This is a genomic window from Neomesorhizobium albiziae, assembly GCF_900114255.1.
GTDB classification, from domain to species: domain Bacteria; phylum Pseudomonadota; class Alphaproteobacteria; order Rhizobiales; family Rhizobiaceae; genus Neomesorhizobium; species Neomesorhizobium albiziae.
Window position 1 is genome coordinate 56,595 of sequence record NZ_FOSL01000007.1, and the last position, 57,671, is coordinate 114,265.

51 protein-coding genes (2 of these 51 cut by a window edge) are annotated in these 57,671 nt (G+C 62.4%); 30 read left to right on the forward strand and 21 right to left on the reverse strand.

The features are described 5' to 3' along the window. From xylB to F3H98_RS13465, 4 genes are all read left to right on the forward strand, one after another. Positions 1-1,110, forward strand: partial view of a xylulokinase gene (gene xylB, locus F3H98_RS13450; RefSeq protein ID WP_149760664.1) — the 3' portion only. It extends 345 nt beyond the left edge of the window; 1,110 of the gene's 1,455 nt are visible here — the last part of the coding sequence; its start codon lies off the left edge, out of view; its stop codon occupies positions 1,108-1,110. Beyond that, positions 1,107-2,417, forward strand: coding sequence for a xylose isomerase (gene xylA, locus F3H98_RS13455; protein WP_149760665.1), 1,311 nt, complete (start codon positions 1,107-1,109; stop codon positions 2,415-2,417). Before xylB ends, xylA begins: the two co-directional genes overlap by 4 nt. Positions 2,418-2,638: 221 nt before the next feature. Continuing rightward, positions 2,639-2,848, forward strand: a complete 210-nt coding sequence (locus F3H98_RS13460; protein ID WP_149760666.1) for a hypothetical protein — start codon at positions 2,639-2,641, stop codon at positions 2,846-2,848. Positions 2,849-2,911: 63 nt separating this feature from the next. After that, positions 2,912-3,682 (forward strand): TIGR01458 family HAD-type hydrolase, encoded by a 771-nt coding sequence (locus F3H98_RS13465; RefSeq protein ID WP_149760667.1) that lies wholly within the window; start codon positions 2,912-2,914, stop codon positions 3,680-3,682. A gap of 30 nt (positions 3,683-3,712) precedes the next feature. Here F3H98_RS13465 and F3H98_RS13470 read toward each other — a convergent pair whose 3' ends face one another. Beyond that, positions 3,713-4,693: a GlxA family transcriptional regulator gene (locus F3H98_RS13470; RefSeq protein WP_149760668.1), complete on the reverse strand. Its 981-nt coding sequence runs from the start codon at positions 4,691-4,693 to the stop codon at positions 3,713-3,715. Between the two features lie 77 nt (positions 4,694-4,770). On the opposite strand from F3H98_RS13470, the gene bcoG reads away from it, so the two are divergent. The 7 genes from bcoG to eglC all read left to right on the forward strand — a co-directional run bounded on the left by bcoG (position 4,771) and on the right by eglC (position 13,536). Then, the gene (gene bcoG, locus F3H98_RS13475) at positions 4,771-5,697 is read left to right on the forward strand and encodes a 3-dehydrocarnitine:acetyl-CoA trimethylamine transferase BcoG (RefSeq protein WP_149760669.1); all 927 of its coding nucleotides are present in this window, start codon (positions 4,771-4,773) and stop codon (positions 5,695-5,697) included. 12 nt (positions 5,698-5,709) lie between these two features. Then, on the forward strand, positions 5,710-6,816 hold the full coding sequence (locus F3H98_RS13480; protein ID WP_149760670.1) for a 3-hydroxyacyl-CoA dehydrogenase NAD-binding domain-containing protein: 1,107 nt from the start codon (positions 5,710-5,712) through the stop codon (positions 6,814-6,816). Positions 6,817-6,819: 3 nt separating this feature from the next. Beyond that, entirely contained in the window at positions 6,820-7,983 is a 1,164-nt protein-coding gene (locus F3H98_RS13485) for an acyl-CoA dehydrogenase family protein (RefSeq protein ID WP_149760671.1), read from the forward strand. A 49-nt stretch (positions 7,984-8,032) separates the two neighbouring features. Continuing rightward, a complete protein-coding gene (locus F3H98_RS13490) occupies positions 8,033-10,225 on the forward strand; it encodes an acetate--CoA ligase family protein (RefSeq protein ID WP_149760672.1) in 2,193 nt (730 codons plus the stop codon). 13 nt (positions 10,226-10,238) lie between these two features. After that, complete coding sequence (locus F3H98_RS13495; RefSeq protein WP_149760673.1) at positions 10,239-11,021, forward strand: carnitinyl-CoA dehydratase; 783 nt, start codon at positions 10,239-10,241, stop codon at positions 11,019-11,021. Further along, entirely contained in the window at positions 11,018-11,956 is a 939-nt protein-coding gene (locus tag F3H98_RS13500; protein WP_149760674.1) for an alpha/beta hydrolase, read from the forward strand. Before F3H98_RS13495 ends, F3H98_RS13500 begins: the two co-directional genes overlap by 4 nt. Positions 11,957-12,087: 131 nt before the next feature. Next, positions 12,088-13,536, forward strand: a complete 1,449-nt coding sequence (gene eglC, locus F3H98_RS13505; RefSeq protein ID WP_149760675.1) for an endo-1,3-1,4-beta-glycanase EglC — start codon at positions 12,088-12,090, stop codon at positions 13,534-13,536. Positions 13,537-13,570: 34 nt separating this feature from the next. Here the strand turns inward: eglC and F3H98_RS13510 are convergent, their stop codons facing one another. The 7 genes from F3H98_RS13510 to F3H98_RS13540 form a co-directional block, all read right to left on the reverse strand. After that, entirely contained in the window at positions 13,571-14,410 is an 840-nt protein-coding gene (locus F3H98_RS13510) for an alkaline phosphatase family protein (RefSeq protein WP_149760676.1), read from the reverse strand. Between the two features lie 127 nt (positions 14,411-14,537). Next, positions 14,538-16,130 carry an ABC transporter substrate-binding protein gene (locus F3H98_RS13515; protein ID WP_149760677.1) on the reverse strand — a complete coding sequence of 531 codons (1,593 nt, stop codon included), beginning with the start codon at positions 16,128-16,130 and terminating at the stop codon, positions 14,538-14,540. Between the two features lie 68 nt (positions 16,131-16,198). Further along, positions 16,199-17,872: an ABC transporter ATP-binding protein gene (locus F3H98_RS13520; protein WP_149760678.1), complete on the reverse strand. Its 1,674-nt coding sequence runs from the start codon at positions 17,870-17,872 to the stop codon at positions 16,199-16,201. Further along, the gene (locus F3H98_RS13525) at positions 17,865-18,695 is read right to left on the reverse strand and encodes an ABC transporter permease (RefSeq protein WP_149760679.1); all 831 of its coding nucleotides are present in this window, start codon (positions 18,693-18,695) and stop codon (positions 17,865-17,867) included. The genes F3H98_RS13520 and F3H98_RS13525 overlap by 8 nt, the downstream gene beginning before the upstream one ends. A 6-nt stretch (positions 18,696-18,701) precedes the next feature. Then, a complete protein-coding gene (locus tag F3H98_RS13530) occupies positions 18,702-19,661 on the reverse strand; it encodes an ABC transporter permease (RefSeq protein ID WP_149760819.1) in 960 nt (319 codons plus the stop codon). Between the two features lie 14 nt (positions 19,662-19,675). Then, positions 19,676-21,265 (reverse strand): ABC transporter substrate-binding protein, encoded by a 1,590-nt coding sequence (locus F3H98_RS13535; protein WP_149760680.1) that lies wholly within the window; start codon positions 21,263-21,265, stop codon positions 19,676-19,678. Between the two features lie 152 nt (positions 21,266-21,417). After that, positions 21,418-23,427 carry a CocE/NonD family hydrolase gene (locus F3H98_RS13540; RefSeq protein WP_149760681.1) on the reverse strand — a complete coding sequence of 670 codons (2,010 nt, stop codon included), beginning with the start codon at positions 23,425-23,427 and terminating at the stop codon, positions 21,418-21,420. A 143-nt stretch (positions 23,428-23,570) separates the two neighbouring features. Here F3H98_RS13540 and F3H98_RS13545 point away from each other — a divergent pair, with 143 nt between their 5' ends. Together F3H98_RS13545 and F3H98_RS13550 are read left to right on the forward strand one after the other, a co-directional pair. Continuing rightward, positions 23,571-23,834, forward strand: a complete 264-nt coding sequence (locus tag F3H98_RS13545; protein WP_425294842.1) for a type II toxin-antitoxin system Phd/YefM family antitoxin — start codon at positions 23,571-23,573, stop codon at positions 23,832-23,834. Further along, positions 23,824-24,105 carry a type II toxin-antitoxin system RelE family toxin gene (locus F3H98_RS13550; RefSeq protein ID WP_149760682.1) on the forward strand — a complete coding sequence of 94 codons (282 nt, stop codon included), beginning with the start codon at positions 23,824-23,826 and terminating at the stop codon, positions 24,103-24,105. The genes F3H98_RS13545 and F3H98_RS13550 overlap by 11 nt, the downstream gene beginning before the upstream one ends. An 8-nt stretch (positions 24,106-24,113) precedes the next feature. On the opposite strand, the gene F3H98_RS13555 is transcribed toward F3H98_RS13550, so the two are convergent. The 4 genes from F3H98_RS13555 to puuE are packed head-to-tail and all read right to left on the reverse strand — an operon-like array spanning position 24,114 to position 27,532. Next, positions 24,114-24,707 (reverse strand): nucleoside deaminase, encoded by a 594-nt coding sequence (locus F3H98_RS13555; RefSeq protein ID WP_149760683.1) that lies wholly within the window; start codon positions 24,705-24,707, stop codon positions 24,114-24,116. 2 nt (positions 24,708-24,709) lie between these two features. Beyond that, the gene (locus F3H98_RS13560) at positions 24,710-25,225 is read right to left on the reverse strand and encodes an ureidoglycolate lyase (RefSeq protein ID WP_425294843.1); all 516 of its coding nucleotides are present in this window, start codon (positions 25,223-25,225) and stop codon (positions 24,710-24,712) included. 8 nt (positions 25,226-25,233) lie between these two features. Beyond that, a complete protein-coding gene (locus F3H98_RS13565; RefSeq protein ID WP_149760685.1) occupies positions 25,234-26,073 on the reverse strand; it encodes a bifunctional allantoicase/(S)-ureidoglycine aminohydrolase in 840 nt (279 codons plus the stop codon). Between the two features lie 25 nt (positions 26,074-26,098). Then, on the reverse strand, positions 26,099-27,532 hold the full coding sequence (puuE, locus tag F3H98_RS13570) for an allantoinase PuuE (RefSeq protein WP_149760686.1): 1,434 nt from the start codon (positions 27,530-27,532) through the stop codon (positions 26,099-26,101). A gap of 174 nt (positions 27,533-27,706) precedes the next feature. On the opposite strand from puuE, the gene uraH reads away from it, so the two are divergent. The 4 genes from uraH to xdhC all read left to right on the forward strand — a co-directional run bounded on the left by uraH (position 27,707) and on the right by xdhC (position 32,899). Then, positions 27,707-28,072, forward strand: coding sequence for a hydroxyisourate hydrolase (gene uraH / locus F3H98_RS13575; RefSeq protein WP_149760687.1), 366 nt, complete (start codon positions 27,707-27,709; stop codon positions 28,070-28,072). Positions 28,073-28,075: 3 nt separating this feature from the next. Beyond that, positions 28,076-29,554: a xanthine dehydrogenase small subunit gene (gene xdhA, locus F3H98_RS13580; RefSeq protein WP_149760688.1), complete on the forward strand. Its 1,479-nt coding sequence runs from the start codon at positions 28,076-28,078 to the stop codon at positions 29,552-29,554. A gap of 7 nt (positions 29,555-29,561) precedes the next feature. Further along, the gene (gene xdhB / locus F3H98_RS13585) at positions 29,562-31,928 is read left to right on the forward strand and encodes a xanthine dehydrogenase molybdopterin binding subunit (RefSeq protein WP_149760689.1); all 2,367 of its coding nucleotides are present in this window, start codon (positions 29,562-29,564) and stop codon (positions 31,926-31,928) included. Positions 31,929-31,990: 62 nt separating this feature from the next. After that, positions 31,991-32,899: a xanthine dehydrogenase accessory protein XdhC gene (gene xdhC / locus F3H98_RS13590; RefSeq protein WP_149760690.1), complete on the forward strand. Its 909-nt coding sequence runs from the start codon at positions 31,991-31,993 to the stop codon at positions 32,897-32,899. A 76-nt stretch (positions 32,900-32,975) separates the two neighbouring features. Here the strand turns inward: xdhC and F3H98_RS13595 are convergent, their stop codons facing one another. Further along, positions 32,976-33,896: a LysR family transcriptional regulator gene (locus tag F3H98_RS13595; RefSeq protein ID WP_149760691.1), complete on the reverse strand. Its 921-nt coding sequence runs from the start codon at positions 33,894-33,896 to the stop codon at positions 32,976-32,978. 159 nt (positions 33,897-34,055) lie between these two features. Here F3H98_RS13595 and F3H98_RS13600 point away from each other — a divergent pair, with 159 nt between their 5' ends. From F3H98_RS13600 to F3H98_RS13615, 4 genes are all read left to right on the forward strand, one after another. Then, positions 34,056-35,273 carry a urate hydroxylase PuuD gene (locus F3H98_RS13600; RefSeq protein WP_149760692.1) on the forward strand — a complete coding sequence of 406 codons (1,218 nt, stop codon included), beginning with the start codon at positions 34,056-34,058 and terminating at the stop codon, positions 35,271-35,273. Positions 35,274-35,287: 14 nt separating this feature from the next. Further along, the gene (gene guaD / locus F3H98_RS13605) at positions 35,288-36,613 is read left to right on the forward strand and encodes a guanine deaminase (RefSeq protein ID WP_149760693.1); all 1,326 of its coding nucleotides are present in this window, start codon (positions 35,288-35,290) and stop codon (positions 36,611-36,613) included. A 78-nt stretch (positions 36,614-36,691) separates the two neighbouring features. Continuing rightward, the gene (locus tag F3H98_RS13610) at positions 36,692-37,204 is read left to right on the forward strand and encodes a heme-degrading domain-containing protein (RefSeq protein ID WP_149760694.1); all 513 of its coding nucleotides are present in this window, start codon (positions 36,692-36,694) and stop codon (positions 37,202-37,204) included. A 157-nt stretch (positions 37,205-37,361) separates the two neighbouring features. After that, positions 37,362-38,624, forward strand: a complete 1,263-nt coding sequence (locus F3H98_RS13615) for a glycerate kinase type-2 family protein (RefSeq protein ID WP_149760695.1) — start codon at positions 37,362-37,364, stop codon at positions 38,622-38,624. A gap of 573 nt (positions 38,625-39,197) precedes the next feature. Here F3H98_RS13615 and F3H98_RS13620 read toward each other — a convergent pair. From F3H98_RS13620 to F3H98_RS13635, 4 genes are all read right to left on the reverse strand, one after another. After that, positions 39,198-40,583, reverse strand: coding sequence for a glutamine synthetase family protein (locus F3H98_RS13620; RefSeq protein ID WP_149760696.1), 1,386 nt, complete (start codon positions 40,581-40,583; stop codon positions 39,198-39,200). 132 nt (positions 40,584-40,715) lie between these two features. Further along, positions 40,716-42,098: an aspartate aminotransferase family protein gene (locus tag F3H98_RS13625; RefSeq protein WP_149760697.1), complete on the reverse strand. Its 1,383-nt coding sequence runs from the start codon at positions 42,096-42,098 to the stop codon at positions 40,716-40,718. Positions 42,099-42,214: 116 nt separating this feature from the next. Next, positions 42,215-43,189, reverse strand: a complete 975-nt coding sequence (locus F3H98_RS13630) for a WD40 repeat domain-containing protein (protein ID WP_149760698.1) — start codon at positions 43,187-43,189, stop codon at positions 42,215-42,217. Between the two features lie 249 nt (positions 43,190-43,438). Then, positions 43,439-44,482 carry a CobW family GTP-binding protein gene (locus F3H98_RS13635; RefSeq protein WP_149760699.1) on the reverse strand — a complete coding sequence of 348 codons (1,044 nt, stop codon included), beginning with the start codon at positions 44,480-44,482 and terminating at the stop codon, positions 43,439-43,441. A 461-nt stretch (positions 44,483-44,943) separates the two neighbouring features. Here F3H98_RS13635 and F3H98_RS13640 point away from each other — a divergent pair, with 461 nt between their 5' ends. The 5 genes from F3H98_RS13640 (at position 44,944) to F3H98_RS13660 (ending at position 49,453) form a co-directional block, all read left to right on the forward strand. Further along, the gene (locus tag F3H98_RS13640; protein WP_149760821.1) at positions 44,944-45,414 is read left to right on the forward strand and encodes a MarR family winged helix-turn-helix transcriptional regulator; all 471 of its coding nucleotides are present in this window, start codon (positions 44,944-44,946) and stop codon (positions 45,412-45,414) included. 87 nt (positions 45,415-45,501) lie between these two features. Further along, on the forward strand, positions 45,502-46,443 hold the full coding sequence (locus tag F3H98_RS13645; protein WP_244621717.1) for a DMT family transporter: 942 nt from the start codon (positions 45,502-45,504) through the stop codon (positions 46,441-46,443). A gap of 71 nt (positions 46,444-46,514) precedes the next feature. Then, entirely contained in the window at positions 46,515-47,537 is a 1,023-nt protein-coding gene (locus F3H98_RS13650; RefSeq protein ID WP_149760700.1) for a LacI family DNA-binding transcriptional regulator, read from the forward strand. A gap of 213 nt (positions 47,538-47,750) precedes the next feature. Further along, positions 47,751-48,731, forward strand: a complete 981-nt coding sequence (locus F3H98_RS13655) for a 2-hydroxyacid dehydrogenase (protein ID WP_149760701.1) — start codon at positions 47,751-47,753, stop codon at positions 48,729-48,731. Positions 48,732-49,039: 308 nt separating this feature from the next. Next, positions 49,040-49,453: a hypothetical protein gene (locus F3H98_RS13660; RefSeq protein WP_149760702.1), complete on the forward strand. Its 414-nt coding sequence runs from the start codon at positions 49,040-49,042 to the stop codon at positions 49,451-49,453. 17 nt (positions 49,454-49,470) lie between these two features. Here F3H98_RS13660 and F3H98_RS13665 read toward each other — a convergent pair whose 3' ends face one another. Then, complete coding sequence (locus F3H98_RS13665; protein WP_149760703.1) at positions 49,471-50,244, reverse strand: gamma-glutamyl-gamma-aminobutyrate hydrolase family protein; 774 nt, start codon at positions 50,242-50,244, stop codon at positions 49,471-49,473. A gap of 306 nt (positions 50,245-50,550) precedes the next feature. Between F3H98_RS13665 and F3H98_RS13670 the strand changes: the two genes are divergently transcribed. Continuing rightward, positions 50,551-51,660 (forward strand): TRAP transporter substrate-binding protein, encoded by a 1,110-nt coding sequence (locus tag F3H98_RS13670; protein ID WP_149760704.1) that lies wholly within the window; start codon positions 50,551-50,553, stop codon positions 51,658-51,660. Positions 51,661-51,919: 259 nt separating this feature from the next. Further along, positions 51,920-53,029, forward strand: a complete 1,110-nt coding sequence (locus F3H98_RS13675; RefSeq protein ID WP_149760705.1) for a TRAP transporter substrate-binding protein — start codon at positions 51,920-51,922, stop codon at positions 53,027-53,029. A gap of 77 nt (positions 53,030-53,106) precedes the next feature. Here the strand turns inward: F3H98_RS13675 and F3H98_RS13680 are convergent, their stop codons facing one another. The 3 genes from F3H98_RS13680 to F3H98_RS13690 form a co-directional block, all read right to left on the reverse strand. Further along, a complete protein-coding gene (locus F3H98_RS13680) occupies positions 53,107-54,930 on the reverse strand; it encodes a TRAP transporter large permease (RefSeq protein ID WP_188130421.1) in 1,824 nt (607 codons plus the stop codon). Continuing rightward, positions 54,927-55,511: a TRAP transporter small permease subunit gene (locus F3H98_RS13685; RefSeq protein ID WP_149760706.1), complete on the reverse strand. Its 585-nt coding sequence runs from the start codon at positions 55,509-55,511 to the stop codon at positions 54,927-54,929. Before F3H98_RS13685 ends, F3H98_RS13680 begins: the two co-directional genes overlap by 4 nt. A gap of 179 nt (positions 55,512-55,690) precedes the next feature. After that, positions 55,691-56,596, reverse strand: coding sequence for a branched-chain amino acid ABC transporter permease (locus F3H98_RS13690; protein ID WP_149760707.1), 906 nt, complete (start codon positions 56,594-56,596; stop codon positions 55,691-55,693). Positions 56,597-56,687: 91 nt separating this feature from the next. Between F3H98_RS13690 and F3H98_RS13695 the strand changes: the two genes are divergently transcribed. Together F3H98_RS13695 and F3H98_RS13700 are read left to right on the forward strand one after the other, a co-directional pair. Continuing rightward, positions 56,688-57,284, forward strand: a complete 597-nt coding sequence (locus F3H98_RS13695) for a CGNR zinc finger domain-containing protein (protein WP_149760708.1) — start codon at positions 56,688-56,690, stop codon at positions 57,282-57,284. Next, positions 57,277-57,671: the 5' portion of a hypothetical protein gene (locus F3H98_RS13700; RefSeq protein WP_149760709.1), read on the forward strand. The gene runs 139 nt beyond the window's last position; only the first 395 of its 534 coding nucleotides appear in the window; it begins with the start codon at positions 57,277-57,279; its stop codon lies off the right edge, out of view. The genes F3H98_RS13695 and F3H98_RS13700 overlap by 8 nt, the downstream gene beginning before the upstream one ends.

Consider the following 57,671-nt stretch of genomic DNA (forward strand, 5'->3'; position numbering starts at 1 on the left):
TTCCGGAAGATCACCGGCAACATCGTCTTCCCAGGCTTCACAGCGCCAAAACTCGCCTGGGTGAAAAACAACGAGCCTGAAATCTTCGCCAAGGTGGCGAAAGTGCTGCTGCCGAAAGATTTTCTTCGCCTTTGGCTGACCGGCGAGCACATTTCCGAAATGTCGGATTCGGCCGGCACCGCCTGGCTCGACGTAGCCCAGCGCAGATGGTCGCCGGATCTGCTTGCCGCAACCAATCTCGACGAGCGGCAGATGCCTTCGCTGGTGGAAGGAACGCAGGCCGGCGGCTTGCTTCGCGCTGAACTCGCCGCGAAATGGGGCATGCATCCTGGTGCGGTCGTTGCCGGCGGGGCTGGCGACAACGCGGCCTCCGCATGCGGCATGGGCACGGTGAAGCCTGGTGCTGCATTCGTCTCGCTGGGCACCTCAGGCGTGTTGTTTGCCGCCAACGGCTCCTACCTTCCCAACCCGCAAAGCGCGGTTCACACCTTTTGCCACGCCCTGCCGGGTGCGTGGCATCAAATGGGGGTCATCCTGTCGGCTGCGGATTCGCTGAACTGGCTGTCGGAAATCACCGGCAAGGACGCAGGCGAACTGACCGGCGAGCTCGGCGACGATCTCAAGGCGCCGAGCTGCGTTTCGTTCCTGCCCTATCTGTCGGGCGAACGCACGCCGCACAATGACGCCGTCATCCGTGGTTCGTTCACCGGGCTCGGCCACGAATCGGATCGCGCCGTGCTGACGCAGGCCGTGCTTGAAGGCGTGGCCTTCGCCTTTCGCGACAGCCTCGAAGCCCTGCACGCTGCTGGCACCGAGCTGACGCGGGTGACGGCCATCGGCGGCGGCTCGCGTTCGCGCTATTGGCTGAAGGCGATCGCCACCGCGCTCGGCATCCCGGTGGATATTCCGGCCGATGGCGATTTCGGCGCGGCTTTCGGTGCTGCCCGCCTGGGGCTCATCGCTGCCGAAGATGCCGACCCGCACGCTATCTGCACACCGCCGGAAACAGCGGAGAGCATCGAACCCGACCGCGCGCTATCCAGTGCGTTTGCCGATGCCTATCAGCGCTATCGTGCGCTCTACCCAGCCATCAGAGGAGTTTCATCGTGAGCACCGGTTTCTTCGGCGACATCAAGAAAATCGAATATGAAGGGCCGGAAAGCACCAACCCGCTCGCTTACCGGTTCTACAACCCCGACGAAATCGTCGCCGGCAAACGCCTCGAAGACCATCTGCGCTTTGCTGTCGCCTACTGGCATTCGTTCGCGTGGCCGGGCGGCGATCCGTTCGGCGGGCAGACCTTCGAGCGCCCCTGGTTTGGCGAGACGATGGAAAACGCCAGGCTGAAAGCCGACGTCGCCTTCGAGATGTTCTCGCTGCTCGGTGCTCCCTTCTATTGCTTCCACGATGCCGATGTCCGGCCCGAAGCGTCGACTTTCGCCGAAAGTGCTGCGCGCCTCGACGAGATCGCCGACTACTTCGCCGAAAAGCAGAAGAAAACCGGGATCAAGCTTCTGTGGGGCACGGCCAACCTGTTCTCGAACCGGCGCTTCATGTCGGGCGCGGCGACCAACCCCGACCCCGATGTGTTTGCTTACGCCGCTGCGACGGTGAAGAAATGCATAGACGTGACCAAGCGCCTGAAGGGCGAGAACTATGTGCTTTGGGGCGGCCGTGAGGGTTATGAAACCCTCCTCAACACCGATCTGAAGCGCGAGCAGGAACAGGCCGGACGCTTCCTGTCGCTGGTGGTCGACTACAAGCATCGGATCGGCTTCAAGGGCACCATCCTGATCGAGCCGAAGCCGCAGGAGCCGACCAAGCACCAGTACGATTACGATGTAGCGACCGTCTACGGCTTCCTGAAGAAGTTCGGGCTGGAGAACGAGGTCAAGGTCAATATCGAGCAGGGCCATGCCATCCTGGCCGGGCACTCTTTCGAGCATGAACTGGCACTGGCCAACGCGCTCGGCATTTTCGGTTCTATCGACATGAACCGCAACGATTATCAGTCGGGCTGGGACACCGACCAGTTCCCCAACAATGTGCCGGAGATGGCGCTGGCGTATTACCAGGTGCTTCAGGGCGGCGGCTTCAAGACCGGCGGCACCAATTTCGACGCCAAGCTGCGGCGCCAGTCGCTCGACCCGCAGGATCTGCTGATCGCCCATATCGGCGGCATGGATTGCTGCGCGCGGGGGCTGAAGGCAGCAGCCCGCATGATCGAGGACAAGGCGCTCTCCGGGCCATTGGAGGAACGCTACGCCGGCTGGAAATCGGCCGAAGGCAAGGCGATGCTTGCCGGCAAGCGTACGCTGGAAGAAATCGCCGAGCGGGTGGTCAAGAAAAAGATCGAGCCGCAGCCGAAATCCGGCCGCCAGGAACTGTTGGAGAACATTGTCAATCGGTACGTATAGGAGGCGTTCCACCGGGCGCCGGCTCATGTCGAGCCTGCGGCCCTGTTGGAAATGCCGGCGAGATTAAACATGCTGTGATTTCAGATCGATAGCCGGATATCGATCTGCCGTTGCGCTGTTAAGAAAACTTCATCCGGCCGCCTTTCAATTGCCTTTATCCGGCCTTCAATGCGCCGTGTGGGACGACCACTAATTGTCCCGCACGAGAGAGGAGGCAAATCATGGCACATCACGACAACGAATCCCGGATCAGCGCGGTCGCACCTCGCCTCGCAATCGATTCGATCGTCGATCTGCTGCTCTCGTTGCCGGATGAGAAATCGATCGAAGCCGATGCAGTCGACCGGGCCGTTGCGGGTCGCCTGCAGATGGAACTTGCGGACAGGATGCGATCGCTGATCGGCGAGGATAGCCATCGGCAGGCCGCCTGATTACGAGAGCGCCGAATGCGGCGGTGCATTGACCCGCCGTGCCGTCAAGACCATTCTTGTCTAATGATCAGCGGTGTGCTGCTGGACCTTGCCGGCGTCATCTACGATGGCGACGTGGCGATACCGGGCGCGGTCGAAGCGGTGGCGCTGCTGCGCGGTATGGGTTTGCCGTTGCGCTTTGCCAGCAACACAACCCGCTCGGCAAAGCAGACCGTTCTCGACCGCCTCCATCGACTGGGGCTGGTCGTCGCCAAGGACGAGCTTTTCACGCCGGCACAAGCTGCCTGTGCGTGGCTCATCGAGCATGGATGTTCTCCACATTTGCTGGTCCATCCGGATCTTGAACCGGATTTTCACGGGCTGCCGAAGGGCGGTAAACGCGCTGTCATCATCGGCGATGCGGGAGAGGCGCTCGACTATGTGTCGCTGAACGCGGCATTCCGCGAACTGAACGACGGCGCCGATTTCCTTGCGTTGGCGATCAACCGCACTTTCAAGGATGCCGATGGCAGGTTGAGTCTCGATGTCGGACCGTTCGTGGCGGCACTGGAATTCGCGTGCCAACGCAAAGCCACTGTTCTTGGCAAGCCGTCGCCGGATTTCTTCCGGGCCGCGCTTTCCAGCATGAACTGCCCGACCGGAGAAGCGGTTATGGTTGGCGATGACGCCGAGAGCGATGTCGCCGGGGCTCTTGGTGCGGGTCTCGCTGCCGCCTTGCAGGTACGTACCGGCAAATACCGCGCAGGCGATGAGGCGCGCTTCGACCCGCGTCCAACCGCTGTCGTTGACGATCTGAAGGGAGCGGCTGAATGGATCGTTGCGCGGAGGAACTGAGGACGGCACCGACGCGCCCATTGCTCTAGTCTACCTCCGCCGCAGGCGCACCGGAGCCTCGCCGAAAGTTTTCGAAAAAGCCCTTGAGAAAGCCGCGGCCGATGAAAAGCCGGTGCGTGCTGCGATGTCGGCCATCGCGACGCGTGTATCCAGCACCAGCCGGCGGGCCGCGTTGAGCCGCAGCCTGAGGTAATAGGCGCCGGGCGTTTCGCCGATCGACTTACGGAAGATCATCTCCAACGCGCGGGCCGTCACGCCCGTCCGTTTGGCGATCGCGGCGATCGTCAGTGGCTCGTCTACATGCGCTTCCATCAGCCGTATCGCCTGCGCCAGACGGGGGTCGTAGCCGTCGAGCCGCCCCAGCGAAACCAACGGCTGCGCGTCGGTCGCGGCGTTGGCCTGGTCGTAAATGAAGACGCTGGCGACATCGAGAGCCACGGCCATACCGAGCCGCGTGCGAATCAGATGCAGCATCAGGTCGAAGGTGGGTGAGGCGCCACCTGTGGTGAACACCGGCCCGTCGATGACGTACCGGTCGGGCCGGACATCGGCGCCAGGAAAGGCGGCGGCGAAATCTTCCATGTCTTCCCAATGGGTTGTCGCCTTGCGTCCCTCCAGCAATCCCGCCCGCCCAAGCAGCCAGGTGCCGGCCTCGACGCCACCGCAGGCGCGCGCAGCCTTGGCTACCTGCCGTATTCCCGCGGTCAGGCCAGGTGATACGTGATCGCGTGTGCCGAAGCCGCCGATAAGCACCAGTACATCGGTCTTTTCCGACGGCTCGAACCGTCCGCCTACCGCGATCGGCAGGCCGCTCGTGGTGATGGCGGGTTGTCCGTCGACGGAGACGGTCTTCCAGTCGAACATTGTTTCGCCGGCTACGCGGTTGGCGGCGCGCAACGGATCGACGGCCGATGCAACACACATCAGCGATGAACCGGACAAGACAAGCAGCGTCACCTTGACCGGGGAACGCTCCGCCAGAAAGATTGTCGGCATTTCGCTTTTCATCAATTGCACTTCGTAATTTGAGAAACAGTTTTTGCCAAGTCAGGCATGCTTCCGCCGACATGAACCGGGGAGGAACTTTCATGCCGCTTGCAATGAACCGTGAGGTCTTCATCACCTGTGCGGTGACCGGTTCCGGCGGAACCCAGGACCGTAGCCCGCATGTGCCGCGCTCGCCCAAGCAGATTGCCGATGCGGCGATAGATGCTGCAAAAGCGGGTGCTGCGATCGTGCACTGCCATGTACGCGACCCCGAAACCGGGGTGCCGCGCCGCGATGTACACCTTTACCGCGAAGTGACGGAGCGTATCCGTGATGCCGGCGTCGACATGGTGCTCAACCTGACCGCCGGCATGGGCGGCGACATGGTGTTCGGCTCTCCGGAAAGTCCGCTGCCGCTCAAGGAGAAGGGTACGGACATGGGCAGTGCGGCCAGCCGCATGGAGCATGTGCGCCAGTGCCTGCCGGAGATCTGCACACTTGACTGCGGCACCATGAATTTTGCCGAGGCCGATTACGTGATGACCAACACGCCAGGCATGCTGCGGGCAATGGGCGGCATGATGACGGAACTGGGCGTCAAGCCGGAGATCGAGGCGTTCGATAGTGGTCATCTGTGGTTTGCCAAGCAGTTGGTGAGCGAAGGCGTATTGAAGCCCGATGCGCTGGTGCAGCTTTGCATGGGCGTGCCGTGGGGCGCGCCGGACGACCTCAACACTTTCATGGCGATGGTCAACAACGTGCCGTCAGACTGGACATGGTCGGCTTTCTCGCTTGGCCGCAACGAGATGGCCTATGTCGCGGCGGCAGTGCTTGCCGGCGGCAATGTGCGTGTCGGACTGGAGGACAATCTCTGGCTGGACAAGGGCGTGCTGGCGACCAATGCGCAACTGGTCGAACGTGCTGTATCGATCGTCGAGAACATGGGTGCGCGGGTGCTCGGCCCGGATGAGGTGCGCAAGAAACTCAATTTGACGAAACGGGCGCCCTTGAGCGCAAAAGCGGCCTGACGGAGCCTTGCGATGACAATCAACAAAGCGGCCGCAATCGGCGGCGGGGTGATCGGCGCTGGCTGGGTCGCGCGGCTTGTGCTCAACGGCATCGACGTTGCAATTTTCGATCCTGACCCCGAGGCTTCGCGCAAGGTCGGCGAAGTGATGAAGGGCGCGCGCCGCGCCTACAAGCAGATGCTGCCGGGCGGCCTGCCGAAGGAAGGCAGAATCACCTACGCCAAAACCATCGCCGCCGCGGTAGCGGACGCCGATTTCATCCAGGAAAGCGTGCCGGAGCGGCTCGACCTGAAGCACAAGGTGCTGGCCGAGATCGACCTACATGCACCGGCCAACGCCATTGTTGGCTCCTCCACCTCCGGCATCAAGCCGACCGACATGCAGGTGGCGATGAAAAGGCATCCCGAACGGCTGGTCGTCGGGCACCCTTTCAACCCGGTCTATCTCCTGCCGCTGGTCGAGATCGTCGGCGGCGAACAGACGTTTCCGGAAGCCATCGAAGTCGCCAAGGAAATTTACGCCTCCATCGGCATGAAGCCGGTGGTGATTCGCAAGGAGATCGAGGCCTTCGTCGGCGATCGGCTTCTGGAAGCGGCTTGGCGCGAGGCGTTGTGGCTGGTGAAGGATGGCATCACAACCGTCGAGGAACTCGACGACATCATGCGCTATTCCTTCGGGCTACGCTGGGCGCAGATGGGCATGTTCCAAGTCTACCGTATCGCTGGCGGAGAGGCCGGCATGCGCCATTTCATGGCGCAGTTCGGGCCGGCCCTGAAATGGCCCTGGACCAAATTGATGGATGTGCCAGAGTTCAACGACGAACTGGTTGACCTGATCGCCACGCAGTCGGACGAGCAGGCCGGTGACCTTTCGATCCGGGAATTGGAACGGATCCGTGACGATAATCTCGTCGCCATAATGGATGTGCTGTCGAAGACCAACAAGGGCAAGGGCTGGGGCGCCGGTGCGCTCTACAAGGACTACACCAGGCAACTCGCCAAGCTGGCAGTGAAGAAGAAGAAGAAGCCGACTTCCAAGGCCGCCGAGAAGGCCAAACCGGCAAAGAAGGCAAAGCCTGCAAAGTCGAAGAAAAAAGCCGCCGGGAAGAAGAAGGGCTGAGCCATGGATTTCGGCCTTTCCGAAGAACAGCAACTGATCGTCGACACGACGCGCGCCTTTGTCGAGAACGAGCTGTACCCGCATGAAGCCGAAGTCGAGCGCAGCGGCCATCTGCGCCCCGATTTGATCGCCGAACTCAAAGCCAAGGCGATCGCCGCCGGCCTCTATGCGGCGAACATGCCGGCGGAGGTCGGCGGCGCGGGGCTCGATACCGTGACCTGGTTGCTCTACGAGAAGGAACTCGGCCGGGCCAACTATGCGCTGCACTGGACCTGTGTGGCGCGGCCATCCAACATCCTGCTCGCCGGCACGCCGGAGCAGCGTGAGAAATATCTGTTTCCGTGCATTCGGGGCGAGAAATCCGACTGCCTGGCGATGACCGAGCCGGGTGCGGGTTCCGATCTGCGCGGCATGAAGGCAAGCGCCGTTCAGGACGGCGACGACTGGGTGCTGAATGGCACCAAACATTTCATCAGCCACGCGGACATCGCCGACTTCGCCATCGTTTTCATGGCGTCGGGCGAGGAGGATTCGTCGCGCGGCAAACGCAAGAGGATCACCGCCTTCTTCGTCGACAAGGGCAGCAGGGGTTTCAACGTTCGCGACGGCTACCGCAATGTCTCGCATCGCGGTTACACCAACTCGATCCTTGAGTTCGACGACTGCCGGCTGCCCAAGGAACAAGTGCTTGGTGAGGTGCACAAAGGCTTCGAGGTGGCCAATTCGTGGCTGGGTGCGACACGCCTGCAGGTCGGCGCCACCTGCCTCGGGCGCGCCGAGCGGGCGCTCGGCCATGCCATCGAATATGCGGCGCAGCGCCAGCAGTTCGGCCAGCAGATCGGCAAATTCCAGGGCGTGTCGTTCAAGCTTGCCGACATGGCGACGGAACTGAAGGCGGCCGATCTGATGGTGTTCGAGGCCGGCTGGAAATACGACCAGGGCACCGTGACTGATCAGGACATGGCGATGGCGAAGCTGAAGGCCACGGAAGTTCTGGCATTCGTTGCCGACGAGGCAATCCAGATCCATGGCGGCATGGGGCTGATGGACGACCTGCCGCTGGAACGCATCTGGCGCGACGCGCGGGTGGAACGTATCTGGGAGGGCACCAGCGAGATCCAGCGGCATATTATTTCGCGGGCGCTGCTGCGGGCGGTGGGCGGATGAGGGCTGCTGCTGTTTTTTCGTTGTCGGGGGAGAAGGGGAAGTGTACCCCATGAGCCGCCTCGAACGCCTCCTCCGTCCGAAATCCATCGCCGTCTTCGGCGGCGTGCAGGCTGCCGCCGTCGTCAAGCAATGCCAAAAGATGGGCTTTGCAGGCGACATCTGGCCAGTGCACCCGACCAAGGATGAGGTCGCGGGCGTCCAGGCTTACCGGTCGGTTGATGATTTGCCGGCCTCACCGGATGCTTCCTTTGTCGGCGTTAACCGACATCTGACCCTTGAAATTATTGCATCGTTACGGAAACGAAACGCCGGTGGGGCCATTTGTTTCGCAGCCGGATTCCTTGAAACGGGAGCTTACGATGCCGAAGGTGAAGGACTCCAGGCCAGACTGATCGAGGCGGCGGGAGAAATGCCGATCATCGGACCGAACTGTTATGGCCTGATCAATTATGCCGATGGTGCCCTGTTGTGGCCCGACCAGCATGGCGGCCAGCGGCTCGCACCAGGTTCACGGGGTGCTGCGATCGTCACGCAGTCTTCCAACATCGCCTGCAATCTGACCATGCAGAAGCGGGGCCTGCCGGTGTCGTTCCTGATGACCGCCGGCAACCAGGCGCAGACCGGCTTGTCGGAAATGGCGCTCGGCCTGATCGAGGACGAGCGGGTCTCGTGTCTCGGCCTGCATATCGAGGGCTTCGACAGCGCCGCTGGTTTTGAGCGGCTGGCGGCGCGGGCCCGCGAACTGAAAAAGCCGATCGTCGCCATGAAGGTCGGCCGCTCGGAGCAGGCACGCCAGGCCACGATCTCGCACACCGCATCCCTTGCCGGCTCCGACGCGGCATCCGACTCGTTCCTGAAGCGACTCGGCATCGCACGGGTGAACTCGATACCGTCGTTCCTCGAAACGTTGAAACTCCTGCATGCCGGTGGGCCGCTTGCCGGCCATTCGCTGTCGTCGATGAGCTGCTCCGGCGGCGAAGCCTCCGTGATGGCCGACAGTGCGGAGGGGCGAAAGGTTCGTTTCCCCGGTTTGACCGACGAACACCGCGCGCGGGTGAAGTCGACGCTCGGGCCGTTGGTGGCAGTCACCAATCCGCTCGATTATCACACCTTCATCTGGAACAACGAACCGGCAATGACCGAGACTTTCACCGCGATGGTTTCGGGCGGCTTCGATCTCAACATGCTGGTGCTGGATTTTCCCCGCCTCGACCGCTGCTCCGACGCCGATTGGTGGCCGACGGTGGGGGCCTTCGAGGCTGCGCTGAAGACCAACGGCGCACGCGGGGCAGTGGTGGCGTCGATGCTGGAAAACCTGCCGGAAGAGCATGCGGCCGAATTATTTCGGCGCGGAATCGTTCCGTTGCATGGTATCGCCGAAGCGATGGATGCGGCGGAAGCGGCGGCGTTTGTCGGCGAGGCATGGCAGCGAGTTCTTACCTCTCCTTTGTGGGGCGGTCGCGCCGAAGGCGCTGGTTGGGGTATGAACGTCGACACCACCACTCCGGACCTGTGGCCCGACCCTTTCCTCAGCGGAGAGGATAAGCACGCTCTCTCCGAAGCCGAAGCAAAGGAGATGCTCGCCGAAGCCGGGCTGCCCGTGCCCAAGGGAGCGCGAGCTACGACCGTCGACGAGGCGGTGCGTGCCGCCGTTGCGCTCGGCTTTCCCGTTGCGCTAAAGGCGCTCGGCCTGGCGCACAAATCGGAGCATGGTGCCGTGAGGCTCAACCTGCGCGACGCACAGAGCGTGCGCGCGGCAGCGGGCGACCTCGCTGGCCTCGGCAGCGGCTTTCTTGTCGAGCGCATGGTGCAGGGCGGGGTCGCCGAACTGATCGTGGGCATCACCGCCGACCCGCTGTTCGGTCCAGTGATGACCGTCGGTAGCGGTGGTGTGCTGGTGGAACTTCTGAAGGACTGCGCCACCTTGCTTCTGCCGGCGGCGCGCGAGGATATTGAAGCCGCTTTGCGCGGCCTCAAGATGTTTCCGCTGCTTGACGGTTATCGCGGTCGCGCCAAGGCCGATCTCGATGCGGCGGTGGACGCTATTCTCGGCATCGCCGATTTCGCCCTGCGCAACGCTGGCCGGATCGAAGAACTCGATATCAACCCGCTGATCGTCTGCGGTGAGGGCATAGGCGCGTGGATAGCCGACGCACTGCTGGTCGGGACTTCCCTTCTCCCCGTAAACGGAGAGATCGCAGTTGATCGCAATGCTGCGCCGTTCCGGTCAGCGGCGAAGTAAAAGGAGGTATCCGGTGTCCGACGTCGTAAAAACCCGCCGCGAAGGCGCGGTTCTCGAAATCACGCTCGACCGGCCGAAGGCCAACGCGATCGACCTGAAGACATCGCGCCTGCTTGGCGAGACCTTTCGCGCTTTCCGCGACGATCCCGAATTGCGCGTCGCCATCGTGAAGACGGCGGGCGACAAGTTCTTTTCGGCCGGCTGGGACTTGAAGGCCGCCGCGAGCGGCGACGCGGTTGACGGTGACTACGGCGTTGGCGGTTTCGGCGGCCTGCAGGAATTGCGCGATATGAACAAGCCTGTGATCGCCTGCGTCAACGGCATGGCGGTGGGTGGCGGTTTCGAACTCGCATTGTCCTGCGACCTGATTTACGCGTCCGAGCATTCGAGCTTCGCACTGCCCGAAATCAGGGCAGGAACCCTGGCCGACGCGGCGACCGTAAAGCTGCCGAAACGCATTCCTTATCATGTCGCTATGGATCTGCTGCTGACCGGCCGCTGGATGGACGTGGCTGAGGCGCATCGCTGGGGCCTGGTCAACGAGGTGCTCTCCGCCGACAAGCTTGAGGAGCGTGTTTGGGAAATTGCCCGGCTTCTGGCCAACGGACCTCCACTGGTCTTTGCCGCGATCAAGGAAGTGGCGCGCGAGGCCGAGGCGATGACCTTCCAGGATGCGATGAACTGGATCACCAAGCGCAAATTCCGTACCGTCGACGAGCTGTATGCGTCGGAAGACGGCCAGGAGGGTTTTCGCGCGTTTGCCGAAAAACGCGAGCCGGTGTGGAAGGGGAAATGACCGACTACGCAAAACTCATCGACGCCGAGACCTGGGCGTTCATCGAGCGGACAAACTCCTACTACCCACCTGACACGATCGACTACACGATTGACCAGCAGCGCGGCATCTACGACCGCATGTGCCGGCAGTTCTTTGCCGGCTATCCCGAAGGCGTGACCGCGCAAACCGCCGCAATAAAAACGCCCTCGCATGACATCCCGATCCGAATCTACCGGGCGCTGCCGGAAGCCTCGGCCATCGTTCTTTATTTCCACGGCGGCGGCTTCATCCTCGGCGGCCTCGACAGCCATGACGATGTCTGCGCGGAACTTTGCCAGCGCAGTGGATACGAGGTGGTGTCGGTCGACTACCGCCTGGCGCCGGAGCACAAGCACCCTGCGGCTTTCGATGACGCGATGAGCGCCTTCGCCTGGGCTGCTGGCACCTACCGGCTGCCGATTCTTTTGTGCGGCGATTCAGCCGGAGGCAATCTCGCCGCCGCGGTGAGCCACGCGACACGCGGGCATGGGCGCGCTCCGGTTGGCCAGGTGCTGATCTATCCCGGCCTAGGCGGCGACCAGTCGACAGGTTCCTACGTCACCCATGCCGAAGCGCCGATGCTGACAGTGCGCGATCTCAATTTCTACAAGCAGATACGCGCCGGCGAGCGCGACGTTTCCGGGGATGTCACCTCCGCGCCGCTGGCCGACACGGACTTTTCCGACCTGCCGCCAACCGTCATCATCACCGCGCAGTGCGATCCGCTGTCGTCCGACGGTGAGGCGTACAGTTCGCGTATCTCAACTGCCGGCGGCAAAGCGTGGTGGTTCGAAGAGCCGGGCATGGTGCATGGCTATCTGAGGGCGAGGCACACGGTCGGTCGGGCTCGGGCCAGTTTTTCGCGCATCGTTGATGCGGCAAGTGCGCTCTGCAAGGGCGACTGGCCATATTGAACCGTTGCCGGTCGTGGTCGATCCGTAACGTCCTGTAGCACAATGTTAGGTGCCAGCCGGGTCGTCAGGGACGGCCCCCGATGTTAAGCCTGTTGCCGGGAGACCTTTAGACACAGCGACAGGAGACCACCATGCCCACTGTGCCCAACGCCAAAGGCGTTCTTCTCCCCTACAGCGGTTCCTCGGTCAGTCATTTTTCAGCGACGAATTCCGGCCCGCAACTTTTTGGCAGCGCCAGGAATGATTCGATGTGGGGCGATAGCCGGGTGAATGTCACCATGCATGGCGGGCTGGGCGACGACATCTACTACCTCTACTCCAGTATCAACCGGGCCTCGGAACAGGCCGGCGGCGGCATCGATACCGTCGAGACGTGGATGAGCTACACGCTGCCTGAAAATATTGAAAACCTTACGGTCACCGGCAGCGGGCGCTTTGCCATCGGAAATGCTGCCGACAACATCATTAGCGGCGGCTCCGGAAAGCAGACAATCGACGGAGGCCTTGGCGACGACATGCTGAAGGGCGGTACCGGAGCCGATACTTTCATTTTCGCGGCTGGGACCGGAAGCGACCTGATCCTGGACTTCGAGAACCATGACGCGGTTCGCCTGAACGGCTACGGATTCAGCTCGTTTGACGAAGTCCAGGCCAACATGGTTCAGACCGGAACCAACGTGCGGCTGAACCTCGGCCAGGGCGAAGAGCTGGTGTTTGCAAACGCTACCGTCAACCAGTTTGCTGCGAGCCAGTTCAAGCTCAGCCTCGACCGGTCCGCGCTCAGTTTGTCCTTTGCGGATGAGTTCGGCACGCTCAGCCTGCGCAACGGCACCAGCGGCACCTGGGATACGAATTTCTGGTGGGGCGGGGAAAACGGCAGCACGCTCAGCTCAAACGGCGAAAAGCAGTGGTATATTGACCATGAGTACGGGCCGACGAGTTCCGTCGATCCGTTCGACGTCGAAGGCGGTGTGCTGACGATCACCGCGGCGCGGGCGCCGGATGCGATCCGGCCCTATATCAACAACTACGAATACACGTCGGGGTTGCTGACTACCCAGGAGTCCTTTGCCCAGACCTACGGCTATTTCGAGATCCGCGCCGACATGCCGGACAATCACGGCGTTTGGCCGGCGTTCTGGCTGCTGCCGGCGGACGGCTCCTGGCCGCCGGAACTCGATGTGGTGGAAATGCGCGGGCAGGACCCGAACACCGTCCATGTCGCGGCGCATACGAACGAGACCGGCAGCCGCACGGTGGTCGGATCCGCGGTGAACGTGGCGGACACCGAAGGCTTCCATAACTACGGCCTTTTATGGACGGAGGACGAACTCATCTGGTACTTCGACGACGTCGAGGTGTTTCGCACCGACACGCCGGCAGACATGCACGATCCCATGTATATGCTGGTCAATCTGGCCGTTGGGGGTGCTGCCGGAACGCCCTCCGACGGGCTGGCAACGCCTGCGGAAATGCAGATCGACTATATCCGCGCCTATGAACTGAACGATGTGGGCTCAATTGCCGACGCAGGCCGCACCGCCAACACATGGGGCGACACGGGGGATTGGTTGATTTAACAGGACCTGCGGGGGCGGAACTGAAGGTCCCTGCCTACGCCAGAAACGGCTTCGCCCTCATGGTTGAAGGCACGGGGACACCCAACCGTGAGAGGATAGTCGGCGCAAGCTGGAGCTGGTCGAGCAGCACGTCTTCGCCGGGACCCTTGCCCTTGCCGAAATAATACAGCGCGAAATCCTGCATCTCGTCGGCGTGGCCGCCATGGTGGCCACGGTCTGTCTGGCCATGGTCGGCGGTGACGATCACCTCGTAGCCAGCCTTCAGCCATTGCGGCAGGAAAGCCGCCAGCATGCCGTCCATGGCGTAGCAGGCGTGATCCATCTCAATGCAGTCGTGACCATAACGATGGCCCATCGAGTCGAGCGTGCAGGTGTGCAGGATGCCGTAGTCGATTTCGTGGCGCTTGGCCAGCATGGTGAGCGTGGCGAAGAGGTCGACATCGCTCGGCGTCATCTGGTTCTTGCTGTTGTAGCCGGTCATGGTGTGGAAGCGGCCGTGCGTGATCGGCCCGCCCGGCTCGTCATATTCCATGTCTTCGACCAGGTCGAAGGGATAGCGGTTGAAGAACTCAGACCAGTAGGAATGGGTCACCGCGCCGGTCTTGCCGCCAGCTTTCGAAATCTCCGAGAAAAGATCGGGTTGTTCGACGCGAAAGCGGTTTTCATTTGAGAGGATGCCGTGCACCTGTGGCGGCGTGCCCGTGTGAATGGAAGCATAACAGCAAGCTGAGGTGGAAGGCAGCACGGAGCGCATCTTCCACACACTTGCGTCGCCCGACTGCACCCAGCCTTCCAGATTGCCCATGAGCCGGCGCCAGTTGCGCCAGGGCACACCGTCCAGCACGATGAGCAGGAGTTTGGTGTTCAAGGCCATGGTCGGATCCGCAACTGGATGATGGTTTCGGGTAAGCGCCTGCTACTGACGACAGGTGCTGCGCCTTTCGGTGATGGGTGCGACCCGGCGGCGGACAATTGCCGCCGGGTCGTTTCGATGTCGCCAATCAGGCGTTCAGCCAGCATTCGGCGAGCGCATAGCCGTCCATCTGTTCGCCGATGGGTGTCTTTGTGTAGCCACCAACCTTGTCAGAGGCGACCGCGTCGATGAACTCGTTGAAGAAGGGGACGATCAGGCCGCCTTCGTCGCGCATAATTACCGCCATATCGCGATAAATGGATTTGCGCTTGGCTTCATCGAGTTCGGAACGCGCAGTCAGGAGCATCTTGTCGAACTCCGGACGCTTGAAGCGGGTGTCGTTCCAGTCGGCGGTGGAAACGTAGCCGGTGGAATACATCTGGTCCTGCGTGGCGCGGCCGCCCCAGTAGGACAGCGAGAAAGGCTGCTTGTTCCAGACTTCCGACCAGTAGCCGTCGCCAGGCTCGCGCTTAATCTCGATCGTGATGCCGGCTTTGGCGCAGCTCTGCTGGTAGAGCTGCGCGGCATCGACGGCGCCCGGGAAGGCGACGTCCGAGGTGCGCAGCAGGATCGAGCCACTGTGGCCGGACTTCTTGTAGAGCTCGGCCGCCTTTTCCGGATCGAACGCGCGCTGTTCGACATCGTCCGGGAACAGCGGATACGCCCCATTGATCGGGAAATCATTGCCAACCGAACCGTAGCCAAACAGGATCGTCTGCAGCATCTGCTCGCGGTCCATGGCAAGCTTGAGCGCCATCCGCAGGTCGTTGTTGTCGAAGGGCGCTGTGTCGCAGAACATGTTGAATGGGTAAAAACCCTTGCCGGCCGCGTTCTCGATGCTCACGCCGGCAATGCGCTTGACGAGATCGACGACCTTTGGCTCGACGCGGTTGATCATGTGCACCTGGCCGCCCTGCAGCGCGGCGAGGCGTGCGGTCGCGTCATTGATGACGACAATCTCGACCTGGTCGGCATGGCCGGCCTTGTCGCCGCGCCAGTAGTTGGCGAAGCGCTCGCCGCCATGACGAACCCCCGGCTCGTTGACGGCGACCTTGTATGGTCCAGCACTGATGCCGGCGTTGGGATCGTCCTTGCCGCCGTTCGGTTGGATCGGAAGATGATAATCCGCCATCAGGTAGGGGAAGTCGGCGTCGGGACCGGCTAGGGTGAAGATGACCTCCTTGCCGCTCGCCTTGATGCCTTTGATGTTGCCCAGAATACCCAGCGCTCCCGACTGCGACTTCGCGTCGGCGTGGCGCTCGATGGTCGCAGCCACATCCTCGGCAGTCACTGTCTTGCCATTGTGGAACTCGATGCCGTCCCGCACCTTGAGCGTCCAGGTCTTGGCGTCGTCGGAGGCATTGAGTTCCTCGGCGATGAGATATTCCAGTTCATTCGTTGGCGTAAGGCGGACAAGATATTCGCCCCAAAGCTTGCCGAAACTGAATGTGACCTGGCTGAGATTGAGGGCAGGGTCGAGGCTGTTGGTGGATTCGCCGCCCTGCAGACCGGCTCTAAGGATGCCGCCCCTGACAGGCGATTGCGCGCGGGCAGCACTCGCAAGCAACGTGTTGGCGACAGCCGCCGATACGCCGAGCGCTGCAGCGCGGCCGAGAAAATCGCGGCGCGACAGGCGACCGGCAACAACACGACCGCTGAGATAGTCGAGTTCGTTGGACATACGTTTATTCCCCCTCTGGTGGTTTGCAGGTGCCGGTCAGACCGACGCTGGTTTGGTTCGTGGTGAGTTTAATTTCCGGCGCTTTCCATGCGGCGCGTCTTGATCGCCTTTTCCAGCCAGCCGATCTCCATTTCCGGGACGGAAGATAGAAGCAGTTCCGTGTAAGCGTCGAAGGGTGGCGTCAGTACCTGGCTCTTGGGGCCGTAACGCACGACTTCGCCGCGATACATCACCGCGATGGAATCGGCGATCGATTTGACGGTCGCCAGATCGTGGGTGATGAACAGATATGCGACTGCCTCCTCCGCCTGCAATTCGAGCAGGAGCTTCAGGATGCCGTTGGCGACCAGCGGGTCGAGCGCCGAAGTGACCTCATCGCAGATGATCAGCTTGGGCTTGGCGGCGAGCGCGCGAGCGATGCAGACGCGCTGCTTCTGGCCACCTGAAAGCTCGGCCGGATAGCGGTCGATGAATCCCTTGCCCATCTCGATCTTGTCGAGCAGTTCGGCGACGCGGTTGTCTCGCTCCTTGCCGCGCAGGCCAAAGTAGAATTCAAGTGGACGGCCGATGATCGTGCCGACGGTCTGGCGCGGGTTCATCGCCACGTCGGCCATCTGGTAGATCATCTGCAATTGCCGCAGTTCATCCTTGTTGCGCTCGGAAAGGCGGCGCGGCAGCGGCTTGCCGGCAAACTCGATGCTGCCCTGCTCGGGCGGGAGTAGGCCGGTGATGGCGCGCGCGAGTGTCGACTTGCCGGAGCCGGATTCGCCGACCACGGCCAACGTCTGGCCGGGAAAGATGTCGACCGAGACATTCTTCAGCACTTTGATCAGGCCGCCGCCGTAGGCGGCAGTGACGTTCTTCACCGCCAGGACCGTGCTTATGCCGGGCTTCTTTTCCCGGTGGTCGATGTGATGAACCGAGACCAGGGCGTTGGTGTATTGCTGGCGCGGCTCCTTGATGATCTGTCGTGTGTCGCCCCATTCCACCAGCTTGCCGTGGCGCAAGACCATGATCTCGTCGGCGACCTGCGCCACCACCGCAAGATCGTGGGTGATGTAAAGTGCGGCAACGCCGGTGTCGCTGATGGCGTCCTTGATGGCAGCCAGCACGTCGATCTGCGTGGTCACGTCGAGCGCGGTGGTGGGTTCGTCAAAGACGATCAGGTCTGGCTCGGAGCAGAGCGCCATGGCGGTCATGACGCGCTGCAACTGACCGCCGGAGACCTGGTGCGGAAACCTTTTGCCGATATTTTCCGGATCGGGAAGCCCCAGTTTCTTGAACAGGGCCACAGCACGTTTTTCGGCTTCCGCCCGCTTGGCGGTGCCATGTTCAAGGCAGGCCTCGACGACCTGGTCCATTAGCCGGTGCGCCGGGTTGAAGGCTGCCGCCGCAGACTGCGCGACATAACAGACCTCACTGCCGCGCAATTTGCGCAGGCCGTTGATGCCGTCCTTCATGATGTCGCGGCCGTTGAGGATGACCTCGCCGCCGGTAATCCTGACGCCGCCGCGGCCATAGCCCATCGATGAGAGGCCGATCGTCGACTTGCCGGCGCCGGACTCGCCGATCAGGCCGAGCACCTTGCCACGCTGGAGGGTCAGGGAAACGTCATCGACGATGGTAATTTTGCGGGGCGTTTCACCGGGCGGATAGATCTTCGCCTCGATCCTGAGGTTTCGGATGTCGAGCAGCGTGCCGCCTTCGCCGGTCGAGCGGCGGCGCGATGGTGCCTTAGCCATTGCCGCGGCCTCCCTTGAGATCGGTGGTGCGGTTGAGGATCCAGTCGGCGACCAGATTGACTGAAATCGCCAGGGCGGCGATGGCCGCGGCCGGGATCAAGGCCGCCGGAATGCCGAAGACGATGCCGTCCTTGTTTTCCTTGACCATCCCGCCCCAGTCGGCCTGCGGCGGCTGCACGCCAAGGCCGAGGAATGAAAGGGCGGAGAGGAAAAGCACGGCGTAGATGAAACGCAGGCCGAGTTCGGAGATCAGCGGCGACAGCGCGTTGGGCAAGATCTCGCGAAAGATGATCCAGCGAGTACCTTCACCGCGCAGCTTCGCCGCCTCGACGAAATCCATCACGTTGATGTCGACCGCGACGGCGCGGGAGAGGCGGTAGACGCGCGTCGAGTCGAGGATGCCCATGACCATGATCAGGGTGAACACGGTTGTAGGCAGGACCGACAGGACCACAAGGCCGAAGATCAGCGTCGGGATCGCCATAAGAAGGTCGACGAAACGCGACATGAGCATGTCGAACCAGCCGCCGACGACGGCCGCCGTGAAGCCGAGAACCGACCCCAGGATGAAGGAAATCGCGGTGGCTACGGCGGCGATGAAGATGGTGGTGCGGGCGCCGTAGATCATGCGGGAGAGCAGGTCACGGCCGAGATTGTCGGTGCCGAGCAGATAATCGGCCGACATTGGCTGCCAGACGTCGCCGACGATCTGTTCCATCGGATAGGGGGAGATCAGCGGCGCGAAAACCGCGACGAAAAGGAACAGGGCTGTAAGAATAAGGCCAATTGCTGCGCCGAGCGGAATGCGTTTCAGATCAAGCATGCGCCCTCATTTCGGATGCCTGAGGCGGGGATTGGCAATGATGCCGGCGATGTCGGCGATGATGTTGAGGCCGATATAGACTGCCGCGAAGATCAGCCCGACGGCCTGCACCACCGGCACGTCGCGCTTGGAGACATGGTCGACCAGATACTGGCCCATGCCCGGATAAACGAAGATCACCTCGACCACGACGACGCCGACGACCAGGAAGGCGAGGTTGAGCATGACGACGTTGATGATCGGCGCGATGGCATTGGGGAAGGCGTGGCGGCGGATGATCTCGATCGGCCTCAGGCCTTTCAGTTCGGCGGTCTCGATATAGGCGGACTGCATGACGTTGAGAATCGCGGCGCGGGTCATGCGCATCATATGGGCGAAGACGACGAAGGTAAGCGCCAGCGCCGGCAGCGCGATCGCCTTCATGCGGTCGATGAACGGCATCCCGTCATAGACGGTGGAGACGCTGGGAAGCCATTGCAGCTTCACGGCGATGAAATAGATCAGCAGGTAGCCGATGAAGAACTCCGGCAGCGAGGTCGAGGCGAGCGCGACGCCGGAGATCGCCTTGTCGACGACGCCGTTGCGGTAGCGCACGGCGACGAGCCCCATGGTGATCGCCAGCGGAATGGACAGGATCGCCGCCCAGAAGGCCAGGAAAAGAGTGTTCCACAGCCGGCCGCCGAGCGACGAGGCAATGTCCTGCCGGCTCGACAGCGCGGTGCCGAGATCGCCGGTGAGCACGCCGCCCAGCCATCTGAAATAGCGGACATAGGCCGGATCGTTGAGGCCGAGTTCCTCGCGCAGGTTGGCGAGCGCCTGCGGTGTTGCCGACTGGCCGAGGATTGACTGGGCGACGTCGCCCGGGAGGATCTGGGTGCCCACGAAGATGAGCACCGAGACCGCGAGAAGGAGCATGATGCCCAGCGCGATGCGCTGGGCGATGAGTTTGACGATTGGCGACGACATGAGCGCGAAGCCGATCAGGCTTCGAGCCAGCATTTGGCGAGCACGTAGCCGTTCATCAGTTCTTGATGTGGATCGTCGATCCAGCCGCCGACCTTGGCGCCCGTCGCGTCGATGAACTGGTTGAACATCGGCAGGATGAGGCCGCCTTCGTCGCGCACGATCATCGCCATGTCGCGATACATCGCCTTGCGCTTGTCGTTGTCCAGTTCGGCGCGCGCGGCCAGAAGCATCTTGTCGAAATCCGGGCGCAGGAAGCGGGTGTCGTTCCAGTCCGCCGTCGAAAGATAGGCGGTGGAATACATCTGATCCTGGGTCGAGCGGCCGCCCCAATAGGAAGTCGAGAAGGGCTGCTTGTTCCAGACTTCCGACCAGTAGCCGTCGCCCGGTTCACGCTTGACCTCGATCTGGATACCGGCCTTGGCGCAGCTCTGCTGATAGAGCTGGGCGGCATCGACGGCGCCCGGGAAGGCGACGTCCGAGGTGCGCAGGAGAACGGCGCCCTCATGCCCGGATTTCTTGTAGAGGAACTTGGCCTGGTCGGGATCGAACTTGCGCTGTTCGATATCGTCGGCGAACAGCGGATAGGAGGCATTGATCGGGAAATCGTTGCCGAGCGAGCCGTAGCCCCTTAGCACCTTGTCAAGCATCTCCTCGCGGTCCATCGCCAGCTTCAGCGCCATGCGAAGATCGTTGTTGTCGAATGGCGCGGTGTTGCAATGCATGATGAAGACGTAGTGGCCGGGGCCGGAGTGATTGCGGATGGTGACGCCGGGCACGCGCTTGATGAGGTCGACGATCTTCGGCTCGACGCGGTTGATCACGTGGACCTGGCCGCCCTGCAAAGCTGAGGTGCGGGCAGTCGCATCGTTAATGACGATGATCTCGACCTGATCCGCATGGCCCATCTTGTCGGCCTGCCAATAATTGGCGAAGCGCTCGCCGCCATGGCGCACGCCCGGCTCGTTCACGGAGATCTTGTACGGGCCAGCCGAAATGCCTGCATCCGCACCGTCCTTGCCGCCATTGGGCTGCACGATCAGGTGGTAGTCGGAGAGCAGGTATGGAAGATCGGCGTTCGGCTCCTTGAGCGTGAGCACCACTTCCTTGCCGTTGACCTTGATGGTTTCAATGCCCTTCATGTAGCCGAGGGCGCCGGATTTGGACTTCTCGTCCGAATGGCGTTCGAGTGTTGCAGCGACGTCTTCGGCGGTCGCCGTCTTGCCGTTGTGGAATTCGATGCCGTCGCGGATTTTCAGCGTCCACACCTTGGCATCGTCGGAGGAGCCGATCTCCTCGGCGATGCGATATTCCAGCGCGCCTTCGGGCGACAACTCGACGATCATTTCGCCCCACATCTTGCCGAAGGCGAACGGCACCTGGGTCATGAACAGTGCCGGGTCCAGAGAGTTGGTGGATTCGCCACCGACCAGTCCGGCCTTGAGGACGCCGCCCTTGACCGGTCCGGCGGCACGGGCGGCGCTTCCAAGCAGCGAATTGGCAAAGGTCGCCGTGACGCCGAGAGCGGCGGCGCGGCCCAGAAAATCACGCCGGCTGAGCTTGCCGGCGGCAACACGATGGCTCAGGAATTCCAGTTCATTCGACATGCGATGTTCCTCACTCCTTTGGTGCCGCCCTTCGGCATCTTTTACGTTATTTGTATCAGGAATATTGAACGTAAGGGAAACCATGCGGCAAGGCCGAATGCGACATTACGTGGCGTAATTTGCATGCCGCATTTGGACCAATCGGCGAGCCGTCAAATATGGTCGCGCGCGATGATTTCCTCGAAATTGCGCTGGAAGACGACCGTATCGCCTTCGAAGGCGACGATCCTGCCCGTCAAATGGAAATTTTGCGCGTCGGATCGCATTTTCGCGAAAGTTTCGGTCCTCACCGACCATTCATTTCGCGACAAGGTTTGCGTCCAGTGTGTTTCGCCCTCGGCGGAGAGCGGGTCGGCGGGGTCGATCCTCCAGACTTCCCGCGCAATGCCGCCATTGACGAGGCCGTGGTCGCTGTCACGCACTTCGCCGAAGTCGTCGACGATGCTCAGCATCACAGATCCGGTTGCCGGATCGCGATCGACGCTGCGGCTGTTGGAGCTTTCGCGAAGTGTCTCCACCTTCCAGGGCGCGGCGCCTTCCGGTTCGGGAAACGACACGTCGTCGACGATGCCAGGCGCGCGGATCGGCAGTTCGACCATGCCTGCGGACAGTGTCAGCGTGACCGGTTCGGGCGACGGCCAGACCAGCGGCCAATAGGTTGAAGAGACGGCCACACGCAGGCTGTGGCCGGCAGCGACGCGGTATGCGATGTCGTCGAGTTTCAGCACGATGTCCATCGTCTTTCCGGGCACCACCTCCTGTGGGAGTTCGTGGCTGTCGCGGTGGCAGAGATTGAGCACCCCGTAGCTGATGCGTGTCGAGGCACCGTCCGGCTGCACGTCGCAGAGCCTGACGGCGACCATGGCGCGCCGACGGTCGGCCGCGAGTTTCAGCCGGATGACCGGCGACCCCACGATATCGAGCGGGCCTTCCAGCGGTTGGGAATCGAAACGCGCCGACCTTTCGTCATCGATGCGCTGGTCGCCGGGCAGTTCCGGGCCCAGCCAGATCGCGCAATATTCACCGCTCGCCATGCCGCAGTCCTGCGGCGAGGCGATATGTGTTGCCGACAGGGCCACCGGTCCTTTCGCCAGCACACCGTCATTGCCAAGATGCAGGCGCGACACAGAAATATCGGGCGAGCCCCACCCTTCGGTGGCGATCCAGCGGCCCGGGCGCTCCTCGTACCAATCTCGCGGCGGCACCGAATCCATGACGTAGACACGCATCGCGGGTTCGGCGTCGACGCCGGTATCGACGCCTTTCAGCCAGCGGTCCCACCAACGCAGCGCCTCCTGCAGAAAGCCGATGGCCGGGTTGGGCACGGCGAAATGCGGGTATTTGTGGATCCACGGGCCAATGATGCCTTTCGCCGGCGCCTGGATATTATCGACGATACGGGCGACCGCATTCTTGTAGGCATCGCCCCAGCCGCCCACGGCGAGGGTGGCGGCCTTGATCGCTGAAAAATCTTCGCAGACCGAACCGCGTTTCCAATAGACGTCACGGCGCTGGTGCTTCAGCCAGACGGCGGGCAGGAAGGGTTCGTGTTCAAGCCGGTCGAACCACATATCGCGCCATCTGTTGTCGCCCGCCAAAGCCGGGTCCGGCGGCCGGGACGAATAAGAGAGCATCGTGGCGCCCCAGCCCATGTTTTCGTTGAGCAGCAACCCGCCCTTGTAGTGGATGTCGTCGGCATAACGGTCGTCCGTGGAACACAGCGTAATTATCGCCTTGAGTGCTGGCGGCTGTTTCGCGGCGACTTGCAGCGCATTGAAACCACCCCAGGAAATGCCCATCATGCCCACTGTGCCGGAACACCAGGGTTGCGCCGTGGCCCAGGCGATGACGTCGCAGGCATCCTGCAGTTCCTGCTCGCTGTACTCGTCCTCCATGATGCCTTCGGAATCGCCATTGCCGCGCATGTCGACGCGGATCGACGCATAGCCGTGGCCGGCGAAATATGGGTGAGTGAGGCAATCGCGCGCCGTGGTGCCGTCGCGCTTGCGGTAGGGCAAGTGCTCAAGGATCGCCGGCACCGGATTTCTATCGGCATCCTCGGGCATCCATATGCGTGCCGAGAGACGGCACCCGTCGGGCATGACGATGCCGATATCCGGGAATTCAACGACTTTTCGGGGGAAATCGGTGACGGTTTTCAAGCGGCATGCTCCACCGTCAAAGTGGCGCATATGGCGTCGACGGATGCAAGCCGGACCGGCGACGGCCAATGTCGCCGATGCGACTTCATGAGCGCATACTGCGTCCGTTGAAAAGACCTCTTTAGAGTGCTATTTAAGGTGCCGTGAAAGGATCTCCCATGACTCATACGATTCTCGCGGAAATCACCGCCAGCGTATCCGAATTGAAGAAAAACCCCATGGGCACGGTCGCTGCCGGCGACGGTTTCCCTGTCGCGATCCTAAACCGTAACGAGCCTGCGTTTTATTGTGTGCCCGCCAAAGCCTTCGAAGCGATGATGGACAGGCTTGAGGACATCGAACTCAACGCGATCGCCGACGCCCGAAAAGATGAGGAACGCATAAAAGTCGACCTCGATGAAATATGAGGTCGAGTTCCTTACCTCTGCCTTGAAGGAATGGAAAAAGCTCGACACCAACACGCGCGATCAGTTTCGCAAGAAGCTGAAGGAGCGGTGCGGGAGTCCGCGAGTACCTTCAGCGAAGCTCCGGGACTCCAAGGATCGTTACAAGATCAAGCTGCGCAGCGCCGGATACCGCCTGGTTTACGAGGTGATCGACGACAAACTGGTCGTGTTGGTGATTGCCGTCGGTAAGCGCGATCGCTTCGACATTTACGAGAAAGCGAAATCGCGCTGACGTGCGTTTCAATTCAGCGGGATGTCGTTCTCGGCCTTGCTGTCCTGATATTCACCCGACAGTTCGTCGTAGCGGGCCGCTATCGCTGAAGCGCGGGCTTCCAGCCTTTCGCGTTCGGCCTGCGGCAGCTCGCGCACCAGCTTTCGCAGCGAATAGCTTTTCCAGTAGGCGTTTTCGGCATTGTAGCCTCCCGGATCGAGGGTGAAGACCTCTTTCAGGATCTTCAGGTCGTGCGGGATGGCGAATGAGTCGCGCGAATCCTCGTGGCTGAAGAGATAGTAGAAATTGTCGAAGCCGGTCCAGGTGATCGCGGACAGGCAGAGCGAGCAGGGCTCGTGCGTGGACACGAAGATGCAGTCCCTGGTGTCCGGGCGGTCTGCCTTTGGCATCTCGTAAAACCGCTTCAGGCAATGGACCTCACCGTGCCAGAGTGGGTTCTCCATCTCGTTGTTGGTTTCGGCCAGCACGAGCGAACGGTCATCCTTCCTCAGGATGGCGGCGCCGAACAGCTTGTTGCCTCGGGCCACGCCATCGGCGGTCTTCGGTACGATGTCGTCTTCGATAACGTCGAACAGGCGGTCGATAAGCGAAATATCAGGCATGGTCAGACGGTTTCCGGCAGGTGGATTTCGTAAGGATGCGAAAAATAGAATTCTTCGAGATTGGAGCCGTCGCCGCCGCGGTCGACGACGAGGAAGTCCTGCGGCCCGCCGATTGGAGTCAGGACACCATGCCATAGGTTGCGGGGGTAGTTCACGCCTTGGCCGGGGCGGGTCAGAAAAGCATGCGGGGCGCCCGGACCGTCCTTATCATCAGGGCAGACGACGATGAGGAAAGGCCGCGGCGACAGCGGGATGAAAGCCTGGCTGCCCAGCGGATGGCGCTCGACCATCGAGAGCTGCAGCGGGAAGCTGTAGGGCGTGCCTTTGAAGATGTTGATGATGACGCTTCCGTTCGGCCCGCCGGCCTCCGCCGTGGCCAGCGCATGGTAGCGTTCGCACCGGCCGTTGTTGATCGGATAATGGTGCGCACCTTCGGTTTCGATGACCTCGCCGAACCGGGCGAAGGCCTCGCGGGTGAGTGGCTGTGCTTTGATGATACGGTCCACGCGCAAATCCATCCTACCCGCTAGCCCCTTGTGAATGGCGTACCGAGCTTCATGTGCCGGTTGACGTCCTTGTAGAGAAGGTAGCGGAAATTGCCGGGGCCGCCGGCATAACAGGCCTGCGGACAGAAGGCGCGCAGCCACATGTAGTCGCCAGCCTGAACCTCCACCCAGTCCTGGTTGAGGCGGTACACCGCCTTGCCCTCCAGCACGTAGAGCCCGTGTTCCATCACATGCGTCTCGGGGAAGGGGATGACGCCGCCGGGGCCGATGGTGACGATAGTGACGTGCATGTCGTGGCGCAGGTCCGCCGGGTCGACGAAGCGGGTCGTGGCCCATTTGCCATCGGTGTCCGGCATCTCGGTCGGGGCGATGTCGTTCTCGTTGGCGAAGATCGGCGCCGGCGCCTCGATGCCTTCGACGAACTCATAGGCCTTGCGCACCCAGTGGAAGCGGGCTGTGCTGCCGCTTTCGTTGCGCAGGCTCCATTTGGCCGCCGGCGGCAGGAAGGCATAGCCACCCGGCTTCATCACATGGCTCTTGCCGTCGAGGCGCACGGTGATCTCGCCCTCGACCACGAACAGCACGCCCTCCGCTCCGGCATCCGGCTCCGGCCGGTCGCTGCCGCCGCCCGGCTGCACTTCCATGACGTATTGCGAGAAGGTCTCGGCAAAGCCGGACAGCGGCCGGGCGATGATCCACAGCCGCGTCTTGTCCCAGAAGGGCAGGTACGACGCGACGATATCGCTGAATTCGCGCCTGGGGATCACCGCATAGGCTTCCGTGAATACGGCGCGGTCTGTGATCAGGTCGGTCTGCGGCGGCAATCCGCCCTTCGGCGCGTAATAGGTGCGGTCGGTCATCTTCATCATATCCATCGGTTCAGACCTATGCGGGCAAGATTTCTTTCAGGCGCAGAAGCGCGATGCGCTCCACTTGCCGGCAGGCGGTGTCGAACTCGGTGCGGCGATCGTTGCCGATGCGGCTTTCGAAGGCGGCGAGTATCTCGTCCTTGCTCTTGCCTTTCACCGCGATGATGAAGGGGAAGCCGAAGGTGGTGACATAGGCCGCGTTGAGTTTCGAGAACAGTTCGCGTTCGTTGTCGGTCAAGGCATCGAGGCCGGCGGAAGCCTGTTCCTTTGTCGATTCTTCGGTCAGCCGCCTGGCTTGGGCCAGCTTGCCAGCGAGGTCGGGGTGGGCGGTGAGCACGCCCAGCCGTTCCTTTTCGCTGGCTGAGCGGAAAACGCGGCAAAGCGCATTGTGCAGGCCGCCGGCGGTATCATGCGCAGGGCCGAGTTCCAACCTGAAGGCACGTTCGGCGATCCATGGCGAATGTTCGAAGATGCTGCCGAACCGCTCCACGAACTCCGGTTCAGCCAGGCGTGAGGGACGCAATGCCCGCGCTTGGTAGGGATGCTGCGCACGCCAGTGTTCGGCAATGTCGATGCGACGGGCGAGCCAGACCTGGTCGTGCGACTTCACGTAGTCGATGAAGCGCTGCAGGGCTGCGGCGCGGCCAGGCCGGCCTATCAGCCGGCAGTGCAGGCCTATGCTCATCATGCCCTGCCGCCCGGCCTGGCCCTCGGCATAGAGCGTATCGAACGCATCCTTCAGATAGGCGAAGAACTGGTCGCCTGAGTTGAAGCCCTGCGGTGTGGCGAAACGCATGTCGTTGGCATCAAGCGTGTAGGGGATGATCAGCTGCGGCGGGATGGCGTTGCCATGGCCGTCGTGATCGAGCCAATAGGGCAGGTCGTCGTCATAGGTATCCGAAATGTAGGCGAAACCACCTTCCTCGGCGACAAGACGAACGGTGTTGACCGACGTGCGGCCCGTGTACCACCCGGTCGGACGCTCGCCGGTCACTTGCGCGTGGAGCGCGATCGCCTCCTCGACGTGGCGGCGCTCGTCTTCGGCGGCGTAGTCGCGGTAATCGATCCATTTCAGGCCATGGGAGGCGATTTCCCAGCCGGCCTGCTGCATGGCGGTTACCTGATCCGGCGAGCGAGCGAGCGCTGTGGCGACTCCGTAGACGGTGACCGGGACTTCTGCTGCGGTGAACATGCGATGGAGCCGCCAGAAGCCGGCGCGGGCGCCGTATTCGTAGATAGATTCCATGTTCCAGTGGCGAAGTCCTTGCCAGGGCGCGGCGCCGACGATCTCGGACAGGAACGCTTCGGAGGCCGCATCGCCGTGAAGGACACAGTTTTCACCGCCCTCCTCGTAGTTGACGACGAACTGCACGCACACTTTTGCGCCATCTGGCCATTTCGGGTCCGGCGGATTGGCGCCGTAGCCACGCATGTCGCGTTGGTATCGCATATCCCTCAACCTGCATGCTCCCGATTGCTTGCATAAGATTATCGGAAGGGGTCGGCCAACATTCCCCCCAAAATTTTTGAAAGTCTTTTTGTGGCCCTCTGCTTCACCGGGACTTATGCATGGCATTTAATTGGCGCACAATTGATCGTTCGTGTTCGGATGCAGGGAGGCAGAATGTCGAAGACTGATAGCGGGCGGCTGACGACCCACGTTCTGGATACCGCTTCCGGAAAGCCGGCTGCCGGGCTGTCGATCTCGCTTTTCCGTATAGAGGACGACGCCCGCACACACCTCAAGACCGTATGGACCAACGCCGACGGACGTTGCGATCAGCCACTGTTGCAAGGCGACGAATTTGTCACCGGCGACTACGAACTGCTGTTCCAGGCGGGCGACTATTTGCGGGCGCAAGGAGCGAAGCTGCCGCGGCCTGCGTTCCTTGACATCGTGCCGATCCGCTTCGGCATGGCCGAGCGGGTACATTACCACGTGCCGCTGCTCATCTCGCCCTACGGCTATTCGACTTATCGGGGAAGCTGAGCCATGGCGATCAAGACCCGCACCGAAATCCGCTTCCTGCTTAACAGCGAGACTGTGACGCTGAAGGACGTGGCTCCCGATGAAACGCTGCTCGACTATCTCAGGCTCCGCCGCTCGCTGCGGGGTTCCAAGGAAGGCTGCGCGGAAGGCGATTGCGGCGCCTGCACGGTGCTGGTCGGCCGGTTGAGCGACGGCAAGCTCGTGTATGAAAGCGTCAATGCCTGCATCCGATTCATGGGTTCGCTCGACGGCCTGCATGTGGTGACGATCGAGCACCTGGGCGGCGAGGGCGGGAACCTGCATCCGGTGCAGCAGGCGATGGTCGATTTCCATGGTTCGCAATGCGGCTTCTGCACACCCGGCTTCGTGATGTCGCTCTATGGCTTGTGGATGAGGAGTCCGGAGCCGGGGGACGCAGCCATTGAAAAGGCGCTGCAGGGCAATCTTTGCCGCTGTACCGGCTACGAGGCGATCGTTCGCGCCGCAAAGGCTATCTCCAGCTATGGCAAGGCGGCAAAGGACCCGCTGGCCGCGGAACGCTCCAGGGTTGCCGCCAGATTGCAGGAGTGGCGCGACGGCTCGCGCGTCGAGATCGGCATCGGCGATGCACGGTTTGCCATTCCGGGAAACGTCGACGATTTCGCTACGATCCTGGAGGCTGCGCCGAAAGCCACCGTGGTCGCCGGCTCGACCGATGTCGGGCTGTGGGTGACGAAACATATGAGGGAGATCTCGCCCGCCATCTTCATCGGCAATCTCGACGGGCTGCAGACAATTTCGGAAAAGGATGGCGTCATCAGCATCGGTGCCGGCGTCACTTATACCGACGCGTTCGAGCTGCTGTCGAAGCGCATCCCGGCATTCGGCCCGCTGATCGACCGCATCGGCGGCGAGCAGGTACGCAACATGGGCACGATCGGCGGCAACATCGCCAATGGTTCGCCGATCGGCGACATGCCGCCGCCGCTGATTGCGCTTGGCGCGACGCTGACGCTGCGCAAAGGCCGGAAACGCAGGACGATTCCACTGGAAAAATTCTTCGTCGCCTACGGCAAGCAGGACCGGCTGCCGGGCGAATTCGTCGAGGCAGTGCACGTGCCTGTGCCGGCCAAATCAGCCAAATTCGCGATCTACAAGATCACCAAGCGGCGCGACGAGGACATCACCGCTGCACTCGGCGCGTTTTATCTGACGCTCGCGAGGAATGGCATGGTGGAAAATATCCGTATCGCCTATGGCGGCATGGCGGCAACGCCGAAGCGTGCGACAGCGGTGGAAAGGGCCCTGACTGGCAAACCATGGTCGGCTGCGACGGTCGAGGCCGCGCTCAGGGCCTACGCCGCCGATTTCACGCCGCTGACCGATATGCGGGCTTCCGCCGAATACCGGGCCTTGGCGGCGCGCAACCTGCTCAGGCGGTTCTTCGTCGAAACGCAAGGGGGCAAGGCGCCGCTCCAGGTTTCGCGGACAGAGGCGGCGTGAGGCAGAGATGAACAATCATTCTTCGATCGACCTCAAAGCGGCGCGGATCAAGGGCGGCGTCGCCACCGACCAGCGGCACGATTCCGCGCACAAGCATGTTACCGGGCAGGCGGTCTATATCGACGACATGCCGGAGCCGGCGGGCACGCTGCATGGCTGCCTCGGTCTATCGACAGTGGCGCACGGCACCATCCGTGAGATCGACGTTTCGGCCGTGCGCAGCGCTCCCGGTGTGGTCGACGTGCTGCTCGCCAGCGACGTGCCGGGCGAGAACGACATCTCTCCAACCGGGCGCCATGACGAGCCGGTGCTTGCCGATGGCAAGGTGCAGTTTTATGGCCAGCCGATTTTCTGTGTGATCGCCGAGACGCGAGAAGCGGCGCGCCGGGCGACACGGCATGCCAAGATCAGCTACACCGAATTGCCGGCGATCATCGATATTGGCGAGCTTGATCCGGTCAGTTCGAAGCTGGTGACGCCGCCGCTGACGTTGAAGCGGGGCGACGCCAAGGCGGCAATCGCCGACGCACCGCGGCGTCTCAAGGGCCAGATGCGGGTCGGCGGGCAGGAGCACTTTTATCTCGAGGGCCATATCGCGATGGCAATTCCTGGCGAGGACCAGGATGTCACCATCTATTGCTCGACGCAGCACCCGAGTGAGGTACAGCACATGGTCGGCCATGCGCTCGGCGTTCCTTCGCATGCGGTGATGGTGGAGATCCGTCGCATGGGCGGCGGCTTCGGCGGCAAGGAAACCCAGGGCAATCAGTTTGCCGCGCTGGCGGCGATCGCCGCCAAGAAACACCACCGCGCGGTGAAGATCCGGCCGGACCGCGACGACGACATGATCGCCACCGGCAAGCGGCACGATTTCCTGATCGACTACGAGGTCGGTTTCGACGACGAAGGCAGGATTCTGGGCGTCGACTTCATGTTCGCGGCGCGCTGCGGTTTTTCGGCCGATCTGTCCGGCCCGGTCACCGATCGCGCGCTGTTCCATTGCGACAACACCTATTTTTACCCCAATGTTCTGGCGCGTTCGGCGCCGCTCTACACCAACACGGTGTCGAACACCGCCTTCCGTGGCTTCGGCGGCCCGCAAGGCATGGTCGGCGCCGAGCGGGTCATAGAGGAAGTCGCCTTCGCCGTTGGCAAAGACCCGCTGGAAATCCGCAAGCTGAATTTTTACGGCCCAAATGGCGACAAGAATGGCGACCGCAACGTAACGCCCTACCACCAGACGGTGGAGGACAACATCATCCACCGCGTCATCGCCGAGCTGGAGGAGAGCTGCGACTATGCAAGGAGGCGGCGCACCATCGACGCCTTCAACGCCAACAGCGACATCATCAAGCGTGGCCTTGCACTGACGCCGGTCAAGTTCGGCATTTCCTTCACCGCCACGCATTACAACCAGGCCGGCGCGCTGGTGCATGTCTACACCGACGGTTCGGTGCACCTTAATCACGGCGGCACCGAGATGGGTCAGGGGCTGAACACCAAGGTCGCGCAGGTGGTGGCCGAGGAATTCCAGATCGATCTCGATCAGGTGAAGATCACCGCGACGACCACCGGCAAGGTGCCGAACACATCGGCGACGGCCGCATCGTCAGGCACCGATCTCAACGGCATGGCGGCGCAGAACGGCGCCCGGCAGATCAAGGACAGGCTGATCGATTTCGCAGCCAAAAAGTACCAGGTGCCGCACGACCAGATCGTGTTCCTGCCCAACCGGGTGCGCGTCGGTAACCAGGAGATCGCCTTCGCCGACCTGATCAAGCAGGCCTATATGGCCCGTATCCAGCTTTCGGCAGCAGGCTTCTACAAGACCCCCAAAATCCACTGGAACAGGGACAAGGGCGAAGGCCGACCGTTCTATTATTTTGCTTACGGCGCGTCTTGCTCGGAAGTATCGATCGACACGCTGACCGGCGAATATGTGGTCGAGCGCACCGACATATTGCACGAAACCGGACGCTCGCTGAACCGCGCCATCGACCTCGGCCAGATCGAAGGCGGTTTCATCCAGGGTATGGGCTGGCTGACAACGGAGGAATTGTGGTGGGACGACAAGGGACGCCTGCGCACCCATGCGCCGTCGACCTACAAGATCCCGCTGGCTTCCGACCGCCCGAAAATCTTCAATGTGGTGCTGGCCGACTGGCCGGAAGCGCATGAGCCGACGATACATCGCTCCAAGGCCGTCGGCGAGCCGCCTTTCCCGCTTGGCATGTCGGTGCTGCATGCGCTGTCCGATGCGGTGGCGAGTGTGGCCAACCACAAGATCTGCCCGCGCCTCGACGCGCCGGCAACGCCAGAGCGGGTGCTGATGGCCGTGGAGAGGCTGAAGGCGGAAGCGCGCCGCCGCGCCTGAAACGGCCGCAAAACGGGAAAATCGAGACGGAAACTGCTATATTCCCAGGCGGGAATGCGACCATGACCTCAAAACTGCAAAACCTCCGGACCTTTTTAGCCGCGCACGGCCCCGTTGCGCTGGTCGAGGTCGCGGGAACAAAGGGCTCCACGCCGCGCGAAAAAGGCGCGTGGATGCTTGTGTCGCCCTCGGCGATCCATGGCACCATCGGAGGCGGCCAGCTCGAATACATGGCAATCGACAAAGCCAGGCAGATGCTGGGCACATCGCCTCGCTCGAGCGGGAAGGGCGCCCGCGCCACCATCGATGTCCACGAGGTCTGCGCCACGCTCGACGTGCCGCTCGGACCAGAAATCGGCCAGTGTTGCGGCGGCCGTGTCGAGGTGCTGATCCAACTGGCCGACGAGAAAATCCTCGCCAAACTGGTTGCCGTTGCGGAATCGGAAGAAGGGAAGTCGCCGCATATCTACATCTTCGGCGGCGGCCATGTCGGCAAGGCCCTGGCCGAGGCGTTGTCGCTGCTGCCAGTCCGCGCCGTCGTGATCGAGACGCGGGAAGATGAACTGGAAGGTATTGCTGAGGCTGTCGAAACGCGGCTGACCCCGTTGCCCGAGGAAGTGGTGCGGGAGGCGCCAGCCGGCTCTGCTTTTGCAGTGCTCACCCATGATCACGCGCTCGATTTCCTTATCGTGGCGGAAGCGTTGAAGCGGGGCGATACGGCCTATGTCGGCATGATCGGTTCGCAGACCAAGAAGGCGACGTTCAAGAGCTGGTTCCTGAAGACCGCGGGCGGCACCGAGCAGGAATTTTCACGTCTCGTTTCGCCGATCGGCGGTGACGCGGTAAAGGACAAGCGGCCGCAAGTGATCGCCGCCCTTGCTGCAGCCGAGATGATGACGGCGCTGGTTCTCCACGCCGCGGCAAAGCCCGCGGCGCGGAGCCATCGGGAAGAGAGCCGCGCCGCGAACTGATCCGTGCCCCCTGCAACCATTTAGGTGCGAAGGTTGCCGGCGAAAGGCGCTGCGTCAAATTTGCACTGCCTGAAACCTACCGTCCGGCCAGCAGATCCTTGATCAGCCGCTGGCAGCGCTCCGCCATGAAATCGAGCAGCAGCCGGACCTTCGGATCCTGGAACTTCTTGTGCGGGTATACCGCGGCAAACTGCACCGGTGTTGGCGGGGTGGCGGGAAGGATGACCTTCAGGCGCTGGTCGCGAATGAACGGCTCGACCTCGAAACGCGGCTTGTTGATGATGCCGCGGCCGGCGAGCGCCCAGCCGGTGAGGACATCGCCGTCGTCGCTGTCGAACGGTCCGTGAACTTCGAACTTCATCGGGCCGGCAGGCGTGTTGAGGGTCCAGTAAAATTCCTTCGACCCGGGGAAGCGCAGCATCAGGCAATCGTGCTTCTTTGAAATCAGGTCGTTCGGATCGGCCGGTTCTCCGCGCGCTTCCAGATATTTCGGCGAAGCGACCAGCACCCGCTCGCATTCCATGATGCCACGCATGCGCAGGCTGGAATCCTCCAGCAGGCCGAGCCTGAAGGCGACATCGATGCCCTCCTTCATGATATCGACATTGTGGTCGGAAAGCCGCAGCCTGACTTCTATGTCGGGGTACTTGTCGTGGAAATCCGGGATGCCGGAGGCGATCAGCCGGCGACCGAGGCCAAGCGGCGCGGTGACGCGGATCGAACCGCGCGGCTGGCCGGACAGCGCGCTGACCGCGGCTTCGGCCTCGACGATTGCCTCCAGCACCTGCTTGGCGCCGGCGTAGAAAACCGTCCCTTGCTCGGTCGGCATCAACTGCCTGGTGGTGCGGTTGAACAGGCGCACGCCGAGGTGCTTTTCCAGTTCCTTGATGCGATTTGAAGCGACTGCCGGCGAAATGCGCATGTCGCGGCCGGCGGCTGAAAGGTTGCCGAGTTCGACGACGCGGACGAAGACGGCGATGTTGTCGAGATAAGCCATGCGTACCCGGGGTTGCGTAGGCGGCGTTCAGCCAGGATGATGGGCCAGTATTTTCCATTTTTTTTTGAAAGTCATCGTGCACGTCTCCTCTTTCCGTTCAGGCTGCAAACCGCAACAATCGAAACCCGCATTCAAGCGCCGGTCGGGACGGAGGCAGCCATGAACGATTTTGCGATTTTCTGGGATTGGCTAAGCTTCGGCGTACGCTGGTTGCACGTCATTACCGGAATCGCCTGGATCGGCTCATCCTTCTATTTCGTGGCGCTTGACCTCGGCCTGCGCCAGCGTCCCGGCCTGCCTGCCGGCGCCCATGGCGAGGAATGGCAGGTGCATGGCGGCGGTTTCTACCACATCCAGAAATATCTGGTGGCGCCGGCTGAAATGCCTGAGCACCTGACCTGGTTCAAATGGGAATCCTACGCTACCTGGATGAGCGGCTTCGCGCTGCTCGCCATCGTCTATTACGCCGGCGCCGACCTCTACCTGATCGATCCGAATGTGCTCGACGTTTCGGCGCCCGTGGCGATCCTGATTTCGCTGGCCTCGCTTGGCCTTGGCTGGCTGATCTACGACCTGTTGTGCAAATCGCCGCTCGGCAACAACGATACCCTGCTGATGCTGGTGCTCTACGCCATCGTGGTGTTCATGGCCTGGGGATACACGCAGCTTTTCACCGGCCGCGCCGCGTTCCTGCACCTTGGCGCCTTCACCGCCACCATCATGTCGGCGAACGTGTTCCTGGTCATCATTCCCAACCAGAAGATCGTCGTGGCCGACCTCATCGCCGGCCGCAAGCCGGACCCGAAATACGGCAAGATCGCCAAGACGCGCTCGCTGCACAACAACTACCTGACGCTGCCGGTGCTGTTCCTGATGCTGTCGAACCACTATCCACTGGCGTTCGGCACCCAGTTCAACTGGGTGATCGCGTCGCTGGTGTTCATGATCGGTGTGCTGATCCGGCACTATTTCAACACCATGCATGCCCGCAAAGGCAATCCAACCTGGACATGGCTGGCCGCCGGCATCCTGTTCATCGTCATCATGTGGTTGTCGACCGTGCCGAAAATATTGACCGGCGAACCGAAGGTATCGGCCGCGAACGGGGCGTTTATCGCCTCGACGCATTTTCCGGCCGTGCGCGACACCGTGCTTGGCCGCTGCGCGATGTGCCATGCCGCCGAGCCCGGCTGGGAGGGCATCCGTCAGGCTCCCAAGGGAGTGATCCTGGAGACCGACGCGGCGATTGCCGAACATGCGCGCGAAATCTACCTGCAAGCCGGGCGCAGCCATGCCATGCCGCCCGGCAACGTGACTGGTGTGACGCCGGAAGAACGGCAACTGCTTGCCACCTGGTTTGAAGAAGCGCGGAAATAGGCCGGAGCAGACAAATGACCGATACTTTGCTCAGGGGCCGGACTCTGACCTTTCTGCGCTGGCCCGACGGCGTCGACGACCATGCCTCCTATACCTATGAAGAAGATGGCGGGCTGCTGATCCGCGACGGCCGCATCATCGCGGCAGGCGCCTACGCCGACGTGGCGCGGCAAGCCGGCGAAAGTGTCCAAAAAGTCGACCATCGGCCGCATCTGCTGCTGCCGGGCTTCATCGATGCGCATGTGCATTTTCCGCAGATGCAGGTGATCGCCTCCTACGGCGCCGAGCTGCTCGACTGGCTGAACACCTATACGTTTCCGGAAGAGACGAAATTTGCCAACACACAGCATGGCCGGCGCATCGCCAGGCTATTCCTCGACGAGATGGTGCGGCACGGCACAACCACCGTGGCGGCCTATTGTTCGGTGCACAAGGAGTCGGCCGAGGCATTCTTCGCCGAATCGCACGACCGCAACATGCTCAACATCGCCGGCAAGGTTATGATGGACCGCAACGCCCCCGACGGCGTTCTCGATACGCCGCAGTCGGGCTATGACGACACCAAGGGGTTGATCCGGGAATGGCATGGGCGTGGCCGGCAGCTCTATGCTGTGACGCCACGCTTTGCCATCACCTCCTCGCCGGAGCAGATGGAGATGGCCGGCGCGCTGATGCGCGAATTTCCTGACCTGCACATGCAGACGCATCTGTCGGAGAACGACAAGGAAATCGCCTTCACCCAGGAGCTTTATCCGTGGTCGCGCGACTATACGGATGTCTACGAGCACTACGGGCTGCTGGGCAGGAAAGCGCTGCTCGGACACTGCATCCACCTTTCCGAGCGCGAAGCCGATGCGTTGTCTGAAAGCGGTTCGGTGGCAGTGTTCTGCCCGACCTCGAATCTGTTTCTCGGCTCGGGGCTTTTCGACTACCAGCGCTACCGGACGCGGCAAAAACCGCTGCGCATCGCCGCGGCGACGGATGTCGGCGGCGGCACCAACTATTCGATGCTGCGAACGATGGACGAAGGCTACAAGGTGATCGCGCTCAATGGCGAGAAGCTCAACCCGTTCGCCTCGTTCTGGCAGATGACCCGCGGCAACGCCGAAGCGCTTTCGGTCGGCGACAAGGTCGGTACGCTGGACGCCGGCACGGACGCCGATATCGTGGTGCTGGACAGTAAGGCCACACCCGGCATGCGGCTTCGGATGGAAACCGTGAAGACGCTGGCTGAAGAACTCTTCCTGCTGCAGACGCTGGGCGACGATCGGTCTGTCAGGGAAGTCTATGTCGCTGGTAAACCCGCCAAGAGTGTCATGTCGACAACCGGCGTCGCCTGATCCGTTTCTGCGGCGGTCACGGTGTTGGCAGCGGGCCGGCTTTATGCGAAGCAGCGTTCCTACCTGGAGGGGTAAAAAATGGCTACCGCTGACGACATCGCCGGAATTATTGCGCAGGAAGCAGCTCTGGTGTTCGATCATTTCGACGAAGCGCGGGCTTTTGCCATCGGTTCGGCGCTGCGCGAGCGCGGGGTGAAAGACAAGCTGCCGATCATCATCGACATCCAGCTCTGGGACCGGCCGCTTTTCTATGCCGCACTTCCAGGCTCGACCAGCTCCAATGCCGACTGGGCGCGGCGCAAGCGCAATGTGGTGAAGATGTTTCACAAAAGCACCTACCGCATGGGGCTGGAGCAAGGACGGGAGGACAAGACGTTTCCGCCCGGACATGGGCTCGACCCGTCGGAATTCGTGCTGGCCGGCGGCGGTTTTCCGGTCAGGGTGAAGGGCGTCGGCGCGGTCGGCGTCATTGCGGTTTCCGGGCTGCCACAGCGGCAGGATCACGAGATCATCGTGGCGGTGCTCGCCGAACATCTCGGGCTTGACGCCGGGAAGCTGGCGTTGACCGCCGATCCGACGGCACGGGCATAGCGGTTCGAGCCATCGATGGTGTTCAGCGTTTCTCCTTCCGCAGAACACTGCTCTTCGCCAGGCTCCCGGTGCTTGTCGTTCGGAAAGCCAAATTGTTGGCCGTTCGTTATCTTCAACAACCACTCATCACTCTCCGTAAGGAGGCAGACCAACTGTCATGAACGTTGATCCCAAGCCTTTTCTGACGTCTGTTTTCAACGCCGCCGTTGCGGCGGCCGACCCCGACCGAACGATCCGCAATCACCTGCCGCCAAAGCCGAAGGGGCGCACGATCGTCATCGGCGCTGGCAAGGGCTCGGCGCAGATGGCGGCAGCACTCGAGAAAGCCTGGGACGGACCGATCGAGGGCGTCGTCGTGACACGCTATGGCTATGCCGCCAAATGTGAGCGGATCGAGGTGATCGAGGCCGCGCACCCGGTACCGGATAAGGCCGGGCTCGCTGCCGCGAAACGGTTGCTCGAGACGGTACGGGGGCTGACGGCGGACGACCTGGTGATCGCGCTTATCTCGGGTGGTGGGTCGGCGCTTTTGCCATCGCCTGCCGGCGATCTGACCCTGGCGGATGAAATAGCGGTCAACGAGGCGCTGCTGGCTTCCGGCGCACCCATTGCCGCGATGAACGCGGTGCGCAAGCATGTCTCCACGATCAAGGGCGGACGCCTTGCCGCAGCTGCTTATCCGGCGAAGCTGGTCTCGCTGGTGGTGTCGGATATCCCGGGCGACAACCCGGCGCTGGTGGCTTCCGGCCCGACGGTGCCGGACCAAAGCACCCGCCAGGACGTGCTGGCGATCGTTTCCACCTACGGGATGAAACTGCCGGCGGCGGTGATGGCGCATCTGAATTCGCCGGCAGCCGATGCGCCATTGCCCGGCGACGAGGTTTTCGCCGGCAATGAGGTGCACCTGATCGCCTCGGCGGCGGTGTCGCTGGAAGCGGCGGCAGCACTCGCCGCCAGAGAGGGAATCCAGGCGATCATTCTTTCCGATTCCATCGAAGGCGAGGCGCGCGACGTTGGTTCCGTGCATGCGGGAATCGCGCGCGAGGTCGCGACGCGCAACCGGCCGTTCAACAAGCCGGTGCTGATCCTTTCCGGTGGCGAGACGACGGTGACCTTGCGCGCCAAGGGAAAAGGCGGCCGCAACAGCGAATTTCTGCTGGCCTTCGCCATCGGCATCGATGGCGTTGAAGGTATCGATGCGCTCGCCGCCGACACGGACGGCATCGACGGTTCGGAAAACAACGCCGGCGCCTTTGCAGACGGGACGACGGTGGCGCGCATGCGTGCGGCCGGCGTCGATGCCAAGGCCATGCTTGCCGGCAACAACGCCTGGACGGCGTTCAACGCCGTGAGCGATCTGTTCGTGCCCGGCCCGACCGGAACGAACGTGAACGATTTGAGGGCGATCCTGATTCGTTAGTGTCTGACCCAAAAGTCGCCATGCCGGGCTGCAAATGGCAATTTCTCCGCTTCCGGTGCTCACGTACCCAAATGTACGCTGCGCTCCGGTTCTCGAAATCACCATTTTCGCCTCGGCCTGCCGCTTTTTGATTCAGACACTTAGACCGGAGCATTTTTTCGCCTTGGACGAAAACAGCCCCCACCCCCCGTGAAGGACGAGGAGAGGGGGACTGAGGCGTTTGCGGCCAGCTCCTTCGCTCCGCCTGTAGGGAGGTTCTGCACCGTTCCACACGTCGCGGCGGTCACGGCATGGATCCTCTGGTCTGCGCGACGGAGCTTCGCTCCTGCTTCGCCCGAGGATGACGAAGGGAGGGAGTGCACCGCCAATCGCCAACGTTGGTGATTGCCGTCAACCTTTCAACTTCGTCATCCTCGGGCTTGACCCGAGGATCCATGCCGTGACTTTGGTGAAAGGCGAGATGGGTCAAGAAGAAATCGGGCGGAGTGCTTGCGTTCCGTCGTGCCTTCCTCTGGTCTGCCGGCCATCTCCCCACCCACAAGGGGAGATCATGCACGAGCGAAACCGTGCCGGTCACACCTCATGCAGATAAAGGTGGTAGTCCAGCTCGCTGACCGTGCGTGCGACACGCATGTATTCCGCCTGCTTGATGGCGGTGAAGGTGCGATGCAGGTCTTCGCCCAGCGCTTGCTTGAGGAAAGACGATGCCTTGGCTGCCTCGATCGCCGAGCGCCAGTCGGACGGCGCGTCGGCAAGCTTCGGCGCGCTCTCGTAGCCGTTGCCGGTGGTCTCCGCGCCCGGGTCGAGCTTTTCGTCGAGGCCCTTGGCGATTGCTGCCAGTACGGTCGCGGCGATCAGGTAGGGATTGGCGTCGACACCGGCCGGCCGGTGCTCGATGCGGCGGTTCTTCACGTCGCCTGCAGGGATTCGCAACGCGACCGAACGGTTGTTGACGCCCCAGGTCGGGGCCAGAGGCGCATAGGACTGGGCAACGAAACGCCGCCATGAATTGGCGTGCGGGGCAAAGATCAGCATCGATTCCGGCATGGTTGCGGCAAGGCCGCCTATCGCGTTGAGGATCGCGGGGTTCCAGGCGCCGGCAACCTCCTCGGAAAAGATGTTCTTGCCAGCGGCATCCAGCATCGAGACATGGAAATGCATGCCCGAGCCGGCATATTTTTCGATCGGCTTGGCCATGAAGCAGGCGGTGACGCCGTGGCGGCGAGCCTGCATGCGGACGAGCCGCTTCAGCAGGATCAGATCGTCGGCAGCCTGAAGCACGTCCTTGCGGTAGTGCAGCGTCAGCTCGTACTGGCCCGGCGCATATTCGGAGATCAGCGTCTCGACCGGAATGCCCTGCATCTTCGCACCGGCATAAATGTCCGAAAACAGCGGTTCCATGCCGTGCAAATGGTCGACCGAATAGACCTCGGTCTTGCCGCTCGACCGGCCGTCGAGCACAGCGCTTGCCGGCTGCACCCGGCCCTCGCCATCGCGCTCGTTCTTGAGCAGGAAGAACTCCAGCTCGAAGGCGCCGGCCGGATGCAGGCCCCTGGCTGCGAGGGCTTCGATCTGGCGTGCCAGAGCATGCCGCGGGTCCGACGTCATCGGCTGACCGTCGAGATGATACATCGACAGCAGCACCTGGCCGCGGGCCGGGTCGGTGCCGTAAAGCGGCTTCAGCGTGCCGGGGATCGGCCAGGCGCGCAGATCGCCATCGCCCGAATCCCAGATCAGGCCTGTCTCGTGGACATCCTCGCCTGTGATGTCGAGGCCGAGGATCGAGATCGGCATGTGGCGACCGCCCTCGTAGATGGACAGCAACTCATGGCGGCGGATGATTTTCCCGCGGCCGACGCCGTTGGTGTCGGTGAGCAGGATGTCGAAGGCCTCGATGTCCGGATGGGAGTCCAGAAACGCCTTCGCTTCGTCGACAGTCGAACCTGATGGGGAATTCATGATGCTGCTCTTACAGCGCGTCGCGCCGAATGGGATTCGGCGGCCACGCTGTAGCTTGTTGTTGTGCATGTCGTTTCTCCCGAAACCGAGGACACTTTCGGGCGACATGCATTAATGGCTGCCACGCTTCTCTCATGCCGCAAGCTTTGCCGCAACATCGCCGAAAGCCGCAACCAGACGGCCGATCTGGGCCCTCGTCGTGGCGGGCGAAACCAGCATCATGTTGTGGAACGGCGCAATCAGCACGCCGCGGTTGACCAGCGCCACATGGATGGCGGCCTCGAGCGCCGGCGCGTGGGCGGCTTCCGCCTCGGCGCCGTCGCGCAAGGGGCCGGGCGCGCAGATGAATTCGACGCGGGCGCCGACCCGCATGACGTGCCAGGGCAGGCGGTTGCGCGCTATCGCGGCTTTCAAACCACGCTCCAGCAGCGCGGCGAGCCGGTCCATGCGCGCATAGTTTTCGGCGGTCATCACCTCTTCCAGTGTTGCGCGCATCGCCGAAAATTGCAGCGGGTTGGCGGACAGCGTGGTGCCCATGCCGGAGTAGCCGGGTTCCTTGGTGCGGATGTAGGCGGCGTAGCGCGAGGCGGTCTCCTCGCTCATGCCCCAGACGCTGGCCGCAACGCCGCCGGCGATCGGTTTGCCGAGAACGAACAGGTCGGGTTCAAGCCCGTGGGTTTTGGTATAGCCGCCAGGCCCGGTGGATATGGTGTGCGTCTCGTCGATCAAAAGCGACGTGCCTGTCTCGCGGGTGAGCCGTCTCAATGCCTCATGGAAGCCGGGTTCGGGCAACACCATGCAGGAATTGGTCAACACCGGCTCCGTGATGACGCAAGCGACGTCCCGGTCTTTCAGCGCTGCCCGCAACGCCCCCAGGTCGTTGAATTCGACCACCTTCGCGCCGCGCGTGAGGTCGCGGAACTCGCCGGCCAGGCCGGGGCGGTTAACTGGTTTGCCGTCGACCAGCCGCACCATCGTTTCATCGACGGAGCCGTGGTAGCAGCCGTTGAAGACGAGGATCTTCTCGCGGCCGGTGATCGCGCGGGCCACGCGTAGCGCGAAACGGTTGGCGTCGGTGGCCGTCGTGGCGATCTGCCAGAAGGGCAGGCTGAACCGCTCTTGGAGAAGTGCGCCGACCGCCAGTGCATCCTCGGAAGGCAGCATGTAGGTCAGGCCCCGCCCGGCCTGCCGCCGGATGGCGCGGGCGACGGGCGCTGGCGAATGGCCGAACATCGAGCCGGTGTCGCCGAGGCAGAAATCGTCGAGCCGGTTGCCGTCGACATCGGTGATGGTGGCGCCTCTTGCGCTGTCGACCAGTATGGGGAAAGGCGTCGGCCAGTCGGTCATCCAGTGCATGGGCACGCCGCCGAAGAAGCCGGCAATGCCGTTGCCGGTTCGCGCCTGCGACTTCGGCCGCGCCCGGCGGAAGATTTCCGCCTCGTCAGCGCGCAACGCCGCTATGCGCCGGGCATCGATGCCGCCGATCATGCCGCCCGAGTTCTCGCCGACGCTCATTCAATCCCCCTCTTCGCGCGGCACTTTAACCAGTCGCCGTTGCCGGCCGCAATTGGCCGCCGCACGGGGGAGCGTTGGCTCAGGAGCCTCAAATCCGAGGCCGGGCGGGTTGATGATCAGGCGGTGATGTCGACAACGCCGCAATCGCCGGGCTCGGTTCCAAACGCGATGCGGCGGCCTTCCCGGTCCCAGGCCAACGAGGTGATGGCGCCCTTGCCAGGGCGGCGCAACAGCACCTCCTTCTGGTCGGCGAAACGCGCGGCGAGCACCATGCCGTCGGCATATCCGATCGCGGCAATCTCGTCGGTGGGATGGCAGGCGACCGCCGTCACCATCAGATTGCCGCGGGTGCCGAGTTCGAGCGGCGCCTTGCCCATGGGGCCGTCCTTGCTCTGGAACGGCCAGACGATCGCGGCGGGTGCGCCCGAACTTGCCAGCCATCTGCCCTTGGCGCTCCATGACATGGACTTCACCTTGGCGGGGTAGCCGGTCATGCGCATATGCTTGCCGTCGGCCAGCTTCCAGCCATGCAAAGCGTTCTCCTGCATGGTGGTGACGAGGAAATTGCCGTCAGGCGAAAAGGTGATGCCGGTGTGGGCGCCGTCCCATTGCAGTTCGGTCGGCTTGCCGTCGGCGGCGGGAAAATGCAGCGTTGCGCCATTGTAGCGGGCAACGCCAATGCGCATGCCCTTCGGCGAGAAGGCGACGCCTTCGACCGAGCGGGGATGGACGAATTCCTTCACCTTGCCATCGGGCAAACGCACCCAGGCGTTGCGGCCGGAGGCATAGGCGAGCGCGCCCTGCGGGCCGGCAGCCACCGATGTGACCCACTTCCTGCCGATCCCGGCCAATTCCTCCGCAACGCCTGCGGAGGTCAAGCCCATGACCTTGCCGTCCTCGCCACCCGAAATCAGCCGGTCGTTTTTGGCCGATGTCGTCGCCGAAAGCAGCCCATCGTGCAGTTTCAGGGATTCCTGGCCATGGTCGAGCCAGTGCACCATGCCGTCGGCGAGCGCGAAAAACGGGATGTCGTCGACGAAAGCGGCGGCAACGCAATGTCCGTCGAGATCGAGTGGGGCGACTGTGGGCATGAGGGTACTCGTCGATTCGGGATTTTAGCTGCTCTCACCCTTACCCTCTCCCGTCAGGCACGGGGAGAGGGCTCGACATCGACGCTCTCCCTCGGCCGCTAATCGCGGGAGGAAAAGTACGTGCGGGCGGAATGAGTAGGCGCGAGACTAGAGCGATTCTGGTTCTTTCAGAACCGATAACTCGCTCTAAATATTTGTCTTGCCGCATTTATGCGGTCGCCAAATGATTCCATTTGGCTGCAAAATGCTCTAAGCCGCCTGGCAGGCCTCGAAGGTGCGCTTCAGCTTTTCCGCATCAAGTTCGCGGCCGATGAACACCAGCCGGCTGTCGTGGCTCTCGCCATCCTTCCAGGCGCGCTGGTGATCGCCTTCGATGATCATGTGGACACCCTGGATGACATAGCGGTCCGGATCGTCCTTGAAGGCGATGATGCCCTTCAGGCGCAGGATGTTCGGTCCCTCGGCCTGGGTGATCTTCTCGATCCAGGGGAAGAACTTCTTCGAATCCATCTCGCCGCCGCGCAACGAGACAGATTGCACCGTCACGTCGTGGATCGGCGAAACGCCGTGGTCATGGTGATGATGATCATGGTCATGGTCATGGTCATCATCATGATGGTCGTCATGGTCGTGATCGTGCGCTTCGAGGAAGTGCGGGTCGTTTTCCAGCGCACGGCTGAGATCGAAGGCGCCGCGGTCGAGCACCTCGTCCAGCGCCACCCCGGCCCGCGTCGTACGATGGATTTTCGCCGCGGGATTGATGGCGCGGATCGCCGCCTCGACGTTGCGCAGTTCCTCGTCGTTGACGAGATCGGTCTTGTTGAGCACGACCACGTCGGCGAAAGCGATCTGGTCCTCGGCCTCGCGGCTGTCTTTCAGGCGCAGCGGCAGGTGCTTGGCATCGACCAGCGCCACCACGGCGTCGAGCTTGGTCTTCGAGCGCACATCGTCATCCATGAAGAATGTCTGCGCCACCGGAACAGGATCGGCCAGACCTGTGGTCTCGACGACGATGGCGTCGAAGCGACCGGGCCGGCGCATCAGGCCCTCGACGACCCGAATCAGGTCGCCGCGCACCGTGCAGCAGACGCAGCCGTTGTTCATCTCGTAGATTTCCTCGTCGGATTCCACGATCAGGTCGTTGTCGATACCGATCTCGCCGAATTCGTTGACGATAACAGCATACCGCTTGCCATGATTCTCAGACAGAATGCGGTTCAGCAGCGTTGTCTTGCCGGAACCGAGATAGCCAGTGAGGACGGTCACGGGAATCTGCGTCTGAACTTCGCTCATCGATGCACCTTCAAAGTCGTAAATCCTGATGATGGGCTCCATATAGGGCGGCGTCCTGGCTTTTGCACGCAGGAAAGCCGGCCGTTGTCAGACCCCGCACCCATGTCCATGGAAAGAAATCGCGACACTTCCGGCCGGGTTGGAAAATTGAGTCTTCTCGATCTTGGCCCATCGGAAAGAACCTACGTCGAAAGTCGTAGACGCCGGAACATCTCTTGGGAAGCGGCAAAAGAAAACTTGAGGCATAACGCTTCAGCCAGCCCGCCAGTCGAAAGGAAAAACGCGACAGTTTCGTTTGTCATCTAATTGAAATGTGCATCTGGCATTAGCTGCGCATGCAAGCGGTTCGGTTGCCGGCAAAGAGTAATGCTGGCGAGGCGACGCGCGGCAATCGTCGATTGCCAATGAAGTCATGGCGGACCATGCTCAAGGTGGCCGCCGGTTCGTCGGAGAAGGAAACGATGGCCAAGGCAGACAGGGGTGCTACGATGAGCCGGCTGCAATCCGCAGCGCGGCTTTCCAGAACCGCGCTTGCGGCGCGGCTGCTCAACCACGGCTTCTATGCCGGGCAGGACCAGATCATGCTGGCGCTCGACCATGAGGACGGGCAGACGCCCGGCCAACTGGCGGGGCGTCTCGGGGTTCGGCCGCCGACCATCACCAAGACGATCAACCGCCTGCAGGTGCAGGGTTTTCTGGACAAGAAGGCCTCCGATTCGGACGCTCGCCAGGCACATATATTCCTGACCGAGAAGGGCACGGAAGCGATCAGGGCCATCGAGAAATCGGTGCGCAAGACCGAGAAGCAGGCCTTGAAGGGTCTCGACAAGAAGGACCAGAAGGCGCTGGCGAAGCTGCTGTCGCGGGTCGAGGCGAACCTGTCCAACGGCCAGGCCGTCGAAATCGACGACGAACCCGAGACGGAAGAATAGCCGGCTCTCCGCGCTTTCAGCTTGCGGTTTCGAACTTGAGCCGCCAAGACGGTGGCGACCACAGCCGGCATACGGACTTCCCCCTTCGTGACCGCTCAGAACAATTCACAGGAAAGCGCCACGCCGGCGTCGGCGATCCTGCTGGTCATCGGCGCCGGCCTGCTTTTTTCGTTCCTCGATGCCAGCGCCAAATATCTGGTGCTTGGCGGCATGGCGGCGCCCTTCGTTTCCTGGATGCGCTTTGCCGTGCATGTCGTGCTTTTCGTGGTGCTGTTCCGACCGTGGACGAACATCCGGATGCTGCGCGCCCACAGCCTGCCGCTGCAGGTCCTGCGCGCCGTTTTCCTGTTCGGTTCGACCTTCTTCAACTTTCTGGCCCTGAACACGCTGCAACTGGCGCAGACGATGTCGATCTTCTTCTTCGCGCCGATGGTCATCACCGCGCTTGCCGGGCCGCTGCTCGGCGAATGGGCGGGCTGGCGGCGCTGGCTGGCGATCGCCGCGGGCTTTGTCGGCGTGCTGGTGATCACCCGGCCCGGCGTGGCGAGCTTCGAGATGGGCCACGTCTTCGCGCTCTGCTCAATGCTCAGCTATTCGTTCTACGTGATCATGACGCGTTCGATGGGAGCGACGGAGACGCCGGAAAGCCTGATCTTCTATTCCGCGCTGGCGCCGGTGATCCTGATGCTGCCGGCGGTGCCGGCGACCGCGTCGATGCCCCACGGCGCGTTGCAATGGATCATCCTCCTGTCGCTGGGTTTTTACGGCGGCTTCGGTCACTGGCTGCTAATCAAGGCCTATCGACAAGCGACCACCGCGGCGCTGGCGCCTTATCCCTACCTGCAGATGGTGTGGATGATCTGCTTCGGTTACGTGGTGTTCGACCAGTTTCCTGATCGCTACACGCTCGGCGGCGCCGGAATCATCGTGGCGAGCGGGCTCTATATCGTGCACCGGGAGCACCGGCTGCGGCTGAAGAACCGCACGGCGCCAAACACCGAAGACGAGGAACTGGCGAAAAAGCTTTGATTTCAGCCCAGCCGATGGCATAAGCCGATTTTAAACTGTTTAAATCGACCGGCCAAAGGCTGGAGGGTGTACTGGCACAAAAGATCAAGCTTTCCACCATCGCCGATGCTCTTGGCGTTTCCACAGCGACGGTGTCGCTCGCGCTGCGCGACAGCCCGCTGGTCGCCGACGCGACCCGCGACCGCATCAAGGAGCATGCCCGCACCATCGGCTATATCTACAACCGCCGCGCCGCCAGCCTGAGGACGTCGCGATCGGGCATCGTCGGCGTCGTCGTGCACGACATCATGAACCCGTTCTTTGCCGAGATTCTGCGCTCGATCGAAAGCGAACTCGACCGCAGCCGCCAGACTTTCATCCTTTCCAACCATTACGACCAGCTGGAAAAGCAGCGCACCTTCATCGATACCCTGCTGCAGCTGGGCGCCGACGGGGTGATCATGTCGCCGGCGATCGGTACGCCGGCGGAGGACATCCGGCTGGCCGAGGAAAACGGCCTGCCGGCGGTGCTGATCGCCCGTTCGGTCGAGGGCGCCGATGTCCCGGTCTTCCGGGGCGACGATGCCTACGGCATCGGCCTTGCCACGAATCATCTGATTTCGCTCGGCCACCACCGCATCGCCATGATTGGCGGCACCGACCAGACGTCGACAGGCCGCGACCGCTTTCAGGGCTATGTCGCGGCGATGCAGGCGGCCGGACTGGAGGTCAAGCCGCATTGGCGCCTTCCCGGACCGCGCACCAAGCAGGGCGGCTTCGAATCCGCCGGACAGTTCCTGGCGCTGAAGGACAAGCCGACAGCGGCGGTCTGCTGGAACGACCTGGTGGCGATCGGGCTGATGAACGGCATTGCGCGGGCCGGGCTGGTGCCTGGCGTCGATGTTTCCGTAACCGGCTACGACGACCTCGAAGAGGCGGCCATCGCCACCCCGGCGCTGACCACGGTGTGGAACGGCCAGCGGGAAGTCGGCCGCCGCGCCGCGCGTGTTCTGCTCGACAGGCTGAACGGCGCCGCCATGCGCGCCAGCCAGGAGCTTATCAAGCCGGAACTGCATGTGCGCCAATCGACCGGCAAGCCCGTCGAGCGGAATTGATCGAGACTGCGATTGCCGGGCCGCGATTGCAACTCGGCCGGCAATTGCTAGAATTACCTTGGCGGTTGGACCGGAAATCCGCGAGCAGCGATTTTCCGTCTGACCCGGCGGCCGGAGTTTCCCGCTCGCTGCGGGAAGGCAAGCGGCGACTTTCCCGGTCCCGCTATCCGGCCGTCTCAGGTTCCCTCTGTCGAAAGCCCGGAAAGTCCCATCATGACCAGCGACACCAGTGCCGTGACCATCCTCGTGCCGGGAAGACTGCACGACCATGCGGCGAAACGGGTGGACGGCGCTTTCCGGATGGTGCGCCTCCAGCGGGCGGACGCAGGGCTGGTCACCGGCGCGATGGCTGAAAGCGTGCGGGGCATCGCCGCGATGACGACGATCGACGCGGCTTTCATCGACGCACTGCCGAATCTCGAGATCATCGCCAATTTCGGCGTCGGCTACGACGCGGTCGACGCCAGGCATGCCGGCAAGAGGGGCGTCATGGTCACCAACACGCCGGACGTGCTGACCGAGGAGGTCGCCGACACCGCACTTGGGCTGCTTCTGAACACGGTTCGCGAACTGCCGAAGGCCGAGGCATGGCTGAGGGAGGGGCGGTGGGTGCGCGATGGCGCCTATCCGCTGACCGGGACGACGTTGCGCGGCCGCCGAGCCGGGATTTTCGGCATGGGCCGCATCGGCCTGGCGATCGCACGCCGGCTGGAAGCGTTCGGCCTGCCGGTTGCCTATCACAACCGCAGCCGGGTCGAGGCGGTGGCTTACGACTATCATCCGACGCTGCTTGGTCTGGCGGGCGCGGTCGACACCCTGATTTCGGTGGCGCCAGGCGGGGCGGCAACCGACAAGGCGGTCGGCAAGGAGGTTCTGGAAGCGCTCGGCCCGAACGGCGTGTTCGTCAACATCGGCCGGGGCAGCACCGTGGATGAAGCGGCGCTGGCCACCGCGCTTGCCAACGGCACGATCCGCGCTGCCGGTCTCGACGTGTTCGCCAACGAACCGCACGTGCCGGAGGCGCTGCTCGATGCGCCCAACACCAGCCTGTTGCCGCATGTCGGCTCGGCTTCGAAACATACGCGCGAAGCGATGGCCGATCTCGTCGTCGACAATCTGCTGGCATGGTTCGGCGAGGGACGTCCGCTGACGCCGGTGCCTGAAACGGCGGGTGTCGCGGCGAAGCAGCGTTAGAGCGGAATGCATTCAAGTTGAACCGGGCATTCCGCTCTGTCTGCTTGTTTAGCCGCATTCGTGCGACGCCAGGTGATTCCACCTGGCTGCAAATGTTCCAGCCGGCCGTTGAGATCGCCGCGAAAATTTGTCTTTCGTCGTTAATGCGCCCTTAAGCCCTGCGGCGCCATCGTCCTCTCCGGCGGCATTTTGGGCTGGAGCGGTTCAGGTTCCTTCAGAACCGATAACTCGCTCCAACGATTTGTTTGCCGCATTTATGCGAACGCCAAATGATTCCATTTGGCTGCAAAATGCGATGGGGGGCTGTCATGAAACTTTTCCCGGCACTTCTAGCAGTCGGGCTGGCGCTCGGCGCTGCTTTCGTCGCAAAGGGCAAACCGCCCGAAACCACGGCGGCTTCGATGCTTGCGCCGGAGGCAAAGACCAGCCAGTCGTCCAGCGAAGGCCGGTATCTGCTACGGTCGGGCGACGATGTCGCCTGCGCCGTCGTGCGTGGCAAGGCAGCGGGCGACGGAGCCTATATGCTCAGCGCGGACGCGGATTGCGAGCGGCTGCTACCTGGACTTTCCAAGGTGCGGTTCTGGCAGGAGCGCGACGACGCGGTGGTGGTTTTCAGCCGCGACGGCACCGACGATCTGGTTACCTTCGCGGTGGCCGACGGTGTCGCATACGAATCGTTCCGTCCAGCGTCGGCGCTGATCTCGCTCGTCGCCGCGGACTGAAGCCGGGCTGCGGAAACCTATTCCGCAGCCGTCCTTGCGCCTGTCCTGGCAAGTGCATGGGCGCGCACGGCGTCGCCGAACGCGCGGAATATCCGTGCGGAGTTGTCGTCCGACTTCACCCAGTATTCCGGATGCCACTGCACGCCGACGGCAAAGGCGCGGCTGTCCCTGACCGAAACCGCCTCGACGGTGCCATCCTCGGCAACGGCTTCGACCTGCAGCCGGGTGCCCAGCCGGTCCACAGCCTGACGGTGCACCGAATTGACCTTGATTTCACCGGCGCCGAACACGCCAGCCAGGCAACTGCCGGGCTTGATCGCCACCGGCTGGCGGATCGCAAAGCGCTCATCCTGATCGTCGCTGACCGGCGCGCGGTGATCGAGCGATCCTTCGCGGTCCTGGATTTCGGTCGCGAGCGAGCCGCCCAGCGCGACGTTCAGCTCCTGGATGCCGCGGCAGATGGCCAGCAGCGGCACGCCGTATTCGATCGCCTTGCGGATCAGCGGCAGAGTGGTGGCGTCGCGCGCCGGATCGTAGGGCCCGTTGGCTTCGCTGGCGTCGCCGCCGTAAAGGGAGGGGTGCACGTTGGATTTCGATCCGGTCACCATCACACCGTCAACCGAGGCCAGCAGGCGATCGAGATCGAGGCGCTCGCCGAAGGACGGCACCATGACCGGAAAGACGCCGGCGGCGGAGACGGCCGCCTCGAGATATTGCTGCGGGGTGGCGTGCCAGGTGTTGTTGTCGAACTGGCGGACATCGGTCGAAACGGCAACGAGCGGCTGATGCATGGTCGGCTTTCGGTAACGGGCGCGATTCCGGTGCGCGCCATAAGATGAACTTGCGGCGAATCTAGTCACGATTGCGGTTTTTTTCCACTGCCTCGACGCGGAGCCGTTTGGCACAGCATTGGCGGATTAAACTAAAGTTGCATGCGCTGGTTGCCGGCCGCGGATATTTCCACCGGCCGTTATTTTCCGTGCCGCCGCGCGGCTGGACACGGTTTTGTTAACATGTATTGTGCCGCGATGCCGCGCGCCGGGTTTGGGCAAAGAGCTTGGGCTGGCGGCCAAAACAATCCCTGTGGAGGAGAATTCATGGATCGCCGTTCATTCATCAGAAAGGCCGGTGCGACCGGCGCCGGAGCGGCAGTCGCCGCGACCACGCTCGCGGCCCCGGCAATTGCCCAGTCCAATCCGAAGGTAACGTGGCGCCTGACGTCGTCGTTCCCGAAGTCGCTGGACACCATCTATGGCGGCGCCGAGACCTTCTCGAAGATGCTGTCGGAAGCGACAGACGGCAATTTCACGGTTCAGGTCTTCGCGGCCGGCGAGATCGTGCCTGGCTTGCAGGCTGCCGACGCGACGACAGCCGGCACCGTCGAGGCCTGCCATACGGTCTCCTATTATTACTGGGGCAAGAACCCGACCTGGGCGCTCGGTGCGGCCGTTCCGTTCGCGCTCAACGCGCGCGGCATGAACGCCTGGCATTATCACGGCGGCGGCATCGACCTGTTCAACGAGTTCCTTGGCACCCAGGGTCTTGTCGGCTTCCCCGGCGGCAACACCGGCGTGCAGATGGGCGGCTGGTTCCGCAAGGAAATCAATACCGTCGCCGACATGCAGGGCCTGAAGATGCGCATCGGCGGCTTCGCCGGCAAGGTGGTCGAGAAGCTCGGCGTTGTGCCGCAGCAGATTGCCGGCGGCGATATCTATCCGGCGCTGGAGAAGGGCACCATCGACGCTGCCGAATGGGTCGGCCCGTACGATGACGAAAAGCTCGGCTTCCAGAAGGTGGCGCCGTATTATTATTATCCGGGCTGGTGGGAAGGCGGACCGACCGTCCACCTGATGTTCAACAAGGCGAAGTACGAGGAACTGCCGGCGGCATACAAGTCGCTGCTGCGCACGGCTGCACATGCCGCGGACGCCGACATGCTGCAGAAGTACGACTACAAGAACCCGACGGCGATCAAGAGCCTGGTGGCCAATGGCGCGCAATTGCGTCCATTCAGCCAGGAAATCCTGCTTGCCTGCTTCGACAAGTCGAATGAGGTCTATGCCGAAATGACCGCCGGCAATCCCGAATTCAAGAAGATCTGGGATTCGATCACCGCGTTCCGCAAGGATTATTACCTCAATGCGCAGGTCGCGGAATACAACTACGACACCTTCATGATGATCCAGCAGCGCGGCGGAAAACTCTGATTTTACCGACCGTGTTTTTTGGGGCCCGGTGCGAAAGCGCCGGGCCTTTTCATTTGAGACGCAATCGGGACAAATTGCTAAATTTATTTACTTTCTGGAATCGAAGAAGACGATGCTTTAGCGTCTTCGAAGCGTGTTGGCCGTTGCTTCCGGCGCTGCTGGACAGCCTTCTTCTCCCGTGTATTGATTGCGCCCTGCCGGCAGCCGACACCAAAGATCGGTCCGGCATTCTTTTGATCCATAAATGGGAGATTATAGAATGGATCGTCGTTCCTTCATCAAACGGGCCGGGGCCGCCGGCGCAGGTGCTGCCGCAACAGCAGCGACACTCGCCGCGCCGGCAATAGCACAATCGGCCCCGAAGATTTCCTGGCGTTGCACGTCGTCCTTTCCCAAGGCGCTCGATACCATCTTCGGCGCGGCGCAGACGATGGCGAAGTATGTCAAGGAATCCACGGACGGCAATTTCGACATCCAGGTCTTTGCGGCCGGCGAGATCGTGCCGGGCCTGCAGGCTGCGGATGCCGCGGCCGCCGGAACCGTGGAGATGTGCCACACGGCTTCCTACTATTACTGGGGCAAGGATCCGACCTATGCGCTGGCGACGGCCGTCCCCTTCATGTTCAACGACCGCCAGATGAACGCCTGGCTCTATTATGGCGACGGCAACGCGCTGCTGAACGAATTCTATGCGACCAAGGGCCTCTACGGCCTGGCGTGCGGCAACACGGGAGCCCAGATGGGCGGCTGGTACCGCAAGGAAATCAATACACTTGCCGACCTCAAGGGCCTGAAAATGCGTATCGGCGGTTTTGCCGGCAAGGTGGTCGAGAAGCTGGGGGTGGTGCCGCAGCAGATTGCCGGCGGCGACATTTATCCGGCGCTGGAAAAGGGCACGATCGATGCGGCGGAGTGGGTTGGTCCCTACGATGACGAGAAGCTCGGCTTCCAGAAGGTCGCCCCCTATTACTATTATCCCGGCTGGTGGGAAGGCGGGCCGACATTGCACACGCTCGTCAATCTCGCCAAGTGGAACGAACTGCCGAAAGCCTACCAGGCGGCGGTGGCTTCGGCCTGCGAGGCGGCAAATTGCGACATGATGGCGAGCTACGACTACAAGAACCCTGGCGCCTTGAAGCGCCTCGTCGCCGGTGGCGCGCAGTTGCGGCCTTTCAGCCAGGAGATCCTTTCAGCCTGCTTTGATTCGGCAAACGCGACCTATGCCGAAATTTCCGCTTCGAACGCCGCCTTCAAGAAAATCTATGACAGCCAGGCGGCGTTCCGGAAGGATGCCTATCTGTGGGCGCAAATTTCGGAATACACGTTCGACACCTTCATGATGATCCAGCAGCGCAACGGCAAACTCTGAGCATCGTTGCGTGACACTCGTCTCGAAAGAAAAAACCCGGAAGCACGCTTCCGGGTTTTTTCTTAACTTGTAGAGCTTCAGTTGAAGCTTGGCGGTTTTGAAAGATCCGTGGCCGGCGGTGTGGGCTGTGCCGGCGTGGAACCTGCTGGCGCGTCGAACTTCGGCGGCTGCGAGAGGTCGTTGGCCGGCGGCGCCGGCTGAGCTGGCGGCGTCGCCGCGCCATCCGCGGGAGGAGCCCCGAGCGGCGGCAGGCCAAGCCCAGGCAGGCCCTGCAGCCCTGGCTGGTTGCCGCCGAAGGGCGGCACCACGATCTCGATGGTGGACGGATCCACGGGCTTGCCCTTGTAGTGCATCACCATCTGCGGGAAGGCGATGGTAAGACCGACCATGATGACCTGGATGCAGACGAACGGCACCGCGCCCCAATAGATCTGCCCGGTGGTGATTGGCTCGATCTTCTTCTTGGTGATGCGGTCGATGTAGGGCACGCGGGCGGCGACCGATCGCAGGTAGAACAGCGCGAAACCGAAGGGCGGATGCATGAAGCTGGTCTGCATGTTGATGCCGAGCAGCACGCCGAACCAGATCAGGTCGATTCCGAGTTTGTCGGCGGCTGGAGCCAGCAGCGGCACGATGATGAAGGCCAGTTCGAAGAAATCGAGGAAGAAGGCCAGCAGGAAGACGAGGATGTTGACGACGATCAGGAAGCCGATCTCGCCGCCCGGCAGGGACACCAGCAGGTGCTCGACCCAGAGATGCCCGTTGACGCCGTAGAAAGTGAGCGAAAAGACACGGGCGCCGATCAGGATGAACAGTACGAAGGACGACAGGCGCGTCGTCGATGCCAGCGCCTGCTTGATGACGTCGAGCGACAACCGGCCCTTTGCAGCCGCCATGATCAGCGCGCCGACGGCACCCATTGCGCCGCCTTCGGTTGGCGTTGCGATGCCGAGGAAGATGGTGCCGAGCACCAGGAAGATCAGCGCCAGCGGCGGGATGAGGACGATGATCACCTGCTGGGCGAGCCGCGACATCAGGTTGAAATTGAGGCCGCGGTCGGCAAGGGCGAAAATGTAGATGACGATGACGCCGACAGTGGCGCCGAGGATGTCGGCATTGGCGCCTTGCGTGGGCGACAGATAGACATGCGCGGCATAGGCTATGACCGCCGTCACCAGTAGTGCGACGATCAGCGACAACACGCCGTGGCCGAGAGTGCGCGCTTCCAGCGGCAGCGCCGGCATCGAGTCGCGTTTCCAGAACGACATCGTCAGGATGTAGAGCATGTAGAGGCCGGTCAGCACGAGGCCGGGGATCAGCGCGCCCTTGTACATGTCGCCGACCGAGCGGCCGAGCTGGTCGGCAAGCACGATCAGCACCAGCGACGGCGGGATGATCTGCGCAAGCGTGCCGGACGCCGCGATGACGCCGGAGGCGACACGCCGGTCGTAGCCGTAGCGCAGCATGATCGGCAGCGAGATCAGGCCCATGGCGATGACCGACGCCGCGACCACACCGGTTGTGGCGGCGAGCAGCGCGCCGACGAAGATGACGGCATAGGCGAGGCCGCCGCGGATCGGGCCGAACAGTTGGCCGATCGTATCGAGCAGGTCCTCCGCCATGCCCGAGCGTTCGAGCACGATGCCCATGAACGTGAAGAAGGGGATGGCGAGCAGCGTGTCGTTCGACATCACCCCCCAGAAACGTTCCGGCAAGGCGTACAGCAGCGGCCAGGACAGGTTGATGGTGTTGTTCGAAAAGGGCGCCAGTTCGACGCCGATGAAAAAGAAAAGCAGCCCGTTGGCCGCCAGCGAGAAGGCGACGGGATAGCCGAGCAGCATGAAGATGATGAGCGAAAAGAACATGATCGGCGCCATGTTCTGGGCGATGAACTCGATCACGAGCGGACCTCCTCGGCGAGCGCCTTGGCTTCGAGTTCTGCCTGTTCATGAACGGATATGAAGGGCGTTGGATCGTCCATGTCGCCGCGCATGATGGCGATCTTCTTGATGATCTCGGAAATGCCTTGCAGGCCGAGCAGCGAGAAGCCGATCAAAAGCAGCGACTTGGCGGGCCATATGATCAGCCCGCCGGCGCTCGACGACACTTCGCCCGAACGGAAGGAGAGGCCCACATACGGGATGAAGTAGTAAATCATCAGGAGGACGAAGGGCATCAGGAAGAAGATGTGCCCGAAAAGGTCGATCCAGTGCTGGGTGCGGCGCGAAAACATGCCGTAGACGATGTCGATGCGGATGTGCTCGTTCTGTTTCAGCGTGTAGGCGGCGGCGAGCAGGAAAGCGGCGCCGAACAGATACCATTGCAGCTCCAGCCAGGCGTTCGACGACATATTGAAGGTCTTGCGGATGACGGCATTGCCGGCGCTGACCAGCACGGCAAGCAGGATCAACCAGGATACCCACTTGCCGATGAATTCGTTGAGGCGGTCAATCCCCCTGGATAGAGCGAGCAGCCCTGCCATGTATTCCTCCCGGAATTGTTCTTGTTGGGCGCGCGGAGTTCCCATTCCGGCACGCGACGTACGCAACCATATGTCGACACCGGGAAGGATCGTCAACAGCAAGTCGGCGATCGGCTGTGGCTGATAACAGCTAATGCTCGTGGCCCAACCAGGGCAGGACACTCTCGACGTGATTTGCCTCAGGGAACCGGGCGTTCCTGCTTGTCCGGCGATTGCAGGACGAGGATGGCGACCAGTGCGAGGAAGACGGCGGCATCGCGCCATTCGACCGGGAAGTATCCTGTCCACAGCGTCTCGGCCATGCCGAAGGCCACCGCCCCCAATGCGGCGCGCGGCGGCGAATTGTAGCCGCCGACGGCCGTGACGAAGAGGATTTTCAGGCCGAAGATCAGGCCGGTGCCGAAGCTGATGTTGCCGTAGTAGAGCCCGGCCAGAATGCCGGCGAGCGCCGCGATCAGTCCGCCGAAGATTACCGCAAGATGAAAAATGCGCTGTACGTCGACGCCGCACATCCTTGCCGCCGCCGGATCGTCGGAAACAGCCCGCAAATGCCGGCCGAACGTGGAGCGGGAGAGCAGAACCGTCAGCCCCAGGATCGCCAGGGCCGCGACCACGCAGTTGACCAGTTGGATGACCGTCAAGGTGGCGCGGAAGCCATCGGCGGAGGCGAAGACCACGGGCTCGGCCAGCATCGGCGGCAGCCAGAAGTCGCGGGTTTCGGCCGCGATCCGCGCCAGTTCCATCAGTACCAGCGAGACCCCCAATGTCGCCGCCACGATCGTGTTGGGCGAACTCTCGGCGAGCGGCGCAAACACCGCGCGCGAGAAGATGTTGCTGACCAGCGCCGCGTAGCCGAAGCCGGCGGCGATGCCGAGCGCCACCGTTGCCGGCAAGGTCAGCCAAAGCACGTACCAGCCGAAGACCGCGACCAGGATCATGGCCTGTCCAGAAAAGGCGAACAGCGCGCCATAGGCGAGGTTGGTGCGGCGGATGACGCTGTTGGTCAGCGCATAGCCGAAAGCCAGCAGCGCGTAGATGGCGCTCGCATGCACCCCGTTCAGCACCTGCTGGAAAAAATAGAGCATCGACCTTCCGCATGCCGAGACCGCAGCGCGACCTGACCGTGCCGCCGCGAATCTAACTTGTCAAATGTATTTTACCGGTTAGATTTGTGGCATGGCGGTTTCTTGGACACGGCACCGGTTTTCCGGCGGCACGCTGGCGCTCGATACGACGAACACGGTTGTGCATCGCGGCGACGCGACGCGATCGTTCGACCGATTTGAGGACCCGCAGGAGATTGCTCGCTTTGCAGCGGCAGCGCAGGGCTTCCGGGCGGCCGAAATCGGCGATCGCAGGCTTTGCGTGATCGATGCGTCCGCGATCCGCGAAACGGTCCTCGCAATCCGGGAAACGACCGACGCCTTGTTTCGTGGCGGCGCTGCAGGCGGGGAACTGGATCCCGTTTCGCTGCCGCCATTTCTGCGCGCCTGCGCCGACGGTCTCGATGCCGCGGGCCAGAGCGGTCCGGGGCGGCATGAAGCGTCGGCGGTTGCGTTCGAGGCGGCGCTCGCCATGTCGGCGCTGGCGCTGCTTTCGCAACAGAATTACCGGCGCATTCGCGTCTGCCCCAACTGCAACTGGCTGTTTCTCGATCGCAGCCGCAATGCGAGCCGCCTGTGGTGCGACATGACCGTCTGCGGCAACCGCCAGAAGGCAAAGCGCCACTATCGACGCCGCAAGGCGACCGAGGAGGATTTTCCCAATGCCTGAAATCCCCGCAAAAAGTACGATGGCGGCGCTTTTCGTTGCCGGGTTGCTTGGCCTTGGCGCCTGCCGAGAAAGCGGCGGCGAGGGCGAATATTTCGAGATTGCCGGAAAGCTCTTCGTCTTCAACTACCGTGTCGCCACCGCCACCTATCTGGTCAATCTGAAGCCTTTGAAGCCGGTCGGCGAGGGCGAAACCGCGGTGGCAACCTTCGAGGACCCGGCGGGGGGAGAACCCATCGTGGTGCGCAAGAAAATCTGGCCGAAACTCGAAAAGACGACGATCGAGAGCCCGCCGCTGCGGTGCGTGGTCAAGGACCGGCCTTATCAGGTGTCGATCGACATCGAGGGACCGGACGGAAAGATCATGCAGACCATCAAGACGACGATGGC

Coding starts and splice junctions, on each gene's coding strand:
- F3H98_RS13530 (WP_149760819.1), bottom strand. CDS start 19,661: ATGTCGTCGCCAATCGTCAAACTCATCGCCCAGCGCATCGCGCTGGGC.
- F3H98_RS13535 (WP_149760680.1), bottom strand. CDS start 21,265: ATGTCGAATGAACTGGAATTCCTGAGCCATCGTGTTGCCGCCGGCAAG.
- F3H98_RS13660 (WP_149760702.1), top strand. CDS start 49,040: ATGAAACTTTTCCCGGCACTTCTAGCAGTCGGGCTGGCGCTCGGCGCT.
- F3H98_RS13515 (WP_149760677.1), bottom strand. CDS start 16,130: ATGTCCAACGAACTCGACTATCTCAGCGGTCGTGTTGTTGCCGGTCGC.
- F3H98_RS13550 (WP_149760682.1), top strand. CDS start 23,824: ATGAAATATGAGGTCGAGTTCCTTACCTCTGCCTTGAAGGAATGGAAA.
- xdhB (WP_149760689.1), top strand. CDS start 29,562: ATGAACAATCATTCTTCGATCGACCTCAAAGCGGCGCGGATCAAGGGC.
- F3H98_RS13620 (WP_149760696.1), bottom strand. CDS start 40,583: ATGAATTCCCCATCAGGTTCGACTGTCGACGAAGCGAAGGCGTTTCTG.
- xdhA (WP_149760688.1), top strand. CDS start 28,076: ATGGCGATCAAGACCCGCACCGAAATCCGCTTCCTGCTTAACAGCGAG.
- F3H98_RS13630 (WP_149760698.1), bottom strand. CDS start 43,189: ATGCCCACAGTCGCCCCACTCGATCTCGACGGACATTGCGTTGCCGCC.
- puuE (WP_149760686.1), bottom strand. CDS start 27,532: ATGCGATACCAACGCGACATGCGTGGCTACGGCGCCAATCCGCCGGAC.
- F3H98_RS13490 (WP_149760672.1), top strand. CDS start 8,033: ATGAGCCGCCTCGAACGCCTCCTCCGTCCGAAATCCATCGCCGTCTTC.
- F3H98_RS13655 (WP_149760701.1), top strand. CDS start 47,751: ATGACCAGCGACACCAGTGCCGTGACCATCCTCGTGCCGGGAAGACTG.
- F3H98_RS13685 (WP_149760706.1), bottom strand. CDS start 55,511: ATGGCAGGGCTGCTCGCTCTATCCAGGGGGATTGACCGCCTCAACGAA.
- F3H98_RS13480 (WP_149760670.1), top strand. CDS start 5,710: ATGACAATCAACAAAGCGGCCGCAATCGGCGGCGGGGTGATCGGCGCT.
- F3H98_RS13595 (WP_149760691.1), bottom strand. CDS start 33,896: ATGGCTTATCTCGACAACATCGCCGTCTTCGTCCGCGTCGTCGAACTC.
- F3H98_RS13560 (WP_425294843.1), bottom strand. CDS start 25,225: ATGGATTTGCGCGTGGACCGTATCATCAAAGCACAGCCACTCACCCGC.
- F3H98_RS13615 (WP_149760695.1), top strand. CDS start 37,362: ATGAACGTTGATCCCAAGCCTTTTCTGACGTCTGTTTTCAACGCCGCC.
- guaD (WP_149760693.1), top strand. CDS start 35,288: ATGACCGATACTTTGCTCAGGGGCCGGACTCTGACCTTTCTGCGCTGG.
- F3H98_RS13565 (WP_149760685.1), bottom strand. CDS start 26,073: ATGACCGACCGCACCTATTACGCGCCGAAGGGCGGATTGCCGCCGCAG.
- F3H98_RS13510 (WP_149760676.1), bottom strand. CDS start 14,410: ATGGCCTTGAACACCAAACTCCTGCTCATCGTGCTGGACGGTGTGCCC.
- F3H98_RS13500 (WP_149760674.1), top strand. CDS start 11,018: ATGACCGACTACGCAAAACTCATCGACGCCGAGACCTGGGCGTTCATC.
- F3H98_RS13625 (WP_149760697.1), bottom strand. CDS start 42,098: ATGAGCGTCGGCGAGAACTCGGGCGGCATGATCGGCGGCATCGATGCC.
- F3H98_RS13600 (WP_149760692.1), top strand. CDS start 34,056: ATGAACGATTTTGCGATTTTCTGGGATTGGCTAAGCTTCGGCGTACGC.
- F3H98_RS13670 (WP_149760704.1), top strand. CDS start 50,551: ATGGATCGCCGTTCATTCATCAGAAAGGCCGGTGCGACCGGCGCCGGA.
- F3H98_RS13695 (WP_149760708.1), top strand. CDS start 56,688: ATGGCGGTTTCTTGGACACGGCACCGGTTTTCCGGCGGCACGCTGGCG.
- F3H98_RS13640 (WP_149760821.1), top strand. CDS start 44,944: ATGGCCAAGGCAGACAGGGGTGCTACGATGAGCCGGCTGCAATCCGCA.
- eglC (WP_149760675.1), top strand. CDS start 12,088: ATGCCCACTGTGCCCAACGCCAAAGGCGTTCTTCTCCCCTACAGCGGT.
- F3H98_RS13555 (WP_149760683.1), bottom strand. CDS start 24,707: ATGCCTGATATTTCGCTTATCGACCGCCTGTTCGACGTTATCGAAGAC.
- uraH (WP_149760687.1), top strand. CDS start 27,707: ATGTCGAAGACTGATAGCGGGCGGCTGACGACCCACGTTCTGGATACC.
- F3H98_RS13460 (WP_149760666.1), top strand. CDS start 2,639: ATGGCACATCACGACAACGAATCCCGGATCAGCGCGGTCGCACCTCGC.
- F3H98_RS13690 (WP_149760707.1), bottom strand. CDS start 56,596: ATGCTCTATTTTTTCCAGCAGGTGCTGAACGGGGTGCATGCGAGCGCC.
- F3H98_RS13665 (WP_149760703.1), bottom strand. CDS start 50,244: ATGCATCAGCCGCTCGTTGCCGTTTCGACCGATGTCCGCCAGTTCGAC.
- F3H98_RS13610 (WP_149760694.1), top strand. CDS start 36,692: ATGGCTACCGCTGACGACATCGCCGGAATTATTGCGCAGGAAGCAGCT.
- F3H98_RS13485 (WP_149760671.1), top strand. CDS start 6,820: ATGGATTTCGGCCTTTCCGAAGAACAGCAACTGATCGTCGACACGACG.
- F3H98_RS13635 (WP_149760699.1), bottom strand. CDS start 44,482: ATGAGCGAAGTTCAGACGCAGATTCCCGTGACCGTCCTCACTGGCTAT.
- bcoG (WP_149760669.1), top strand. CDS start 4,771: ATGCCGCTTGCAATGAACCGTGAGGTCTTCATCACCTGTGCGGTGACC.
- F3H98_RS13520 (WP_149760678.1), bottom strand. CDS start 17,872: ATGGCTAAGGCACCATCGCGCCGCCGCTCGACCGGCGAAGGCGGCACG.
- F3H98_RS13465 (WP_149760667.1), top strand. CDS start 2,912: ATGATCAGCGGTGTGCTGCTGGACCTTGCCGGCGTCATCTACGATGGC.
- xdhC (WP_149760690.1), top strand. CDS start 31,991: ATGACCTCAAAACTGCAAAACCTCCGGACCTTTTTAGCCGCGCACGGC.
- F3H98_RS13525 (WP_149760679.1), bottom strand. CDS start 18,695: ATGCTTGATCTGAAACGCATTCCGCTCGGCGCAGCAATTGGCCTTATT.
- F3H98_RS13675 (WP_149760705.1), top strand. CDS start 51,920: ATGGATCGTCGTTCCTTCATCAAACGGGCCGGGGCCGCCGGCGCAGGT.